The 45,547-nt window shown below is 57.5% G+C and carries 56 protein-coding genes and 2 pseudogenes; 49 read left to right on the top strand and 9 right to left on the bottom strand.

The window, feature by feature from the left end:
• Window positions 1–52: 52 nt before the first annotated feature.
• From rplW to HKN37_14600, 39 genes and pseudogenes are all read left to right on the top strand, one after another.
• Window positions 53–352, top strand: coding sequence for a 50S ribosomal protein L23 (gene rplW, locus HKN37_14410; GenBank protein NNE47841.1), 300 nt, complete (start codon window positions 53–55; stop codon window positions 350–352).
• Window positions 353–380: 28 nt separating this feature from the next.
• The gene (gene rplB / locus HKN37_14415; protein ID NNE47842.1) at window positions 381–1,208 is read left to right on the top strand and encodes a 50S ribosomal protein L2; all 828 of its coding nucleotides are present in this window, start codon (window positions 381–383) and stop codon (window positions 1,206–1,208) included.
• A gap of 37 nt (window positions 1,209–1,245) precedes the next feature.
• Entirely contained in the window at window positions 1,246–1,512 is a 267-nt protein-coding gene (gene rpsS, locus HKN37_14420; GenBank protein NNE47843.1) for a 30S ribosomal protein S19, read from the top strand.
• Between the two features lie 37 nt (window positions 1,513–1,549).
• Window positions 1,550–1,915, top strand: a complete 366-nt coding sequence (gene rplV, locus HKN37_14425) for a 50S ribosomal protein L22 (protein ID NNE47844.1) — start codon at window positions 1,550–1,552, stop codon at window positions 1,913–1,915.
• A gap of 47 nt (window positions 1,916–1,962) precedes the next feature.
• A complete protein-coding gene (rpsC, locus tag HKN37_14430) occupies window positions 1,963–2,700 on the top strand; it encodes a 30S ribosomal protein S3 (protein ID NNE47845.1) in 738 nt (245 codons plus the stop codon).
• Between the two features lie 31 nt (window positions 2,701–2,731).
• The gene (gene rplP, locus HKN37_14435) at window positions 2,732–3,157 is read left to right on the top strand and encodes a 50S ribosomal protein L16 (GenBank protein NNE47846.1); all 426 of its coding nucleotides are present in this window, start codon (window positions 2,732–2,734) and stop codon (window positions 3,155–3,157) included.
• Between the two features lie 22 nt (window positions 3,158–3,179).
• A complete protein-coding gene (rpmC, locus tag HKN37_14440; protein NNE47847.1) occupies window positions 3,180–3,377 on the top strand; it encodes a 50S ribosomal protein L29 in 198 nt (65 codons plus the stop codon).
• Between the two features lie 60 nt (window positions 3,378–3,437).
• Window positions 3,438–3,701: a 30S ribosomal protein S17 gene (rpsQ, locus tag HKN37_14445; protein ID NNE47848.1), complete on the top strand. Its 264-nt coding sequence runs from the start codon at window positions 3,438–3,440 to the stop codon at window positions 3,699–3,701.
• 45 nt (window positions 3,702–3,746) lie between these two features.
• Window positions 3,747–4,115, top strand: coding sequence for a 50S ribosomal protein L14 (gene rplN / locus HKN37_14450; GenBank protein ID NNE47849.1), 369 nt, complete (start codon window positions 3,747–3,749; stop codon window positions 4,113–4,115).
• Between the two features lie 44 nt (window positions 4,116–4,159).
• A complete protein-coding gene (gene rplX / locus HKN37_14455; GenBank protein ID NNE47850.1) occupies window positions 4,160–4,516 on the top strand; it encodes a 50S ribosomal protein L24 in 357 nt (118 codons plus the stop codon).
• A 33-nt stretch (window positions 4,517–4,549) separates the two neighbouring features.
• On the top strand, window positions 4,550–5,134 hold the full coding sequence (gene rplE, locus HKN37_14460) for a 50S ribosomal protein L5 (protein ID NNE47851.1): 585 nt from the start codon (window positions 4,550–4,552) through the stop codon (window positions 5,132–5,134).
• Window positions 5,135–5,156: 22 nt separating this feature from the next.
• Window positions 5,157–5,426: a 30S ribosomal protein S14 gene (gene rpsN, locus HKN37_14465; protein ID NNE47852.1), complete on the top strand. Its 270-nt coding sequence runs from the start codon at window positions 5,157–5,159 to the stop codon at window positions 5,424–5,426.
• 56 nt (window positions 5,427–5,482) lie between these two features.
• A complete protein-coding gene (gene rpsH, locus HKN37_14470; GenBank protein NNE47853.1) occupies window positions 5,483–5,884 on the top strand; it encodes a 30S ribosomal protein S8 in 402 nt (133 codons plus the stop codon).
• 46 nt (window positions 5,885–5,930) lie between these two features.
• Complete coding sequence (rplF, locus tag HKN37_14475) at window positions 5,931–6,485, top strand: 50S ribosomal protein L6 (protein ID NNE47854.1); 555 nt, start codon at window positions 5,931–5,933, stop codon at window positions 6,483–6,485.
• A gap of 42 nt (window positions 6,486–6,527) precedes the next feature.
• Window positions 6,528–6,884 carry a 50S ribosomal protein L18 gene (gene rplR / locus HKN37_14480; GenBank protein NNE47855.1) on the top strand — a complete coding sequence of 119 codons (357 nt, stop codon included), beginning with the start codon at window positions 6,528–6,530 and terminating at the stop codon, window positions 6,882–6,884.
• Between the two features lie 34 nt (window positions 6,885–6,918).
• Window positions 6,919–7,443, top strand: coding sequence for a 30S ribosomal protein S5 (gene rpsE, locus HKN37_14485; GenBank protein NNE47856.1), 525 nt, complete (start codon window positions 6,919–6,921; stop codon window positions 7,441–7,443).
• 38 nt (window positions 7,444–7,481) lie between these two features.
• Window positions 7,482–7,667: pseudogene (gene rpmD / locus HKN37_14490) on the top strand (50S ribosomal protein L30).
• A 156-nt stretch (window positions 7,668–7,823) separates the two neighbouring features.
• Window positions 7,824–8,024, top strand: a pseudogene (locus HKN37_14495) (histone-like protein 2).
• Window positions 8,025–8,094: 70 nt separating this feature from the next.
• The gene (rplO, locus tag HKN37_14500; protein ID NNE47857.1) at window positions 8,095–8,571 is read left to right on the top strand and encodes a 50S ribosomal protein L15; all 477 of its coding nucleotides are present in this window, start codon (window positions 8,095–8,097) and stop codon (window positions 8,569–8,571) included.
• Between the two features lie 16 nt (window positions 8,572–8,587).
• Complete coding sequence (gene secY / locus HKN37_14505; protein ID NNE47858.1) at window positions 8,588–9,904, top strand: preprotein translocase subunit SecY; 1,317 nt, start codon at window positions 8,588–8,590, stop codon at window positions 9,902–9,904.
• 25 nt (window positions 9,905–9,929) lie between these two features.
• Complete coding sequence (gene map / locus HKN37_14510; protein ID NNE47859.1) at window positions 9,930–10,748, top strand: type I methionyl aminopeptidase; 819 nt, start codon at window positions 9,930–9,932, stop codon at window positions 10,746–10,748.
• A complete protein-coding gene (gene infA / locus HKN37_14515) occupies window positions 10,741–10,959 on the top strand; it encodes a translation initiation factor IF-1 (GenBank protein NNE47860.1) in 219 nt (72 codons plus the stop codon). The genes map and infA overlap by 8 nt, the downstream gene beginning before the upstream one ends.
• Before the next feature lie 90 nt (window positions 10,960–11,049).
• On the top strand, window positions 11,050–11,166 hold the full coding sequence (gene rpmJ / locus HKN37_14520; GenBank protein NNE47861.1) for a 50S ribosomal protein L36: 117 nt from the start codon (window positions 11,050–11,052) through the stop codon (window positions 11,164–11,166).
• Between the two features lie 30 nt (window positions 11,167–11,196).
• Window positions 11,197–11,577 (top strand): 30S ribosomal protein S13, encoded by a 381-nt coding sequence (gene rpsM, locus HKN37_14525; GenBank protein ID NNE47862.1) that lies wholly within the window; start codon window positions 11,197–11,199, stop codon window positions 11,575–11,577.
• A gap of 25 nt (window positions 11,578–11,602) precedes the next feature.
• Complete coding sequence (rpsK, locus tag HKN37_14530; protein NNE47863.1) at window positions 11,603–12,004, top strand: 30S ribosomal protein S11; 402 nt, start codon at window positions 11,603–11,605, stop codon at window positions 12,002–12,004.
• A gap of 110 nt (window positions 12,005–12,114) precedes the next feature.
• Window positions 12,115–12,717 (top strand): 30S ribosomal protein S4, encoded by a 603-nt coding sequence (gene rpsD, locus HKN37_14535; GenBank protein ID NNE47864.1) that lies wholly within the window; start codon window positions 12,115–12,117, stop codon window positions 12,715–12,717.
• A gap of 62 nt (window positions 12,718–12,779) precedes the next feature.
• Window positions 12,780–13,757, top strand: coding sequence for a DNA-directed RNA polymerase subunit alpha (locus HKN37_14540; protein ID NNE47865.1), 978 nt, complete (start codon window positions 12,780–12,782; stop codon window positions 13,755–13,757).
• Between the two features lie 58 nt (window positions 13,758–13,815).
• Complete coding sequence (gene rplQ / locus HKN37_14545; GenBank protein ID NNE47866.1) at window positions 13,816–14,523, top strand: 50S ribosomal protein L17; 708 nt, start codon at window positions 13,816–13,818, stop codon at window positions 14,521–14,523.
• Window positions 14,524–14,673: 150 nt separating this feature from the next.
• Entirely contained in the window at window positions 14,674–16,932 is a 2,259-nt protein-coding gene (locus HKN37_14550; GenBank protein ID NNE47867.1) for a bifunctional (p)ppGpp synthetase/guanosine-3',5'-bis(diphosphate) 3'-pyrophosphohydrolase, read from the top strand.
• 156 nt (window positions 16,933–17,088) lie between these two features.
• Window positions 17,089–17,487, top strand: coding sequence for an integration host factor subunit beta (locus tag HKN37_14555; protein NNE47868.1), 399 nt, complete (start codon window positions 17,089–17,091; stop codon window positions 17,485–17,487).
• Window positions 17,488–17,565: 78 nt separating this feature from the next.
• Window positions 17,566–18,018 carry a Holliday junction resolvase RuvX gene (gene ruvX / locus HKN37_14560; protein NNE47869.1) on the top strand — a complete coding sequence of 151 codons (453 nt, stop codon included), beginning with the start codon at window positions 17,566–17,568 and terminating at the stop codon, window positions 18,016–18,018.
• A gap of 29 nt (window positions 18,019–18,047) precedes the next feature.
• Window positions 18,048–18,617: a peptide deformylase gene (gene def / locus HKN37_14565; protein NNE47870.1), complete on the top strand. Its 570-nt coding sequence runs from the start codon at window positions 18,048–18,050 to the stop codon at window positions 18,615–18,617.
• A gap of 83 nt (window positions 18,618–18,700) precedes the next feature.
• On the top strand, window positions 18,701–19,054 hold the full coding sequence (locus HKN37_14570) for a hypothetical protein (GenBank protein NNE47871.1): 354 nt from the start codon (window positions 18,701–18,703) through the stop codon (window positions 19,052–19,054).
• A 102-nt stretch (window positions 19,055–19,156) separates the two neighbouring features.
• Window positions 19,157–20,305, top strand: a complete 1,149-nt coding sequence (locus tag HKN37_14575; protein NNE47872.1) for a hypothetical protein — start codon at window positions 19,157–19,159, stop codon at window positions 20,303–20,305.
• A 10-nt stretch (window positions 20,306–20,315) separates the two neighbouring features.
• A complete protein-coding gene (locus HKN37_14580; protein ID NNE47873.1) occupies window positions 20,316–21,284 on the top strand; it encodes a zinc ABC transporter substrate-binding protein in 969 nt (322 codons plus the stop codon).
• A gap of 12 nt (window positions 21,285–21,296) precedes the next feature.
• Complete coding sequence (locus HKN37_14585; protein ID NNE47874.1) at window positions 21,297–22,124, top strand: metal ABC transporter permease; 828 nt, start codon at window positions 21,297–21,299, stop codon at window positions 22,122–22,124.
• 229 nt (window positions 22,125–22,353) lie between these two features.
• Entirely contained in the window at window positions 22,354–24,504 is a 2,151-nt protein-coding gene (locus HKN37_14590) for a M1 family metallopeptidase (protein NNE47875.1), read from the top strand.
• The gene (locus HKN37_14595) at window positions 24,501–25,022 is read left to right on the top strand and encodes a hypothetical protein (GenBank protein ID NNE47876.1); all 522 of its coding nucleotides are present in this window, start codon (window positions 24,501–24,503) and stop codon (window positions 25,020–25,022) included. Before HKN37_14590 ends, HKN37_14595 begins: the two co-directional genes overlap by 4 nt.
• A 4-nt stretch (window positions 25,023–25,026) precedes the next feature.
• Window positions 25,027–25,953, top strand: coding sequence for a 5'-nucleotidase, lipoprotein e(P4) family (locus HKN37_14600; GenBank protein ID NNE47877.1), 927 nt, complete (start codon window positions 25,027–25,029; stop codon window positions 25,951–25,953).
• Window positions 25,954–25,960: 7 nt separating this feature from the next.
• Here HKN37_14600 and HKN37_14605 read toward each other — a convergent pair whose 3' ends face one another.
• Genes HKN37_14605 through HKN37_14615 form a run of 3 tightly spaced genes read right to left on the bottom strand, consistent with a single transcriptional unit; the run spans window position 25,961 to window position 28,297 of the window.
• The gene (locus HKN37_14605; protein ID NNE47878.1) at window positions 25,961–26,770 is read right to left on the bottom strand and encodes a metal ABC transporter permease; all 810 of its coding nucleotides are present in this window, start codon (window positions 26,768–26,770) and stop codon (window positions 25,961–25,963) included.
• Between the two features lies 1 nt (window position 26,771).
• A complete protein-coding gene (locus HKN37_14610; protein ID NNE47879.1) occupies window positions 26,772–27,515 on the bottom strand; it encodes a metal ABC transporter ATP-binding protein in 744 nt (247 codons plus the stop codon).
• Entirely contained in the window at window positions 27,512–28,297 is a 786-nt protein-coding gene (locus HKN37_14615; GenBank protein NNE47880.1) for a zinc ABC transporter substrate-binding protein, read from the bottom strand. Before HKN37_14615 ends, HKN37_14610 begins: the two co-directional genes overlap by 4 nt.
• 357 nt (window positions 28,298–28,654) lie before the next feature.
• Between HKN37_14615 and HKN37_14620 the strand changes: the two genes are divergently transcribed.
• Complete coding sequence (locus HKN37_14620; protein NNE47881.1) at window positions 28,655–30,877, top strand: TonB-dependent receptor; 2,223 nt, start codon at window positions 28,655–28,657, stop codon at window positions 30,875–30,877.
• 3 nt (window positions 30,878–30,880) lie between these two features.
• Here the strand turns inward: HKN37_14620 and HKN37_14625 are convergent, their stop codons facing one another.
• Together HKN37_14625 and HKN37_14630 are read right to left on the bottom strand one after the other, a co-directional pair.
• Entirely contained in the window at window positions 30,881–31,858 is a 978-nt protein-coding gene (locus tag HKN37_14625; GenBank protein ID NNE47882.1) for an SDR family oxidoreductase, read from the bottom strand.
• 17 nt (window positions 31,859–31,875) lie between these two features.
• Window positions 31,876–32,385, bottom strand: a complete 510-nt coding sequence (locus HKN37_14630; GenBank protein ID NNE47883.1) for an acetyl-CoA carboxylase biotin carboxyl carrier protein subunit — start codon at window positions 32,383–32,385, stop codon at window positions 31,876–31,878.
• A gap of 85 nt (window positions 32,386–32,470) precedes the next feature.
• Here HKN37_14630 and HKN37_14635 point away from each other — a divergent pair, with 85 nt between their 5' ends.
• From HKN37_14635 to ubiE, 4 genes are read left to right on the top strand one after another with little or no spacing between them, the layout of a single operon-like run.
• Window positions 32,471–33,085, top strand: a complete 615-nt coding sequence (locus HKN37_14635; protein NNE47884.1) for a leucyl/phenylalanyl-tRNA--protein transferase — start codon at window positions 32,471–32,473, stop codon at window positions 33,083–33,085.
• 5 nt (window positions 33,086–33,090) lie between these two features.
• Window positions 33,091–33,975 (top strand): DUF1460 domain-containing protein, encoded by an 885-nt coding sequence (locus tag HKN37_14640; GenBank protein ID NNE47885.1) that lies wholly within the window; start codon window positions 33,091–33,093, stop codon window positions 33,973–33,975.
• 11 nt (window positions 33,976–33,986) lie between these two features.
• Window positions 33,987–34,970, top strand: coding sequence for a 6-phosphofructokinase (gene pfkA / locus HKN37_14645; protein ID NNE47886.1), 984 nt, complete (start codon window positions 33,987–33,989; stop codon window positions 34,968–34,970).
• Window positions 34,971–34,986: 16 nt separating this feature from the next.
• Window positions 34,987–35,718, top strand: coding sequence for a bifunctional demethylmenaquinone methyltransferase/2-methoxy-6-polyprenyl-1,4-benzoquinol methylase UbiE (ubiE, locus tag HKN37_14650; protein NNE47887.1), 732 nt, complete (start codon window positions 34,987–34,989; stop codon window positions 35,716–35,718).
• Between the two features lie 7 nt (window positions 35,719–35,725).
• Here the strand turns inward: ubiE and HKN37_14655 are convergent, their stop codons facing one another.
• From HKN37_14655 to HKN37_14665, 3 genes are all read right to left on the bottom strand, one after another.
• On the bottom strand, window positions 35,726–36,142 hold the full coding sequence (locus HKN37_14655; GenBank protein ID NNE47888.1) for an ATP-binding protein: 417 nt from the start codon (window positions 36,140–36,142) through the stop codon (window positions 35,726–35,728).
• Between the two features lie 14 nt (window positions 36,143–36,156).
• A complete protein-coding gene (locus HKN37_14660; GenBank protein NNE47889.1) occupies window positions 36,157–36,513 on the bottom strand; it encodes an STAS domain-containing protein in 357 nt (118 codons plus the stop codon).
• 61 nt (window positions 36,514–36,574) lie between these two features.
• Window positions 36,575–38,809, bottom strand: a complete 2,235-nt coding sequence (locus tag HKN37_14665) for a SpoIIE family protein phosphatase (protein NNE47890.1) — start codon at window positions 38,807–38,809, stop codon at window positions 36,575–36,577.
• Window positions 38,810–39,060: 251 nt separating this feature from the next.
• Between HKN37_14665 and HKN37_14670 the strand changes: the two genes are divergently transcribed.
• The 5 genes from HKN37_14670 to HKN37_14690 all read left to right on the top strand — a co-directional run bounded on the left by HKN37_14670 (window position 39,061) and on the right by HKN37_14690 (window position 44,287).
• Window positions 39,061–40,908: a hypothetical protein gene (locus HKN37_14670; GenBank protein ID NNE47891.1), complete on the top strand. Its 1,848-nt coding sequence runs from the start codon at window positions 39,061–39,063 to the stop codon at window positions 40,906–40,908.
• Between the two features lie 16 nt (window positions 40,909–40,924).
• On the top strand, window positions 40,925–41,761 hold the full coding sequence (gene prmA, locus HKN37_14675; protein ID NNE47892.1) for a 50S ribosomal protein L11 methyltransferase: 837 nt from the start codon (window positions 40,925–40,927) through the stop codon (window positions 41,759–41,761).
• A 5-nt stretch (window positions 41,762–41,766) separates the two neighbouring features.
• Entirely contained in the window at window positions 41,767–42,720 is a 954-nt protein-coding gene (locus tag HKN37_14680) for an exopolyphosphatase (GenBank protein NNE47893.1), read from the top strand.
• Window positions 42,721–42,794: 74 nt separating this feature from the next.
• Window positions 42,795–43,910 carry an Mrp/NBP35 family ATP-binding protein gene (locus tag HKN37_14685; GenBank protein NNE47894.1) on the top strand — a complete coding sequence of 372 codons (1,116 nt, stop codon included), beginning with the start codon at window positions 42,795–42,797 and terminating at the stop codon, window positions 43,908–43,910.
• A gap of 65 nt (window positions 43,911–43,975) precedes the next feature.
• Window positions 43,976–44,287 carry a NifU family protein gene (locus HKN37_14690; protein NNE47895.1) on the top strand — a complete coding sequence of 104 codons (312 nt, stop codon included), beginning with the start codon at window positions 43,976–43,978 and terminating at the stop codon, window positions 44,285–44,287.
• Between the two features lie 68 nt (window positions 44,288–44,355).
• Here the strand turns inward: HKN37_14690 and HKN37_14695 are convergent.
• Window positions 44,356–45,547, bottom strand: a 1,192-nt coding sequence (locus HKN37_14695) for a M28 family peptidase (protein NNE47896.1), incomplete at its 5' end; no start/stop codon positions are given.

Raw genomic sequence — 45,547 nt, forward strand, 5'->3', positions numbered from 1 at the left:
AAGACAGAAGTAACCTCGGCCTGAGACAAGAACAGATTCCACAAAGGAAACGATGAAGAAGGAAGTGCTCATACGGCCCCTGGTGACGGAGAAGATGACGTCACTCATGGAGAGCGGCCACTACGCATTTGTCGTGCGAGGGGACGCAAACAAGATTGAGATCCGGGATGCTCTTCAGGAGCGTTATCCGGCCGTAAAGATTAAGGAAGTCAGGACGATGGTGGTGCGCGGAAAGCGGCGTCGTCAGCACACGCGCCGAGGCGTCGTGGAGGGCCGTGTGGCCTCGTATAAGAAGGCTATCGTTACGCTCCTTCCGGACAGCGAGCAGATAGACTTCTTCGAGGAAGTTTAGATAGACAGCGAATCGAACTGCTAGAGAGATGCCAATCAAGAAATTAAAGCCGAATACGCCGGGTCAGCGGCACCGATCAGTTTCGGGTTTCGAAACGATCACGAAGAGCTCGCCGGAGAAGAGCCTTCTCGGACCCGTCAAGCGGAAGGGCGGTCGGAATAATACCGGCCGCATCATGGTTCGGCATCAGGGTGGTGGGCACAAGCGTCGCTATCGTCACATCGATTTCAAGCGCGACAAGCGGGGGATTCCAGCTCGGGTCGCAGGCATCGAATATGATCCGAATCGCTCGGCACGCATCGCTCTGCTTGTATATGCGGACGGAGAGAAACGGTACGTAATCGCACCGACCGAGATGGTAGTGGGACAGACAGTCATGAACGGCGCCGGCTCTCCGCCGGAACCGGGCAACTGCCTCCCGCTGTCCGAAATCCCCGTGGGTTCGCTGGTGCACGCTATCGAGATGAAGCCGGGCAAAGGGGCTCAGCTCGCCAGGTCGGCCGGTACCTACGCTCAGCTTACGGCCCGAGAGGGAAAGCACGCTATCCTCCGCCTGCCGTCTGGAGAAACCCGCATGGTCCCCGTGAACTGCTCGGCTACAATCGGCACGACGAGCAATCCGGACCACATGAACATCGATCTCGGAAAGGCAGGACGAAAGAGGTGGCTCGGGGTTCGACCAAAGACCCGTGGCGTGGCGATGAACCCGGTAGACCATCCCATGGGTGGTGGAGAAGGGAAAGCGTCCGGTGGACACCCGACATCGCCCACTGGAGTCCCGGCCAAGGGTTACAAGACGCGTAAGAAGCGGAAGCAATCCAACAAGTACATCATTCGCCGAAGAGGCAAGAAGTAATACGTTCGGCTCGACGCCGACAACAAGGATTTACGATATGGCACGGTCGCTCAAAAAAGGCCCCTTCGTTTACTACAAGCTGCAGAACAAGGTAGACGAGCTTAATCAGACAGGTAAGAAGAAGGTCATCAAGACATGGAGCCGAGCATCCATGATCACACCTGATTTCGTGGGGCACACGTTCGCCGTGCACAATGGCAAGCAGTTCATTCCTGTCTACGTGACGGAGAATATGGTCGGCCATCGACTGGGTGAGTTTTCGCCGACGCGGTCCTTCCGGGGACATGCCGGACAAAAGCGATAACGGGCACGGTCGAATCAGCCTAGTAAGGAGCATAGTCATGGAAGCAAGAGCGGTCAGAAAACATATTCGCAGTTCGCCACGCAAGATGCGCCCGGTGGTGAATGTCGTGCGTGGCAAGCCCGTGCCGGAAGCTTTAAGCATTCTCAATTTTTTGCCCCAGAAGGTTACCAGCACGGTCAAGACAACCATCCTGTCGGCCGTTCACAACTTAATGGATCTGAATCCAGACGAGCGCTTTGATGAAACCGCACTCGTCATCAGCGAGATTCGCGTTGATGCGGGTCCGACCTTCAAGCGCTACCGTCCACAACCGCGTGGCCGCGCGCACCGCATACTCAAACGCACGAGCCATCTTACCGTCGTTGTTTCGACGGAGAATGAGAGCTCTGACGAAGAAGAATAGATGTCCGCAGTCTCCGCTCAAATCTCTAGCACTAACTGAACAATACATTGGGACAGAAAACACATCCCATCGGATTTCGACTCGGCATCATTCGTGGCTGGGATTCGAACTGGTACGCTGAGAAAGACTTCGCCGGAAAGCTGGTTGAGGATCGGGAAATCCGCGACTATTTGTCAGCCCGACTCCGTCGTGCCGGACTCAGTCGAGTGGTCGTCGAGAGGACACCGAAGCGTGTAATCCTGACGCTCCACACAAGTCGCCCCGGAGTCGTGATCGGGCGAGGCGGGACCGAGGTTGAGAAACTGCGCGAGGAGATCAAGAAGCTTACGAACAAGGATATCCAGATCAACATCAACGAGATCAAGAGGCCGGAGCTCGATGCCAGCCTCGTGGCGCAGAATATCGCTCAGCAGCTTGAGGGCCGGGTTTCGTTCAGGCGTGCGATGAAGCAGTCACTGACGGCGGCCATGCGCATGGGAGCTGAAGGGATTCGTGTTAAAGTTTCGGGCCGACTTGGAGGCGCAGAAATGGGCCGCACCGAGCAGTACCTGGAGGGCCGTGTGCCATTGCATACGGTTCGGGCCGACATCGACTATGCGGCAGCGACTGCCTTTACGATTTACGGAACGACGGGTGTCAAGGTCTGGATCTATCGAGGAGAAATCCTCGGCAAGCCCGATCTCAGCCCCAACGTTCAGGCCCAGCGTCAGCAGATGCAGCAGATGCAGCCCGAGCGGACGGCCCGCGGAAGAAGGCGACGCGAAAAGACCGGACGGAACCAGTAGAGATAGATCGATCTAGACGGAGAGTAGAATCATGTTGATGCCCAAGCGTACGAAGTACCGGAAGATGATGAAGGGCCGCATCAAAGGTGTGGCTGGCCGAGGTACGCAAGTGTCTTTCGGGGATTTCGGCATCAAAGCGCTGGAACCGGGGCGCATCACGAGTCGCCAGATTGAGGCCGCTCGAATTGCAATGACCCGGCGCATGAAACGTACGGGAAAGGTGTGGATTCGGATCTTCCCTGACAAACCCATCACGAAGAAGCCTGCTGAAGTAAGAATGGGTAAGGGAAAGGGATCTCCTGAATTCTGGGTAGCCGTAGTGAAGCCCGGCACAGTCCTCTTTGAAGTGGGCGGTGGAATTCCTTACGACCTCGCCGTCGAGGCCATGCGCCTGGCGCGTCACAAGCTTCCGATTCAGACGACGGTCGTCAAACGACCAGACTACACCGAATCGTAAGCCCCGACAGATACGTAATAAGATGAAAGCAAAAGAAATAAGCGAGCTGAGTCTCGACGAGATTGCGGAGCGCGTTCGGGAGGAGACCGACCAACTGCGCCAGCTGCATTTTCAGCACGCAATCGCCGAGTTGCCGAACCCGATGATCATTCGCGAAAAGCGGCGACTCATAGCGCGACTCAAGACAATTTTGAAACAGAAAGAAACGGCAACGACCTAGATACGAGGCAATTGGTAGTTGGTGAGGAACGGTATACGGCTCACCAAGCCAGCGAGATAGATGGAACAGACAGCAAGAAACGCAAGGAAGGAGCGAGTCGGAGTGGTGATCAGCAGCAAGATGGACAAGACCATTTCGGTCGCCATCCGCCGGCAGATCAAACACCCGATCTACGGGAAGTTCATTAAGAAGACTACGCGGCTCATGGCTCACGATGAGACCAACGACGCGCAGGAAGGTGACACCGTTCGCATTATGGAAACGAAGCCACTGAGCCGTAACAAGCGCTGGCGCCTCGTTGAAGTCGTCGAGCGAGCCAAGTAACAAACCGGCCGTACGAATGCCGGTCTACCAGACAAGTTTCGAGTCATGATACAGCAGGAGACAAGGCTCAAAGTGGCGGACAACAGCGGGGCGAAGGAAGTCCTCTGTATCCGTGTGTTGGGCGGAAGCGGCCGACGGTATGCGCGCATTGGCGACACGATTGTGGTGTCGGTCAAGAGCGCGATTCCGGGAGGCGGTGTGAAGAAGGGAGAAGTGTCGCGCGCCGTTGTCGTCCGCACGAGAAAAGAGTTTCGCAGAAGCGATGGATCCTATATCCGTTTCGATGAGAATGCGGCCGTTCTGTTGAACCCACAGGGCGAGCCACGCGGAACTCGAATCTTTGGACCCGTCGCACGTGAACTCCGTGAGCGACAGTACATGCGAATTGTGTCGCTTGCACCAGAGGTCCTTTAGCGACTATTGCCGGTTGCCAGCGGGTGACCAGGAAGGAAGAGATTATGCCGAGAACGATGAACCAGCAGAAGAAACTTCACGTGCGCAAAGGCGACTCCGTGCGAGTCATTGCGGGTAACGAGAAGGGGAAGGAAGGCAAAGTGCTGCGTGTTTTCCGTCAGAAGGAGCGAGTAATCGTGGAGGGTGTCAACATGCGCGTAAAGCACATGAAACCCAACGCGACCTACCCGCAGGGCGGACGCGTGGAGCGCGAGATGCCGATTAACCTCTCGAACGTAATGCCCCTCGACTCAGCGGGTGTGCCGACGCGAATTGGTCGGAAGCAGATAGCGGATCCGGATACCGGTGGCACCCGGTGGATTCGGTATGCCAAAACGACCGGTGAAGAACTCGATCACTAGAAGGCGATTCTGAAAGCCAGTATGTGTTGACCGATGGAGATAGATAACTACAAGCCCAACCTCAAGACCTTCTACCACGACGAGGTCGTCCCGGCGCTGACAAAGCAGTTCGGATACTCGAACGTCATGCAGGTCCCGCGTCTCGTCAAAGTAATCGTCAACAAGGGTGTCGGGTTGGCGGTGGCCAACAAGAAGGCCCTCGATGACGCCGTGTCGGAGATCCGGCAGGTAACCGGCCAGCATCCGGCAGTGACGAGGGCACGCAAAAGCGTCTCGAACTTCAAACTGCGGCAGGGCATGCCAATCGGTGCGCACGCAACGCTACGAGGCGATGTGATGTGGGAATTCGTCGATCGGCTGATCGCACTGGCTCTTCCCCGAGTGCGCGACTTTCGGGGAGTTCCCGACAAGAGCTTCGATGGGCGCGGCAACTACACGCTCGGGATCAAGGAGCAGATCATTTTTCCGGAAATCAACATCGACAAGATCGATCGCATCAGTGGATTCGATGTGACGTTCGTCACAACGGCTGAGACCGATGAGGAGGGACATGCACTTCTCAAGGCGCTCGGGATGCCGTTTGTTCGGCGCAGCGAAGAGGTAGTCGAGACCGCCTAGGTCCCCAAAACAACCACTTTATATGGCAAAGAAGAGTTCAATAGCACGAGAAGCCAAACGTCGCCGCCTGGTAACGAAATACGCTGCCCGACGAAGGGCACTGAAAGATGCCGGCGAGTGGGTGCTTCTTCAGAAACTACCGCGTGACTCGAGCGCGGTGCGGCTTCGTAATCGGTGTTCGTTCACCGGACGGTCGCGTGGTTATATCCGGAAATTCGGCGTATCGAGGATCGTCTTTCGAGAGATGGCCCTTGAAGGGAAGATTCCCGGAGTCCGGAAATCGAGTTGGTAAGGCAAACGCGGCGCCATGATGCGTTGCGACAGTATTGATACTTGAACTGAGAGCAAATGAGTACGACGACAGATCCAGTGGCAGACTACCTGACGCGGGTTAGAAATGCGCTTGCGGCTGGACACATGCACCTCGATGTGCCGGCGTCGAAATTGAAGCGGGCAATCACCGAGATACTGGTTGATAAAGGATACGTGCGCCGCTTCGTAAACGTCGACGACGGCAAGCAGGGACTGATCCGCATCTACCTGAAATATGGTCGCGGTGGAGAACCTGCTATCAAGAGTCTGCGCCGCGTGTCTAGCCCCGGCCTGCGCAAGTACGTCAATGCGAGAGAGTTGCCCCGCGTTCGAAACGGACTGGGCATCGCGATCGTGTCGACGTCGAGCGGTGTTATGACGGACAAGGAGGCTCGACGAGTCAACGTTGGCGGCGAGGTCCTCGCCTTTGTGTATTAGACGGCGGACTTCAGGAAGCGCTACAGTTAGAGAAGGGTATTAGACGATGTCACGTGTTGGGAATCTTCCGATCGCAATTGCGGATAAGGTCACGGTGGATATCGGTGCGAATAATTTCGTGACCGTAAAGGGACCTCGCGGTGAGCTGTCATTGCAAGTTGATCCGGATATCCGGTTGTCGATGGAGAATGACGAATTACTTGTCAGCAGGCCTACGGAGCAGAAGCGGCACAAGTCAATGCACGGACTTTACCGTTCGCTCATCGACAACATGGTTGTCGGTGTAACGGTAGGGTATCGCCGCGAGCTGGAAGTGATCGGTGTTGGGTATCGTGCCACGGTATCGGGCGAGGTCCTGGAACTGGCTCTCGGCTACTCGCATCCGATCTTCTTCGTGCCTCCCGAAGGAGTCTCGATAGATGTCGACGCGAAGCGCGGGAAGAATTCGATCATCGTCGTGGAAGGTATCGACAAGCAGATGGTTGGCCAGGTGGCCGCCAAGATTCGTTCATTGCGTCCACCGGAGCCCTACAAGGGCAAAGGCGTGAGATACGTGGGCGAGTATGTCCGAAGGAAGGCTGGCAAGACGGCAGCCAGATAGTCAGTGAATAACCGACGCCGTTTGTGGCGTCTGATAGGAATCATGGCAGTAAAGAATCGCAAGGCTGAACGAAGGGCGCGTGTCAAGAAAGGAATCCGTCGGCGGATTTCGGGCACGGCAGAGCGTCCAAGACTCTCCGTGTTCAGGTCGAGTCGCCATATCTATGCACAATTGATCGACGACATCAACGGACGGACACTTGCTGCGGCAAGCACCCATGATGATGAAGTCGAGGGAAAGAGCCCGGTCGAGCGGGCGGCGGCCGTTGGGAAGCTGCTCGTGCAGCGAGCCTCAGAGGCTGGACTGTCGGCGGCTGTGTTCGATCGCAACGGGTACAAGTATCATGGTCGCGTGCGTGCACTTGCCGACGGTGCACGGGAAGGCGGTCTTAAGTTTTAGCACGGCATAACAAAGCCAAAGAAGAGCAACAAGCATGGCGAAGGGAAGAGGTAGACAAACGCGGGAACGCAAGGAGCCGTCCGATCACATCGAGCGACTCGTTTCTGTGAAACGAGTGGCGAAGGTCGTTAAGGGCGGTCGACGTTTCTCGTTCAACGCCGTTGTTGTGGTCGGCGATGGTAAGGGCTCCGTTGCAGCCGGACTCGGCAAGGCTAACGAAGTCGCGGACGCTATCTCCAAAGGAACCGAAGACGCGAAGAAGAAGATGTTTCCGGTTCCCAGGACAAAAGGCACCATCCCGCACCCGGTCGTTGGTCGCAAGGACTCGGGTCGTGTTCTCCTCAAGCCGGCTGCGCCCGGTACCGGCGTAATCGCCGGCGGCGGTGTTCGGGCCGTGCTCGAGTGCGCGGGTTACACGGACATCCTGTCGAAGTCGCTTGGTTCGAGCAACCCGCATAACCAGGTCAAGGCTACGATCGATGCACTGAAGCAGCTGGAAGATCCGCTCGAGGTCGCTAAACGTCGCGGAATACCGCTGCGGAAGGTATTCGAAGGTTGAGTTGGGGGAACCCCGATCAGGTTTAACAGAATAGATAGATGGCTATTAAGCTGAAAATTACTCAGGTACGTAGCGCGATCCGCCAGACGGGACGTCAGAAGCGCACGCTCGAGGCGTTGGGCCTTCGTCGTATGCATCAGACCGTTTTGCATAACGACACGCCGCAGATTCGCGGAATGGTCAGGCGCGTTTCACACCTCGTCAAGCTTGAGATGGATTCAGACACGCCGACGCCGGCCAGGAAGAAGGTCGCGGGCGCGGCTGCATCTGAAAAGGCGGCTGTAGTTTCGAGCTCCCCTGAGAAGGCAGGTACGGACAGCGCCGGTGAGAAGCCAGCAGCGGAGAAGGTACCCGCGAAGAAAACGGCAACCAGGAAGGCAGCTACGAAAAAGACGGCTGCGAAGAAGCCTGCAGCCAAGAAGCCTGCAGCCAAGAAGACTGCCAGAAAGAAAACGGCCACGAAAAAGGCTGCGACGAAGAAGACTGCGGCAAAGAAGACTGCGGCAAAGAAGACCTCAGCTAAGAAACCGGCCGCGAAGAAGGCTGCATCAAAGAAGACCTCCGGGGACAAAGAGGACTAGCTCAAAGTCTTACCGCAAACAGACCACGCGAGTTCGCCTCTAGAGGCGGGCGCATTAGCAAGGATACACGATGGATCTCAGTAATCTCAAGCACGCCAAGGGCGCGACGAAGAACCGGAAGAGAATCGCGCGCGGCGTCGGATCGGGCTACGGCGGTCACAGCTCGACGAAAGGAAACAAAGGCCAGAAGAGCCGCGCGGGCGCCAAGTCGCGGGCGTGGTTCGAAGGGGGGCAGATGCCACTCCAGCGCAGGGTTCCGAAGTTCGGGTTCACGAACCGCAATCGTAAGGAATACAGCGCCGTCAATGTGTCCCGCCTTGAACAACTGGTGACGGATGGTCGGTTGGCGCCAGGCGCAGAAGTAACCCCCGCGGTGCTTGCCAGTCTCGGTGTTGTCGGCAAGAAAGATCTGATCAAGATCCTTGGAGGCGGCGAGCTCAAAACCAAGCTCGTGGTTTCCTCCCACGGATTCAGTGCGTCGGGTCGAAAGAAGATTGAGGACGCCGGCGGATCGGCGATAGTAGTTGAGCTGTCGGTTGCATCATAGCGGACGTTAGGAGCACATGGCGAGATTTACCGAAAGCCTTCGCAACATCTGGAAGATCGAAGATCTTCGCAGTCGTATTACATATACGCTGGGCATCCTGCTGGTCTATCGACTCGGCGCGTATGTCACGCTCCCTGGCGTTAATGCATCGGAGTTGGCAGCGATCAACCAGACCCGCGACCCGAATGATATTTTCGGGTTTATTGACCTGTTCGTTGGCGGAGCCTTCAGCGCAGCCGGGATCTTCGCGCTCGGTATCATGCCCTATATCACGGCCTCGATCATCATCCAGCTGATGGGTGCGGTTGTGCCGTATTTCCAGAAGCTGCAGCGAGAGGGTGAAGACGGCCGGCGGAAGATCACGCAGCTCACGCGCTACGGTACCGTGGGTATCACAGCCGTTCAGTCGGTCGGTTTTGCAATCAACCTGCAGTACGGGATTACGGGGCAGGCGATTGCTATCGCTCCTACCTTCTTTATGATCTCGACGGTGATTGTTTTGACCGCGGGTACGATGTTTGTCATGTGGTTAGGCGAGCGCATCACCGAAAACGGAGTCGGAAACGGGATCTCGCTGATTATCATGATCTCCATCGTATCTCATTTCCCGAGTGCCCTGGTCAACGAGTTCCAGCTCAAGGACAACCTCTTCATCTTCCTTCTTGAGGTCGCGATATTCGCGGTCGTCACGGCGGGGGTCGTGCTGATCACGCAGGGAATGCGTCGCATCCCGGTGCAGTACGCAAAGCGCGTGGTGGGTCGGAAGGTTTACGGAGGTACCACGCAGTATCTACCGCTTCGAGTGAATGCAGCCGGGGTGATGCCGATCATCTTCGCCCAGTCGATCATGTTCGTGCCGGCTACCATCGCCACGTTCTTTCCCGAAAGTGCGTTCATGCAGCAGTTCGGTGCCTGGTTCAATGATATCTCCGGATGGGGGTATTCGTCCATCTTCTTCGTGATCTGCGTCTTCTTTACGTACTTCTACACCGCGATTGCTGTTAACCCGAAGGAGATGGCGGACACCATGAAGCGGCAGGGCGGCTTCGTCCCCGGCATCCGACCGGGCAAGCAAACAAGCGAGTTTATCGACAATATCCTGACGCGGATTACGCTTCCGGGTGCGCTGTTCCTCGGATTCGTAGCCATCTTCCCGGCCTTTGCAATGCGCGCAGGTGTGACGACTGGATTCGCACTTTTCTTCGGAGGTACGAGCCTTCTGATTATGGTTGGTGTTGCGCTTGACACGCTCCAGCAGGTGGAGAGTCATCTGCTCATGAGACACTACGACGGATTCATGAAGAGCGGCCGCGTGCGCAGCCGTCGCTCATAGATTCGTCGGGGATGGTCATCACATCATGATTCAGATCAAGAGCGAGTCGGAGATTGAAAGGATGCGGGCGAGTGCCGACCTAGTTGGTCGTGCTCTCGGGCAAGTCGCGGCTCATATCGCGCCGGGCGTGACGACCGCTGAGTTGGATCGGATTGCCGAAGAGTTTATCGCTCGTCACGGAGCAGTGCCGGCGTTCAAAGGCTACCGCGTGGGAAAGCAGGTCTTCCCGAGTACGCTATGCATTTCAGTTAACGATGCAGTAGTGCATGGAATTCCCGGTACGCGTCGCCTTGAGGAGGGAGACGTGGTTTCCATCGATTGCGGAGTACTTCTTGACGGCTATTATGGAGACAGCGCGTTTACGTTCGCCGTGGGACAGATCGACAGCACAGCCCGTGAGCTGTGTAAGACGACCTATCACGCTCTCGAAGCGGGGCTGGCACAGTCCGTGGCGGGGAATCGTGTGGGCGACATCTCGCACGCGGTCCAGGACTATTGTGAGCGTCGAGGCTACGGCGTTGTGCGCGATCTTGTGGGTCATGGAATCGGTCGTGAGTTGCACGAAGATCCTCAGGTCCCTAACGTCGGCCGCCGTGGATCAGGCCGAAAGTTGAAGGAAGGTCTGGTGCTCTGCATCGAACCGATGATCAACGTGGGGGGCGCGGACGTGGCGACCGGGGACGACGGGTGGACGGTCAGAACAGCCGATGGCAAACCGTCGGCGCATTACGAACATATGGTGGTCGTCCGAAGGGGAAAGCCCGAAGTGCTGACCACGTTTCGCTATATCGAGGAGGTACTTACGCCTCCCTACAGTCTACAACAAGAGTTACAGCATGGCTAAGCAAAAGCCGATTGAGCAAGACGGAGAGGTGATTGATGCGCTTCCGAACGCGCAATTCCGGGTTCGCCTGGAGAACGGTCACGAAATCCTGGGTCTACTGTCCGGCAAGATGAGGATGTATTTCATCAAAATTCTGCCGGGGGACAGGGTAAAAGTCGAACTATCACCCTATGATTTGACGAAAGGCCGAATTGTATATCGGTACAAGTAGTGCGGCGGCAGAACCTTTCGGGTCTGCCCGTGTAGTACATAAGCTATTCGATTTTTCGATACCGGCGATTGCCGGTCAGCATCAGGTGCTATGAAAGTCAGAGCCAGTGTTAAGAAGCGCAGTGCCGACGACAAGATCATCCGTCGCAAGGGCCGCGTGTATATCATCAACAAGAAGAGCCCGAAGCACAAGCAGCGTCAGGGCTAGACGGTTATCCGGACGAAAACCTAGAACGAGATGGCACGAATTGCGGGAGTAGATCTCCCAACGCAGAAAAGGGGAACGGTAGCGCTGACATCGATTTTCGGCATCGGCAACTCACGGGCGAAGGAAATCCTTGAGCGCGCGGATATGGATCCGAATGCCCATCCCGAGTCATGGACCGAAGATCAGACGAAGAAGATTCGGCGTCTGATTGAGGACGAGTTTCTTGTTGAAGGGCAACTTCGCACGGATGTTCAGATGAACATCAAGCGACTGATGGATATTGGCTGCTATCGTGGCGTTCGGCATCGGCGCGGTTTGCCGGTCAGAGGCCAGCGTACGCAAACAAATGCTCGCACCCGCAAGGGGCGCAAGCGCACTGTGGCCGGCAAAAAGCAGGCTCCACGTAAGTAATTCGACTACGGAATATTAGCCCGATATGGCGACAAGACAGAAAGGACCCGGCCGAGGCGCCAAGAAGAAGAAGGTCATAGTTGAGTCTAATGGCCAGGCGCACGTCAAAGCCACGTTTAACAACGTGATGGTGACGCTGACCGATCAATACGGCAATACGATTTCCTGGGCAAGCTCGGGGAAAATGGGCTTCAAGGGAAGCAGGAAGAACACACCTTACGCTGCGCAGGTGGCCGCTTCGGCTGCCGCGAAAGAGGCGTACGACCTCGGACTTCGCAGGGTAGATGTGTTTGTCAAGGGACCCGGCTCCGGGCGTGAGTCGGCCATCCGTGCACTGTCATCGAATGGTCTCGAGATTGCGACCATTCGTGACGTTACGCCCATACCACATAACGGCTGCCGGCCTCCGAAGCGACGTCGCGTGTAAGCGTTAACTCGCAAGCGCGCGCTGCTCGGTGTAACTACCGGCTATGGTTGTCCTGGTGACAACCATACGTTTGTCCATCAAGACACTCTGACAAACGAGGTGAAAGAATAATGGCCCGATACAGAGGCCCAAAGCAGAAAATAGCCCGACGGTTTCGTGAGCCGATTTTCGGCCCGAGCAAGTCGCTGGAGCGTAAACCATACGCGCCCGGGCAGCATGGCCGCTCGCGCCGATCCAAGGAGAGCGAGTACGCCGTACAGCTGAAGGAAAAACAGAAGGCGAAGCAGACCTATGGTTTGCTCGAACGTCAGTTCAGAAACCTGTTTGAAAAAGCCGCGAGAAAGAAGGGCGTCACAGGCGAGAATCTCTTGAGATTCCTTGAGTCGCGACTTGACAACACCGTCTTTCGACTTGGAATAGGCGTGACCCGCCGGCAGGCGCGCCAGTTCGTAACGCACCGCCACATCATGGTGAACGGAGACGTAGTCAACGTCCCGTCATTCCAGGTTCGTCCCGGCGATGTAGTCTCGGTGCGGCCCCGAAGCCGAAGCGTCGATCCCATCCGCGAATCGCTGCGCCGTAGCCGGCGCCAGTTTCCGTGGCTGGAAATGGATCGGAAGCAAATGCAGGGCAAGTTTCTGGATTACCCGAACCGGGAAGATATCCCGGAGAATATCCGCGAACAGCTCATCGTTGAGTTGTACTCCAAGTAGTGTGACGTCGGCGCCCCGGCGTTGAACGTCTCCACACTCCTAACCGGCATTGGACGATCGATATGAGTAGTTATGCAATACAGATGCCAGACGGCGTCGAGGTCGAAGAGCTTTCTGATCAGTTTGGTCGCTTCGTGATTCAACCCCTCGAAAGGGGCTATGGAGTTACGATCGGCAACGCGCTGAGACGCGTCCTGCTGTCGTCTCTCGACGGCGTAGCGATAACAGGGATCAAGATCGATGGTGTGCAGCACGAGTTCTCCACGATCGACAACGTCTCGGAAGACGTGGCTGACATCATTCTTAACCTCAAAGGTGTTCGGTTCAAGGCGAACGAGGCGAATGACGGTCAGATTCACCTGACGCTGAACGGCCCCGGCGCGTGGACCGCAGCAGATATCGGAGCAGCAACCAGTGAGTTCGAGATCCTGAATCCCGAACATCACATCGCTACTCTCGACAAGAAGGCGAAGATCTCGGTAGAGCTTCGCATCGAGCGCGGACGCGGCTACGTCCCGTCAACGGAGAACAAACAGGCCGACGATCCGATCGGTGTGATAGCGATTGATGCCATCTTTACACCCATCACGAATGTAAAATATTCGGTCCTTCAGACGCGCGTAGGAGAGCGCATCGACTACGAACGACTGTCGCTTGAAGCCGAGACTGACGGGTCAATTACGCCGGAAGACGCACTGGCCTCCGCGGCGTCGATCCTTCGTGATCACATCAACCTGTTCATCAAGATGGACAGCGAGCCTCAGCCTACGGAAGAGGAGAAGGAAGTCGACGCAGAGGTCCAACGCCTTCGCGAGCTTCTCGGCCAGTCTGTGGACGAACTCGACCTGTCGGTTCGAGCTCATAACTGCTTGAAGGCGGCCAACATCAAGTCAATTGGTGACCTCGTCCGCAGAGAGGAGTCCGAGATGCTCAAGTTCCGAAACTTCGGTCGCAAGTCGCTGCAGGAGTTGGTGCAGGTGCTGGAAGAGCGCGGCCTGGCCTTCGGAATGGAAGTTGAAAAATATCTGGAAGAGGTTTAGGAGAGCCTCTTCGCGGCAGACGGCTCGAGTCGAACCGGACAGCCAGGATTGAAATATCATGAGACATCAGACCAAAAGACATCGGATTGGCCGCGGTAGCTCGCACAGACGTGCCACCCTCAAGGCCCTGTCCACCGCGCTGATAGAGCACAAGCGTATCGTGACTACGCAGGCCAAGGCGAAGGCTCTGAGAGTCTACGTTGAACCCCTGATCACACGCGCGCGCGATGACAACAGCCATAACCGGCGGCAGGTCTTCAGACACCTACAAGACAAGCGGGCGGTAACAGAATTGTTCGATGAGATCGCCGAAAAGGTTGGTGATCGCAAAGGCGGCTACACGCGTATTGTAAAACTGGGCCAACGACACGGCGATGCAGCCTCCATGGCCGTCATCGAACTGGTTGACTACAACGACGTCCGGCCGGAAGGCTCACGCGGCACCAAGAAGGCGACGAGGCGGGGCCGGGGTCGACGTTCGGGAGCGGCAACAGCCGCCGTTGCAGCGACAGCGCCCGAGGCCGTCGACGATGCGGTGGATTCAGCAGACACAGTAGCTGCCGAAGCAGTCGATGCATCCGACGCCACGGGATCGGGGGACGTGGAAGCTCAAACAGATGTCGCTACGGCTGACGAGACTGACGAGGCTGAAGCATCGACAACCGACACGGTTGACGATGTTGAGGCTGCCGCCGAGGAGGATGCATCGCCCGAGAGCGATTCCGATGAGTCGGCTGAAGAGGGCGACGACGAATCCAAAAAGTAGTTCGGGTCACTTGACCTGGAAGATCAGGGCGTCCCGTATTGTGCGGGGCGCCCTTTTTTGATTATCAGGCTCTGAACCGCTGACTGTCCACCTGAGGAACAGTCACCTGCGAGGCGATTCTAACAGAGACCCCAACTCGTTCGACCGTCTATGCTTCGATCCGCCACTATACTGCAGGGAGAGGAACTGAACGTCGAGCCGCATTTTCGCGAGCGACTCAATCAGTTAATCGAGGTCTGCCAGAAGACACTCCCGTCAGTCGACGAAGAGCGACTCCGCAGGGCGTTCCGCATTAGCTACTGGGCTCATCGAAACGATCGCCGCCACTCGGGTGAGATGTACATCGCCCATCCGCTCGAGGTGGCCCACATCATGGCCCGGGAAATGGCGATCGATGACGTAAGTGTCGTCGCGGCCCTGCTTCATGACGTGGTCGAAGACACGGAAATCTCTCTCGAGTTCGTCCGTGACGAGTTCGGGCCCACTATAGCGAACATCATCGACGGCCTCACGAAGATGAGCGGTGTGTTCTCGAGTCGTGCCCTCGGCCAGGCAGAAAACGTTCGCAAACTGATGCTCTCGATGGCCACGGATATCCGTGTGATCCTCGTCAAGTTTGCGGATCGCTTGCATAATATGCAGACCATCGGTGCCGTCACTCGCCACAAACAGATCAAGACAGCGACAGAAACACTCGAGCTCTACGCCCCGCTCGCACACCGCTTCGGTCTGTTCGCCATCAAGAATCAGCTCGAAGATCTGGCTCTGCAGACCATACATCCGGAGGAGTATGCAGCGATTGTCGGGCGGCTTGAAGACTCGAGCGACGAGCGAGAGCGCTACGTCAATTCGTTTATCGCGCCGCTCAAGGAACGCCTTGCAGAGAACGGATTTGAGTTTGAAATCTACGGACGGCCCAAGAACATCTGTTCGATCTATCGCAAGATGAACAGGCAGAACAAGCCGCTGGATGAGATCTACGACTTGTTCGCCATTCGGATCGTTCTTCAGACAGGTGGACGGGAAGGCAAAGAGGACTGCTGGCGTGTCTATTCGATTGTGACCGACCTGTACAAACCTCTTCCGGAGCGATTTCGGGACTTCATCTCGACGCCGAAGTCAAATGGCTATCAGAGCCTGCACACTACGCTGCTGGGCCCCGGTGGGAAGCGTGTTGAGGTGCAAATTCGTACGCAGGAGATGCACGATATCGCCGAGCGCGGACTCGCTGCACACTGGAAGTACAAGGAAGAAGTCACTCGCTCGGACAGTCAGATGGAGCGATTTCTTTCGTGGGTGCGCGAACTGCTGGAAAATCCGCGATCCGATCAAGCGACAGAATTCGTGGAGGAGTTCCGACTGAATCTCTACGATCAGGAGATCTACGTCTTCACGCCCAAGGGAGAGCTGAAGACCGTACCGACGAACGCGACACCGGTCGACTTCGCCTTCCAGGTACATACTGAAGTTGGGTTCCATTGCATCGGCGCGAAGGTCAACGGCAAGATGGTGCCGCTGTCACATCGACTCAAGAGCGGCGACCAGGTAGAGATCATCACGTCCAAGAAACAGACGCCCAATCCGGACTGGATGAAGTTCGTCGTGACGCACAAGGCGCGAAGTCGCATCCGGCACTGGATCAACGAAAAGCGGCGCAAGGCGACGGAGGTAGGCCGGGAAATCTGGAGCAAAAAGGCGCGTCGTGCCAACATTGAAATCAGCGAAAGTGACCTGCAGCAGTTCACGGCGCGTCTCAAGTTTCCGAATCCGCAGCAGATGTTCTTCGAGCTCGGGTCCGGTCTGTTCGACGTCGGTGACCTGATCACGCTAATCAAAAAGGGGGAGTCGGCCGTCCCGGGAGTTTCCGAGCCTCAGCGGGACACGGAGTCGCTGCGACTTCAGTATGAGAGTTTCCTTGATTCAGCGAAGGCGGCGACGAGACCCGCACTGATGATCGACGGAGAATTGCACACGGATATCGTTACGAAATACGCCTCGTGCTGCAATCCCATCCCCGGTGACGAAGTCTTCGGATATCTCAGCCGGGCTGGTAGTATCCGCATCCACCGGGTGAACTGCAAGAACTCTCCGGACCTGCTCATCAACCACCCGGAGCGCGTCGTTCCCGTAGAATGGAGCCGGCAGAAAGACGTTCATTTCATCACAGCTCTGCGAATAGTCGGTGAGGATCGCGTCGGCATCGTCAGTGACATCACGACCGTCATTTCCAAAAACCTCAGTACCAACATCCGGTCGATCACGGTCGACTCTGAGGATGGCGTGTTCGAGGGTACGATCGTAATGTATGTGAGCGATCTGGCCCATCTCTCCAGATTGATCAAGCGGATTAAACGAATCGATGGAATCCATGGTGTTTATCGGTTCGAAGAAGGTGAAGATGCGGCGTAGTCTGCGTCCACTGGCGAAGATCACGCATCGGGCCCTGGAATCTCGTTTGGATAAAGATCCGGTGTTTTTACCTTAAGGGTCCCTTCTGGAAACACTATCGAAGCTCCCAGGGCATTTCGTCGAGAGCACACATCACAATGGTTGAGGAATGAACTCATGGCATCCAAGCCCACGACCCTGACGAAGAAAGACCTTGCCCGTCGTGTTTCGATGCTCATGGGCGAACCGATCTACAAGAGTGAGCCGTGGGTCGGTGCCGTCGTAAAGGCACTTGGCCAGATGATGGAAGAAGCAGATCCGGAGGTTCGAATCGAACTCCGGGACTTCGGGGTCTTCGAAGTCAAGAAGACGAAGGCCAAGCCAAAGGCGCGAAATCCGAAGACCAACGAGACCGTGTTTATTCCGAGCCGGCGCAAGACACATTTCAAGCCGAGCAAGAAGCTCAAGGAAATTCTACAGAAGCCCCTGGCGGAGCTGAACTATTCCGTCCCCGAGGGTAGCGCGGATTTTTCCCAGAACGGCCAGCATGTGCCGAGTCGGAACGTTGATTCGTAACTCTGCGGCCTCTCTACGTGGGTCCGTGAGTCTTTCTGTTAGGAACGCGTATCCATTGTCCGCCGTTCTGACGTGGTGATGGCCACTTCTGCAGACATAGGGTTGCCCCGGCGCTGGGTCGGGGTCGATTATGGCAAAAAGCGCGTTGGTATTGCCGTGGCTGATCCACTTCGCATGTTTGCGCAGCCGCTCGGCACCTACTCTCAAGCCGAAGCGCTGGAGCGGCTCAGGGAGATCGACGAGGCGGATGGTCTGGACCTGGTGGTCATCGGATGGCCTCTGATGCCGGACGGCGAGGAAGGGCTTGCGACGGAGCTCGTAGCGGGCTACATCAAGCGGATTTCAAAGGCGCTTCCTAATTCCATGATCGTGAAGTGGGATGAACGGTACACGTCGGCCGTTGCTGCCGAGAAGATCCGTGAAGCCGGACCGAATCGAAAATGGAGACGTAACAAAGGGCGAGTTGATTCGGCAGCCGCAGCCCTCATCCTGCAGGAGTACCTCGATGATCCCGCGGCCCATCCGGCCTGAATCTCACACATACCCGACTACCGTTAGAGATGATACTGCCTGTCTACGTTTATGGAGCCCCGATCTTGCGACGGAAGACCGACGTCGTTGTGACAGATACCGCTGAGCTCCAGAAACTCATAGACGACATGATTCAGACCATGCATGGCGCCGACGGCATCGGCCTCGCCGCACCGCAGGTCGGGAGAAGCGAGATGGTGTTCGTGGTCGACGTCTCGCCCCTCGCAGACGAGCTGGCGGCGGAGGGAATCATCGTGCCCGACCAACCGATGGCGCTGATTAATCCGGAGATCCTCTACGAGTCACCGGAGACCGACGAGTTCGAAGAAGGGTGCCTGAGCATACCGGACATTCGCGAAATGGTAGCCCGTACCGTGTCTATTCGCGTACGGTACGTCGATCGGAATCTCGAGCAGAAAGAGATCGAGGCATCCGGGCTCTTTGCGCGCGTCATCCTTCACGAATACGACCATCTCCACGGTATTCTGTTCACGGATCGTATCAGTTCGTTCCGGAAGCGCCTGCTTCGGCGGCGATTGAGGGAGATGGCCGCCGGCAATGTGGACGCTGACTACCCACTTGCCGTCGCCACGGCCTGAAACATACAGGCCCCGGGCCGATTCAAAAACGCATAGTCTATAGAGACGGCCATTCTTTCGGGTCAGCAAATGCAGACAACGTCGTGAAATCCCGGTGCCCGCTCTTCCTGGTTATTCTGGTCGCGGCCGGTAGTATTGTCGGTCCCGCGGCCCATCGCGTCCAGCACAGCCTGGATTACGCGGCGGCATCGCGCGCTGCCTCCATCACGAGCCATGTCCATGCCGACTTCTCGGTACTGAGCTACCCGCTTCCATCAGAGAAGTACGATGAGGTCGTCTGCGTACTCTGCCAGGTCGTAGATAGTCAGATTCTCCTTGTACCTATCACGTGGTGCACGGCTGACCCCGGGGATCATGTGCCCCTCACCAAAGCCTGGGCGGCTTCGGCCGATCCGGTTACGAGGCCGCGTGGCCGCGCTCCCCCGTACCACGCCTGACCCCGGTCTCTCATCTCTCGTCCCGGGTCCTCTTCGGGACAAGATCCGTCCAACCACCGTACGCCACGAGTCGCATACGGCATTCCAGACATAGTCGCGGCTATGAATAATCTCAGGCGCCGGACAGGTTCGATTCTCGTCAGCTTCGTTGTTACAAGCACGTCGATCTTCGCCCAGGGTGTGGACTCGACGGCAACGGACTCGCTGCTCATACGAGATCTCGAGCGCGAACTGGCCAACACCGTCATATCGCCAGCACCCACATCAGGAGCCCGCCCGCCGCGCAACCTGATGAATCCCGAGATCAGCGTGATCGGTGATTTCCGAGCCGGCTATTCCTCTACGGGCCCCCGCAACGTCGATGCGGAGATGCACGAAGTGGAAACGGCTCTTCGATCGGCAGTCGATCCCTATGCCCGTGCCGATGTGTTCGTCGCTATTCACGGCGAGGACGGCGAGTTCGAATTCGAACTCGAGGAGGCGTATCTGACTTCCCTGTCGCTGCCGTTTCAGCTTCAGCTGAAGGCTGGAAAATTTCGGAGCGGTTTCGGGAAGATCAACCGACTTCATCCGCACGTGCTGCCATACGTTGACCTGCCATTTGCATACAGAAATTTCTTTGGCTCGGACGGTCTGAACGATCAAGGCCTGTCACTGAGCTGGCTCGTTCCAAACCCGTGGTTCTTTCAGGACTTGACGATCGAAGTGACGCGCGGTCCGGGCGAAAACGAGAGTTTCATGGGCCATGAGTCGAACCGGTTGTTATACGTCAGTCGTCTCAAGAATTTCTGGGAATTGAATCCGAACGCTACGGTGGAACTGGGACTGAGTGGTGCGGTGGGTCCGAACGAATTCGGCAGGACCACGCTGCTTGGAGGGCTTGATGTCACATATATCTGGAAACCGTTGCAGTTCAACGTATACCGGTCGCTGACCCTTCAGGCTGAGGGTGTCTTCAGCCGCCAGGATTCGCCAACCAGAGTCGTTCGCACCTGGGGCGGCTATGCACTCGCGCAATATCGATTTGCACGACGGTGGCTAACAACGATGCGCGTGGATGTCTCAGATACACCGGCCGATCCGGACTGGAACGAACGGGGATTTTCAGTGACGGCAGGTTGGCTGCTCACCGAGTTCCAAAAGATCGAGATCGGCCTGCAGACACGTGAGGCGAACGAGATGGATAGCAGCGTTCAGGCCGTAGTGAGAGCCGTCTTCGCCATCGGCTCGCATGGAGCACACGAATACTAGAATTGAGGGCATGATGAACAAGACAACCATTCGAACGCGTGTGTTGCAGGCAGTCGTTGCAGTCGTAGCAGTCGTCGCGGCGGCCCCGGGATTCGTGCAGGCCCAGGGTAGGTTGCGCGTAGTCACCACGCTGCCGGACCTCCGGAGTATTGCCGAGATGATCGGTGGCGACAGGGTGGATGCGTTCGCAATCGCCACCGGCTTCCAGAATCCCCATTTCGTTGATCCCAAGCCCAGTTACATTCGTCGCCTTGCATCGGCTGACATGTTTATTACGGTGGGGCTCGACCTTGAGTCGGGTTGGGTTCAACCGCTCATCAACTCGGCTCGTAACAGGAGGATTCTTGTAGGCGGCGAAGGCTACGTTGACGCGTCTGTCGGAGTGCCGCTACTCCAGCAGCCGGCGAGCGCGAGCAGGGAGCAGGGCGATATTCATATCTACGGAAACCCGCACTACTGGCTGGATCCGGTACGCGGAAAGGTCATCGCCCTGAATATCTATGAATCCCTGATTCGACTTCGCCCGTCGGACAAGGACTACTTCGCCGGCAACCTTCAGCAATTCAACGATAGCATTGACGAGTCGCTTGCGTCATGGATGACCCTGATCGCCCCCTATGCAGGCGCGAAGATCGTGGCATATCACAACGAGTGGCCCTATTTCGAGGAGCGTTTTGGAATGAACATCGTGGACTTTCTGGAGCCAAAACCGGGCATCCCGCCGAGTCCCTCCCAGTTGGCCAAAGTCATTCACCTGATGCAATCCGAAGGGATTCGAATTATAATCACGTCGCCATACTTCAAGAAGGATGCGGCCGAGCTTGTGGCTCGCAAAGCCGATGCGGTCGTCGTAACGCTCGCCACGTCGGTAGGCGCCACAGACGGAATAGACACGTATCTCGACCTCTTTCGATACAACGTGTCGGCGCTCGTCGCTGCCTTCGAGCAAACCGGCTACAAGCGCCAGACTTCACCCTGACCGGTACCGGATATGGACGGGCTGCTTTTCGAAGACTTCGTAATCAATGCGCTGCTGGCGAGTTCGATCGTCGCCATTCTGCTTGCGTATCTGGGGGTGCACGTGGTTGCCCGCGGCATCGTGTTTGTTGACCTGGCCCTGGGTCAGATATCAATGCTGGGCGTTGCATTTGCGGCGTATGCAGATCTCGATCCCACCATAACCTCGATTGTGTTCACACTTCTCGGGGCATTCGCGCTCTCGCTTGTGAAGGTCTCGGACCTGAGACTCAAACAGGAAGCGATCATCGGAATTGTGTACGCGTTCGCATCGGCCGTAACCGTGTTGCTGATCTCAAAGTCTGCACACGGCGATTCCGATATTTCGGAAGTTCTTTTCGGAAGCTTTTTTACCGTGTCCACGTCGGAGCTGTGGTGGTTGGCCGGCGTGTTCGTCACGATAGGGATAATACATGTACTGTTTCGTCACCGGTTTTTTGAACTCACGGCCAAGTTTGCCGCCGAGTCCGTCGACGACATCGGTTTCTTCAATATCTGGAACTTTCTCTTTTATCTGACGCTTGGTCTTGCGATCGTCCTGGCTGTTCGTATCGGCGGCGTCATTCCTGTCTTTGCGTTCATTGTTGCCCCACCCGTGACCGCAATTCTGTTGACGCGAGGAAAGCGAGGCCTTGCTTTGCTCGCGATTGCTTTCGGGGTAATTGGAAGTGTGCTGGGTATCTACTTTTCCGTCGAGTTCGATTTTCCTGCCGGGTCGTCAATTGTCGCTGCGCTTGGCGTTCTGTTCTTTCTTGCAGCGGTCCTTCGGGTTGCGACGGGACGCAGGACCAGCACCCCGTAGCAGACCGGGCGGAGGAGTTTGGGATAGCTCACCATCGGGCGGGCGTTCGGCTTTGTTTGGTGGAAACAGCGCGTCTGGAAGAACCGACCTTTGCGATGTCTGTTCGAGCAGCGACCACCTTCCGCAGGTGCAACGTAAACTCTGGATCGTCGTAATATTGTCCCTTGTCGCAACCGAAGCGATCGACCTCCGGCTACTTTAGCTCCCCCCACTCACACTTTGACTCTTGATGCGAATTTTCCAGTCTCGACCACGTTACTTCGTGACAGGCCTGGCCACACTATTTGTAGCCGTGGTTCTGTCTCAGCCGGCGTCAAGCCAGCACTGGCTCAATCCGGATGATGACAACCGGACCAATAGATCCACGTTTCGACAGATCGACGAGTGGCCGGACCCGAACGAGTATCGGAACGCGGCAGGGGCGCCGGGTCCCCGCTATTGGCAGCAGCGAGTCGACTATGTAATCGAGACGTCGCTCGACACCGTCGATCACGTCGTGTCCGGTTCCGAGCGCATGACGTATCACAACAATTCGCCCGACAACCTACCGTATCTGTGGATTCAGCTCGACCAGAATCTGCGCTCAATTGAGCACAGTCGAACCTTCAAGATCGCAGACGCACTGCCGGAATCGATGAGTCCGATGGCTCGCAGATTTCTATCGTACAAGTACAATCCGTTTGATGGCGGCTACACGATCTCCAGAGTTCAGGTTGAGGGCGCCGGCGGGCGTATGGTGGACGCCGATTATCATATTCGCGGCACAATCATGAAGGTGAAACTGAAGTCACCGGTTGAGTCAGGCGGCTCTACCGCGATTGAGATCGACTGGTCGTTTCCCGTGCCAACCACGATGGCGCGTGGAGCGAGAGAGGAGGTGGGTGATGGATGGCTGTATGAGGTTGCGCAGTGGTTCCCGCGTGCCAATGTTTACGACGACGTCAACGGGTGGCAGACCGACCAATTTCTGGGCCGAGGGGAGTTCTATCTCAACTTCGGCAACTACGACGTGAGTATTACTGTACCGTTTGATCATATCGTAGACGCTACGGGCGTGCTTCAGAATCCGGAAGACGTGTTGACGAGTGAGCAGCGACGCAGATTGAAGAACGCGTACGAGTCCGACGAGCCGGTCTTTATCGTCCGGCCTGAGGAAGTGATGACATCGAAATCTCGACCAGCGACTTCCGGCATGTTGACATGGCACTTCAAGGCGGAGAATGTTCGGGACTTTGCCTGGGTATCGTCGAAAGCGTATGTGTGGGATGCAGCCGGATTCAGGTACAATGCAGATGAGGAGCCGATAGCGATCCACTCGCTGTATCCACGTGAGGCGATGCCTCTCTGGGACAAGGTGTCGACGCGAGCGGTCCTTCAGACCATGAGGACCTACGGCCGGATGTCTCTTAAGTACCCCTATCCCAAAGCCACTAACGTCCATGGGCCGGTGTTTGGGATGGAGTACCCGATGATTGCGTTTTGCGGAGCGAGGCCCTCGCCGGACGGTTCGTACACGGATGGACTGGAGCGAGCGCTGATTTCGGTGACGATCCACGAGGTTGGTCACAACTGGTTCCCGATGATCGTGGCGTCGGACGAACGCAAGTGGACCTGGATGGATGAGGGGCTCAACTCATTCCTCCAGTACTACGGCGAGCAGGACTACGCGCGCTTCTATGCGGGCGACGCCTGGACGCAAACGGACGATGGTAGTTATCCGAGTCGCCGCGGGCCGGGCGAGAGAATCGTCGATTACATGCGTGATCCGGACCAGGTGCCGATCATGACGCAGTCCGACCTGATCCATAAGGACTTTGGAGAAAACGGGTATGCTAAACCCGCCACGGGGCTCGTCATCCTCCGGGAGCAGATCGTGGGACCGGAGATCTTCGACGAAGCGTTCCGAGAGTATTCGGAGAGATGGGCTTTCAAGCATCCACAGCCTGCGGACTTCTTTCGCAGCATTGAGGAGGGTACCGGGGAGTACCTCGCATGGTTCTGGAGGGGGTGGTTCTACACCACTCACGCCAACGATCAGGCGATCATGTCGGTGACCGCACAGCCCGCGGATTCACTTGTGGGGAGCGTCGATTACGGCAAATCGTACTATCGCCTTCAGGTTGAAAACAAAGGAGGACTGCTAATGCCTCTCCATATCCAGGTGACCTACGACGACGACTCGGAGGAGCTCTTTGAATTGCCGGCCGATGCGTGGCGCGCAAACGAGAAGACGTTCACGAAGGGCTTTTTCAGTGATCGAAACGTCGTGCGCGTCGAGCTTGATCCGAAGCATGCATTCGCGGATATCGATCGAGAGAATAACGTGTGGTCGGCGCCCGCGATTCGAGAAGGCGAGCAGACAAACACAACGGGATCGTGATAAAACGCGTACGGTCCGTCGCTCTGCTGACCGCACTGCTGTCGGTATCGTCAGCCAGTGTCACGCCGCATAAATTCCATGCCACGTACGCACGGATGGCGGTGGAGGATGGCGTAGCGGCGTGTGAGATCCGGTTCTTCAAACACGACCTTGAAGATGCAATAACAAAGCACCACAAGCTTGCCGGTTATTCGCTATCGCCTGAGCTCGAGCAGGATTCGCTGTTTGTTACCTACCTGAACCGGACGTTCACGGTCATGCTCAACGATACGCTGGCAACCGCATCACTGGCAGGAAGCGGAGAGGAAACCGTCGGTCATGAAGAAATGTGGTGGTACCTTGTGACGTACGATGCCGGCGAGACGATAAAGAAACTGTCCGTGACCAATCGACTTCTCTTTGAGCTTTTTGACGATCAGCGAAATATCCTCAGGCTTCAGCATTTTCCGTCCGCGAAGCGTGAGACTTTCTATTTCGTGTCCGACTCCGACCACCATGAAGCGGCCTTTCCTTCGTAAGTAGATGAAAAGTCAGACCCACAATGCGACTGGCACCCAGGGATCAAACACGGCGAGCAGCCGGGGGTTGAACTCGCCGGTGCTTAATTATATCTCTGCGTTGAGTGTGGCACTCCTGGTGTTCCTCGTCTCGTGCGCTCCCGCTCGCAGGGCGACGGTCGTCGACCAGGATTCGTCAGCCGGACACGAAACTCTGAACGCCGCGGTCTGGATGCAGTTGTCGGCTGAGTACGCAGGTTCCGCCCTGCAAGCGTATCGCGTCGCCACGATGCAACTGGGCGAAGCCTTGAAGGATACGTCGTGGTCGGCGCTGCCTGGCCAACACGGTGCAGGGTCGTTTCAGTCAGCTGTCATACTGGACGTCGATGAAACCGTTCTCGATAACTCGCCATTTCAGGCAAGGTTGGTTCGTGCAAATCAGACCTTTGCCCGTGATGCGTGGAACGAGTGGGTGCGGGAAGAACGCGCCCTCCCGATTCCTGGTGCGCTCGACTTCGTCCGGTCGGCTTCGGATGCAGGGGTTCGGGTCTTTTATGTCACGAATCGCTCGTCCGATCTTGAAGAGGCAACACGCAACAATCTGATCGCTTACGGATTTCCGGTTGCTGGGGATGTCGACGTGGTGCTAACGCGCGGTGAACTTGCGGCATGGACGGGAGACAAGTCGAGTCGTCGAGACTTCGTGGCAAAGGACCACCGTATTCTGCTGCTGGTAGGGGATGACCTCAACGACTTCGTTGTTGCGGACGGAGTGTCGAGCGAGGGTCGGTCGGCTCTGGTCGACCAGAACGCGGCATACTGGGGAAGCAGATGGATTGTCCTTCCGAATCCGGTTTATGGGTCGTGGGAGCGGACGGTCAATCAGGAAGGCGCAGCCCGCAGCCGCAGCGAACAGATCCGGGCAAAATCGGAGGCCCTCCGCACGCAGTAGGCGTTTCCTACGCTTTTCCCGCGACGCCTCGAGCGACGCCCATGCCGACCACAAAAACTGCGGCCTGGGTCAGGATTATCGTCGCGCCGCTGGGCACGTCAGCATAGAAGGAAGTCACCAGGCCGGCGACCGCGGTCAGGATGCCGATGGCAACGGCAACGAGTGTGGTGTTCACAAATCGACGTGTGAGCAGCCGGGCGGACGCAGCAGGAAGCACCAGAAACGCGGCGACGAGGAGCACGCCGACCACCTTGACGGTAACGACTACCGTTACCGCAAGCAGAACAGAAAGAACGTAGTCGTCTCTGGCAACATTCAACCGGTCCGACGTCGCGAGCTCGGAGTCAAATGTGGCGTACGCCCATCGCGCCCACAGCGGGTACGATATCACACAGGTCACGACGAGTCCTCCGGAAAGCCACAGGTCTGTGCGGGACACCATGAGTATCGAGCCGAACAGGTAGGAGAAGGCATCGACCGTGTAATCATCGCGAAGGGTGATGAATATGATTCCCAGAGCCATCGCGACGGCGAAGAAAATCCCGACAGCTGTGTCGCCCGATAGTATCGTTCGGTCGCGTACCCAGTTGATCGCGATTGCCACAGCTATCGTGAACGGGATCGCCACCCACAACGGATCTGTTTGCAGGAGGAGCCCGAGGGCAACGCCGCCGAATGCAGCGTGGGCGAGGCCGCTTCCGAGGAAACTCAGCCTCCGCTGCACGACGAACACACCAAGGTAGCTGCTGAGAGCAGCTACCAGCACGCCCGCGATAAGGGCACGCTGCATGAACGGAAGTGACAGCATCTCTGACATGTCAATCGCTCCCGTAGATCGAATGGGCGTGCCCAACATGACCGAACGCTTCCCGCAGTCTGTCTTCTGACAGGGCCACGTCCGGCGGGCCATATGCGATTTGCTCACTCTTAAGGAGCAGGATGTTCGTCGCATGATGGAACGCAGCTTCCCAATCGTGTGTGACCATGATAATTGTGAGCCCCTGGGTGGAGCGGTACCCATCCAGGACCTCATAGAGGTCGGCTTCGCCTCGCACGTCCACACCTGTCGCGGGCTCGTCCAGCAGGAGAAGCCGTGGCTCGCGTACCAGGCCGCGTGCAAGGTACACGCGCTGAAGTTCACCGCCGGAGAGTGATCCAATCCGCTTGCTCGCAAGGTGATCGGCACCCACCATTCGGAGGGCCTCGAGTGCGCGGTTCCTGTCGTCGGTTCTTAGTCGCGCCGGCCAGCGACCACGGAGTCCGTTGATGACGAGATCTATCGACAACGCAGGGAAAGTCCGGTCGAAGGTCTTGATCTGCGGCACATAACCCATCATCTGCGGGTCAACCTGACCCGGCTTCTGGTCAAACACGTGAAGCACGCCCCCGGACACTGGGCGAATACCAAGCAGCGACTTGATGAACGTCGACTTGCCCGAGCCGTTCGGTCCGAGCACGGCGACGAAATCTCCAGCCGACACGGTCATCGATACGTTTCGAAGTGCGAAGTGCTCGCCGATCTTGACGTCGACGCTCCGTGCTTCCACTACGAGGTCGCTCATCGGATCACCTCCAGCAGTCTGGAGGCGTTGTATCCAAGTACTTCGCCGTACGTCATGCGCCCGTCCGTTCCACCCACTACATCCAGTCCGATCAATCCGATCCCCGCCGACTCTGCTACCGTTCGGGCCGCGCGTGACGGCTCACTTGTCTCCGTCAGGACGGCGAGGGCTCCAGTAGAAGATACCGACTCAAGGATCCGTGACAACGTGCGAGGAGAGGGCTCAAGGCCGCTGGATCCCGCCTCGATGCTTGTCGTCTCCAGCGCATATCGTGTTGCGAAGTACTCCAGGAACGCGTGTGAGACGACAAAACTGGCTCCGCGGAGAGCGGACAGGTCTCGTGCAAGCGTTGCGTTCAGGCTGTCGAGATCAGCGTGGAACGCCGTGGCATTAGCTCGGAATGCTTCGCAGTGATCGGGTTCGAGTGCGCAGAGTGTTCCGGACAGCGGATGGGCTATTGCCTGAACCGCGAGTGGATCCATCCAGAAGTGCGGATTCGGAGCCTCAGAGCCGCGGGGCAGCCAGAGCGAGTCGGGCAGAAGGCCAATCAGAGAAACCTGGGGCAAGTCCTCGAATCGGGTAATCCATTCATCGAGATTTGGAGCACCGTAAATCAGAATACGTGCATTGGATGCGGCTCTCACCACAGACGGCCGCGGCTCGAACGTGTGCGGTGACTGACCGGCCGGCAACAGGGACTGGACGTCGAATACGTCGCCGGCAATCTCCTGCACGATGTACGAGAAGACCGGCGTTGTCGCAAAGAGAACATCAGATTGCACCGGAGATTCTGCACGCTGACACCCGATGCTGCTGACAAGGATGAATACGAAGACCGGCGCTGCGGCGGTGATACGATATGATATGTGTGATCGGTACACTCTCTACTTCAAATTGGGCCGCTGCGACATATTTTCGCTTTTGCAGATCGGGACTGATATCGACGCTTCGATCAGAGTTCGAGAGCTATCGTGACGAGTCGAAGCTAGCCGAGTGCCTCCTTTTCTCACAGTTTGCCCGGAAGAGTTTCAAAGAATTGTCGCGCGCACTCCCGTCCAGGCAGAGAACAAATTTGATAAGGGCGCCGTCCGACAGCGCTTATATTCGCTGTACCCACAGGCCTGGCCCCAGGATTCATAGTGTCCCGACGCCCACTCTATTTCGTCTTAGCGGCTCTGAGCGTTCTCGGAGTCGGAGACACCGCGCTCGCGCAGCCCGTTCGGCAGGAAGTTGTCGGACAGGTTGTCCGAACTGCAGGCGGGGACCCGGTGAGCGGAGCGAACGTGATACTTGTCGGAACGCTGTATGGAACGGTCACGGATGAGGCCGGTGTCTTTTCTCTGGGTTTCGTTCCGGCCGGACGATATCAGCTTCGTGTCGTAATGTCAGGGTTGGCTCTTGTCGAACAGCCGCTGGACATTCCGGCCGATCTCGTGGCTCCTCTCGTCGTCTCTTTGAGGGCGGCCCGATCGCCATTGTCCGAGGAGCCGTCGAGCGTGGCAGCCGAGTTATTCCGGGCCATGGTTGCAGTCCCATCTCGAGGAGATCCATATCTCGCACAGGACGGCACGGGTGTACAGCGTGTCGCGGGCGTCGGTGTACGACGCTACAGCTCGGCGTATTCGAATCCTGTCGTTCGGGGCCTGTCGGATGGAAGGACGGAAGATCATACGATGCGACTCCCCTCGGGAATACTGACCATTCCCGGTGTCGGAAGAATCGATCTGGTGTCGGCGGCGCCGTCGCAGTTGAGAGGCTCGGTTGTGCTTGATCCGGTGTCGACGTTTCCCGCGACATCGGTCGGGTTTTCGAGGGACCGTCGGACGCCGGAAAATGAGTGGGCACTCGGCGGCAGTGCGGTAGTTGACCTGGGATATCAGACCAATCTCAACGCTCTTCGGTCGGGCATATCTGTTGCGAGTCGTAGATCCCGCGCGCAAACACTGGCCTCAGGAAACCTTGCGTCGGGCCAGGATTTTTCGTCCGGCTCAGGTGCATCCTACGACAGTGCGTTCCGGCATGGGGGTGCTTTTGTAGGCAGTACCGTTGCTCTGTCGGGGCGCTCCGAACTATCGGCATCGGCCCGGCTGGTTCGCGTGGGCTACGCCGATCTCCCGGGCGGACACCTTGACCTGAGCTCGGCCGACTACACGGGTGGTTCATTGGGGTGGACGTCGATTCCCGAGGGCCAGCGAATACGTCGCGCGCACGTATCTGTCGGCTGGGCGCAATCCGGAGCAGCACTGTCCGATAGGAGCGCCGGCCGGGTTGCGGCCGACTGGATCTCGATGGACGCTGACGCGCGCCACTTTCAGGCACTGGCCACGGCGGACATTCAGGCTACCGGGCTCGATCAGCTTCAGGCCGGTGTCGCGATGAGTGCCACCTCGTATGATTGGATCGGCTCGCAGGCAGATTCGAGCGCGGGCGGCTTCGTTTCGGAGGTGCCGTGGGAGTCCGAACGACTTCAACTGTCACCGTTCGTGGCAGGGCGCATCAGCCGCGGTAAGGTTGATCTCAGCTTTGCTGGGCGGGCGACGATCTTTCGCACCCGAACACGGGAGATGCGGGCGGAGCCGCTCGGAAGTTCCGTGCGTCGAATACGTCCTGCCGTTGCCGCCAATCTAAGTGTACAGGCTAATCGCCGGTGGCGTGTTTCCGGCACGATTTCGGTGCAATCGATCGAGCCGTCGGCGATGGCGCTGTCGCCTGTGGCACTGCCCGGTATCGAGGGCCTGCCGTCTGCTGCCATTACTGGACGTCTGGACCTGAGCGGAGAGCGGCTGACCTTCCTCGGTATGCGCCTCGTGCGAGAGACTGACCGCCAGTCAGTCACGCTCCGCTCGTTCGTTTTCGATTCGCGAGGCTATATCACCGCCCGAATCGACTCGACCGTCGGCGGGTTCGTGCTCGCCAACACGGATGCGAGAATCGGGGGCGTGGAGGTGGCCGTCATGCGAGAAGTGCTGCCGTTCGTTACGGCCTCCGGCACATTCGCACTGGCGTGGGGTCAGAATCGAACGCTCAAGGAGCCGCTTCCTCTGATCTTCCCGCTGAACGGCCGTCTCAACCTGGAAGCGTCCGCAGCTCGCGGGCGAATACTTCTTGAGTTGTCGAGCGAATTCGCCGCCCGACAGAATCGTGTAGCCACGTCGCTGAATGAGCCGACCAGCAACGGATACGTCGCTTTTCACGCCTGGCTCGGTCTGCCGCTGTCGAAAAAGCTAGGACTCAGAACGGGAGTCTTCAATTTGTTTGACACCTCGTACGCCCCTCACGGCCATGTGTACATTGAGGATCAGGGCGCCAGGCTCGCGGCTCCGGGACGCTCGTGGCTTGTTGCAGCACAATTCCGCTACTAGGGTTTACCCGATGGCGCGGACGATTCGCTCTATCGTTTCCTGAAAAGGCCTGAATGTACAGGCGAGTTCATCCACGGCCTTCTTGTTGCTGTATTCGAAGGTTCGCGACGCTTGAGTTACCGCCTCTCTGGTAATCAGCGGCCTGAATCGGAACAGTCGGCCGGATGCTTCCATCACGGTGGCCAACACCATGCCCAGCGGCAGTGAGAGTTGCAGCCGAGGGGGCCGGACCCCGAAGCCTTCAGCAACCATGTCGATGATCGTTCGCCAGCTCAGATTCTCGCCCGACAGGATATAGCGTTCTCCGGTACCGCCCTCGTCCATGGCTCGAAGATGGCCGGCCGCCACGTCGAGCACGTCGACGACACCGTTGCCGCCGGTCGGCGCAGCCGGAAGCTGACGTCTTCGAACCTGGTCCACCAACTGGCGTGTGTTTTCACCGGGTCGACCAACTCCGAATATCATGGACGGATTGACCATCACCGCATCGAGTCCTTCCGCGATTCCCCGGAAGACTTCCAGTTCGGCTTTATGCTTGCTTACCCCGTACACGGTGTTAGCCGGAGAGTCCTGCCATTCTGAGTTCTCGTCCATCACCCCCTCCGACCAGTCCGCCCGCCCGAGTGCAGCAATGCTGGACGTGTGGACCATCCGCTTTACACCGGCATGCAGTGCGGCATCAACGACGTTGCGCGTTCCGTCGACATTGACTCGCATCATGTCGCGGGTCTCCTTCTTTCCTCCAAAACCGAGGCGGGCCGCAACATGATAGAGCACGTCAACGCCCTGCATCGCCTCATCAACGGACACGCGATCGGTTACATCGCCGATCCGGTGATCCACCTTGTCGGCGAGTTCGCCCAGAAGATCCATCGCCGATTTCTCACGACGCAGGATACGGACGGATTCTCCCCTGTTGATAAGTTCGGAGACCACTGCCGATCCAACCAGTCCGGTGGCTCCAGTCACAAGAGTTGTCATGGTACCTCAGGGGGTGTTTACTCGAGTTCAATGAGGACGGTGTTTTTGCCCACCGCGTCGCCGGCTTCGACGTGAACCGTCTTCACGACCCCGTCGGCGACAGCTCGAATCTCGTTCTCCATCTTCATGGCTTCGAGAACCAACAGACCCTCGCCTCGCTTGATCGTATCCCCGGGCTTAACGAGGGTACTCAACACGAGGCCCGGCATAGGCGCGCGAACGGACTTGTTCGCTCCTCCAGCGTCGTGGTCCAGACCGTATGCCTCAAGCAGCATTTCGCGTTCGCTCTTGACGACGATCTCGGTGGCCTTGCCATTGACGCTGACCCGGAATGCATTATCGCCGACGGAAATCAGGAATACGGAGTAGCTTCGACCGTTCAGGAGGATGTGATAGTGCTGCTCAGACAGGCGCTCCAGCGAATACGTAAGTAAGTCCCCGTTGACTGTCGCCTTGCCATCGTCAAGCAGCAACTCGGCCACCATTTCGCCAAGCTGTGTGCGGAATCTTTGCGAGCCAGTGTTCATTATGTTTGTCAGGATAATCGTGCAGACCGATCCGTACGCCGATCTGACCCAATAATACGAACAGCGCAGTCTCGTGGAAGAACCGATGCATCCGGTCGTAACTCCGGAACTCGTGTTGCGGGCCTACATCAGCGGCGCTTTCCCGATGCATATTCCGGATGAAGAGGACCAGATCTACTGGCTTTCGCCGGATCCGCGTGCAATCATCCCGTTGGAGAGGTTCCACCTGCCGAGATCCGTTCGTCGCGTTCTGCGCGATGGCCGTTTTACAACGACGACGGACCAGGAGTTCGACAGGGTCATACATGGATGCGCAGGTCGATCCGAAACGTGGATTTCGAGCGAGATGATCACGTTGTACACGGCCCTGCACGAGCAGGGCTTCGCGCACTCCATCGAGGTGTGGGAGGGCGGGGCGCTTGTCGGTGGTCTCTACGGAGTTGCGCTGCGCGGCGCCTTCTTCGGGGAGTCCATGTACAACGAAGTTCCCAATGCTTCCAAGGTGGCTCTCGTGGATCTCGTGAGTAGATTGCGGCGGGGTAACTTTCGGCTTCTGGATACGCAGTACCTTACGCCTCACCTCGCTCTATTCGGTGCGATAGAGGTCGATCGTGTGGACTTCCTGGGGCTCCTCCAGGATGCCCTCACGGTCCAGTCCTCGTGGAGCGTCGGGCAGGGTCCAAATCCGAATAAATGGTAAATCAGATGAAGGGATCGTCGATGCTGCTGGCCGGCATTCTGTCGGCCGGTCTTGTTCTCTCCGGCTGCGACAGGAGCGCCGGGAGTGAGCGAGGCAAGCCGGGTCCAGATCTGGCTGTGCCCGAACAGGCGCACCCTGCATTCGACTCGTTGATGAGTGCGGCCATGCAGGATGAATGGCATCGACTTCCGATTGGCCAGATCGTTCAGAATGTTGCACTCCGTTTTGTGGGTGCTCCATACGAGGCGGGCCTGCTCGATCAATCGCCTGTCGAGACTCTCGTGGCGTCGTTCGAAACGTTTGACTGTGTCCTGCTCGTAGAGACGGCCGTGGCTGCCGCGCGTAGCATCCGCGAGCAGGACTACACATACAGTGGCTATCTCGACAACCTCCGATCGTTGAGATACCGCTCAGGAGTCGAGGACGGGTATTGCAGCCGTCTACACTATTTCTCTGAGTGGATTCTCGATAACGAGCGCAGAGGTACGGTCCGGAACATAACGGCTGAGCTGGGGGGAGACCAGCTAGAGAAGCGATTGGATTTTATGAGTACTCATCGCGGCAGTTATCCGAGATTCGCAGAGGACGACAGCCTCTTCGCGGGCATCGTCGAAATGGAGGCGTCCCTCGAAAATCTGAAACTGTTCTACGTTCCGCAGGGTCGTATTCGCGAGGTCTACGATCGTCTCGAGGCTGGTGACATTATCGCCACTGCAACGAGCATCAAGGGTCTGGACGTGTCTCACTCCGGTCTCGTCTACAGGGATGAGAATTCAGTGGGTTTCCTTCATGCTTCGACGTCCGGCGGCGTGATGGTTTCGCCCGATCTTCAACGGTACGTGGAGAACATCGAGATCCAGATCGGCATTGTCGTCGTCAGACCCCTTTAGACCGTGCGCAAATGCAAGAGTTAAGACGTGTCGGTGTATTTACGAGTGGTGGCGACGCCCCCGGAATGAACGCGTGCGTTCGTGCGGCGGTTCGTGCGCTCATCGAGCATGACATCGAGCCGTACGGTATTCGTCGGGGTTACGCCGGCATGATCGACGGCGACTTTGTGGAGATGGACTCGCAATCGGTGTCAAACATCCTGCAGAAGGGGGGCACCATTCTCAAAAGTGCTCGTTCGCCTGAATTCAGGACCCCGGAGGGACGTACGGCGGCGGCCGGGCATCTGGCGGATTCAGGTATTGATGCCCTCGTGGCGATCGGAGGCGATGGGACGCTGCAAGGTGCTGCGCTGTTGAACCAGGAACACGACATTCGTGTCGTTGGCTGTCCCGGCACCATCGATAACGATCTGTTCGGTACGGACGAGACGATCGGGTACGACACGGCACTCAACACGGCCATCGAGAATATTGACAAGATCCGGGATACTGCGGATGCACACGACCGACTCTTCCTCGTGGAAGTCATGGGACGGGATGCAGGCTTCATCGCCTTGAACGCGGCTGTCGGAGGCGGCGCCGAGATGGTTCTACTCCCGGAAACGCTGTCAGACATGGGTGAGATACGGAAAAAAATCCAGTCTGTAATGACGGGTCACGCGCGCTCGTCTATCGTAGTTGTCGCGGAAGGTGACGAGATGGGTGGAGCGCAGATCATTGCCGAGGAATTGCGGCGCGATCCGCTTTTCTCGCACATCGATCTCCGGGTCTGCATTCTGGGGCATACACAGAGGGGCGGTTCACCATCCGCTCGGGATCGAGTGCTGGCAAGCCGCCTTGGAGTCGAGGCGGTCCGCGCGCTGGTCGATGGCTACACCGACGTCATGGTGGGAATCGTGGATCAGGAGATCAAATTCACGCCCATGCGTAGCGTGTGGAGTCGGAAGAAGGATATCGACTACGACCTTCTTCAACTGGCCAAGCTTCTCAGCTGATCCAAACACCAATTATATGCCCAGCGCCCCGCCGATCGGCGAAGTAGCAGGAAAGAAGGAGCACGTAGGTCGGATGTTCGACAACATCGCGCCGCGCTACGATTTGCTCAACCGCGTTCTCAGCCTGGGTATCGATCGTCTCTGGCGAAAGGAGGTCGTCCGTATACTGAAGAGGCATACGTCCCCTCTGCACCGGATCCTGGACGTAGCTACCGGCACGGCCGACCTGGCGATCGAGTCACTTTCGCTCAACCCGGAACAGGTCATCGGTGTGGATATCGCCGAAGAAATGCTCGCGGTCGGACGAACGAAGATCGACGCGGCCGGAGCGCAGAACGTCATTACGCTTCAGCCGGCGGATGCGGAGAACCTTCCGTTCGGCGACGACGAATTCGACGCCGTGACGGTGGCGTTCGGTGTGCGGAATTTTGAGAATCTGGGACTGGGTCTGTCGGAAATGTCGAGAGTCCTCAAGCCGGGCGGAAAGGTGGTGATTCTGGAATTCAGCCAGCCTCGCACGTTTCCGATCAAGCAACTGTATGCGGCGTATTCCAGATTCGTGCTGCCGCACGTGGGACGGGTCGTGTCCAAAGATGAAGGGGCGTATACCTATTTGCCCGAGTCCGTTGCCGCGTTCCCGGATGGAGAGGAAATGACGGGAATCGTCGAAAGGGCGGGATTCACAGAAGTCCGAAGTCGTCCAATGACATTCGGCATTGTCACGATCTACCACGGGCAGGCGGTCTGACGCGTGACTACCTGTACTTGGTCAGGCTGCACTCGTTGGACCTGCCTTTCGCGCGATACTCTACATGATCCATCAGGCGACGCATGATCTGCACGCCGAAGCCTCCGGCCTTTCCCTGCCGCGCGAAATCAAAAATGTCTGGTTCCTGGTAAGTGTTCTGGGAGAACGACTCGCCCTCATCGCGGATCCGAACGGTGAAGCGGTCTGGTCGGACGATCACATCGACATCAATATTGTGTGAGTCATCCCCTTTGTAGGCATGCTCGATGACGTTGGCACATGCCTCGTCTACGGCGATTTTGAGCTCACCGACATCCTTGGCGGCGAAGTCGGCCTCCAGTGCATGTTGCTCCACAAAACGACGCACGTCCTCCAGAAAGCGCGTCGAGCTCGGAATAGTCAACGTATGTATTGATCGAGACACGGGGCTGGTGTGCGCTAGCCGCCGTTTGACTGGAATTTGGAAATCGCGTCTTCCTCCGAATCGACGATGTCAAAGAGCATCGGGAAGCCGAGGAGGTCGAATACGTTGTACACGCGTGGTTGAAGCGCGGCGATTTTTATGTCGCCACCCTGTTCTCGCAATTCCTCTATGTACGCCATGAAGACGCCAAGGCCGGCGCTCGAGATATACTGTAGATTCTTGCCATTGACCACAATGCTATGGTTGCTTGCGTCTCGGCATTTCTGAATCGCGGCCTCCAGCTCGGACGCAGTGTGCGCATCCAGCTCTCCATTAAGCTCGAGAATCTGTATAGAGCCGTTGGTGCGGAAGCCGACAGAGAAATTGCTCATGGGTATTCGATTGATTGTGTTGCCGTGGTTAGCCCGGTCCGCCAAAATTACGGAAAATGGATCATGCTTCGGGAAGCTCTGTGGTCGCAAATGCAGGCGAAGAGGCGATTTTACTGACCTCGATGCCGTGCCATTTTAGAACTACCAGGGTTGTATCGTCATCATATTCAGCTTTCCCAACAAAAGAGTCGAGATCTCTGAACAACACGGAGTGAAGATCGCCGGCCTCTTCGTGTCGATTGTTGCACAGAATTGACAACAGCCGGTCGTAGCCGTACTCCGCGCCGGCAGGATTGCGGCTTTCGACGACGCCGTCCGTGTATAGAGCAAACACGTCGCCAGGCTGCAGGTTGATCACCTCTTGCGACAGTGTTTCCGAGAATAGGGCGCTTATATCCAATCCGAGCCCCATCCCGTTTGTTCTGAGAAGTCGCGCCTTCCCGTCAATGCCGATTCTGGCAGCAGGGCAGTGGCCTGCGCGGGCCATCGTCAGGGTCTCAGCAGCCACGTCGACAACACCGTAGATCACAGAGACGAACACGTTTCGTTCGAGAGTGGCCGAAAGGGCAACGTTCGCATTCATCAGGAAGTCGACTGGCGATGTACTGATACGGCTCAGAGAACGGAAGATCCCCTGCATTTCGGCCATATAGAACGCTGCAGACGTTCCCTTGCCGGACACGTCGGCTACGATAAAGGCAAGTCTGTCGTCATCCAGCTTGAGGAAGTCGTAATAGTCTCCTCCCACTTCCTGCGCCGGGACGCTGTTGGCGGCAATTGATAGCCCGGCCATCGCGGGCAGAATTTGCGGAAGCAGCTTGCGCTGGACCTCGCGAGCAATCGCAAGTTCGCGAGACAGCCGTTCACGATCGATTCGCTCCTCGAACAGACGCGCGTTGTCGATCGCGAGCGCAGCCTGAGCTGCAAAAACACCGATCGCGTTGACGTCATCCCGCTCAAACCCCTGACTGACCTCCTTGGTTACGAAGAGGGCGCCAAGGACCTCATCGCGAGCCAGGAGCGGCACGGCCAGGAGACTCCCGATTCCCTCTCCGGGTTTGAGCCGTACCCGGTGGTCTGCCGGTGCCTGTTCCAGCAAGACATCGGCACCTGACTCCTTCACCTCATCGAAGATCGCGTCGACATCTACCGAAGACAGAACCTGATCCGTTGTCATTCCTCCCGAAGCCACAACCATGGGAGCGAGCGACGGAGACGAACGGTCCGGAATCGCAAGCCACGATGCACTCGCGGCGCCGGCCTCCAATGGTGACATCACGATTGAGGAGTAGAGCTTGTCCGGCTCCATCACCTGGCCAACGAGATGCGTGAACGAATGCATCGCGGCCAGCTCGCCCGCCCTCTGCTGGAAATCGCTAGTGGTAGGGAGATGAAAGAAGAGCGAGAGAAGGGCCGTCGCGGTGTACAGAATTCCGAAGATGATCGATAGCGTGACGAACTGAGAAAGCGGATAGCTGTAGTGCTTGATGAACGTGTAGCTCGACGGTATGTCCAGCGCGTCTGCCGCCACACTGTCCTCCATTATGCCGATACCGGACAGCAGCAGGATCAGGATGAAAGCCATCCCGATGCAAATGATTTTTTCGGAGAACCTGAGGAAGACAATCCACGACAGTCGAAGCGAGTTGACCACCATGAAACCGACGGCGGGTATGATGGCCAGGCGCTGCCATGCCGTCGGTTCGGACTCCGGTGATTTGCCGAAAGTCAGTGCGGACGCGAACACCATGAGGCCGAGCATCAGATACCAGTTTCGCTGACTGGATCGAGTACGCTTGACGAGTACGAGGTCTCGAAATCGGAGAAGCAGGATGAACGAGAAGACTGCGCCGCCCAGACTGAGCACGGTCATCTTTAGAATCGTCGCCGGTACCAGGGGTCGGCCGGTTTCATACTCGAAACCGAGCGACGCTGACGCCAGGCCGGGCATGTCCGGCGGCTTCCCAAAAGTCGTGACCAGGTAGTGAACGACCAGGAAGCCCAACCCGGCAATCAGCGGTGACCAGAACACCCGGATGGATGATGTCGGTCGATCGCGAAAGCGCTCCGAGAGAAACAAGTAGACGATCAGATAGCCGAACAGAACGACGAGCTCGTACACGAACTTCCCGACCATGCCCGCCGGTGCAGCATTCTGCAACGTCAGAACATGGTAGCCCACCCCGAGTGCGATCGCGACGGTCGCCACGGCTGCCAGCAGCCAGTCACGTGCTGGTCTGGTAGCACCAAAGAAGGGCAGGCTACCTATATGTGAGCGGCGGACGGAACCTTCCATTATCGGGGTTTTCTCTCACTGCGGCGGTGGATCCATGCAAGTATGCCGGTGCAGGCATCCAACGGCCGCGCAAACCTTAAACATAACCCTCGCGCGGTCGTCTTGCATCTGCGCGAACTCCGACCTACGCAGATTTTGAAGCCTCGTTGCGATTGTCGGCTGGAACTTCCTTCTCAGATTCCGGACCGGGAAGAGAGTAACTTTGCACGCTTACGGCCGTACACGGACTACCGAATCAAATCAGGCTCACTATGCGGAACAAAAAGGTAGTTCGCTTCCAGTTATTCGTCCTGGCGGCATTGACGATCGGACTGGTAGCGCGCGTCATGATAGGCCCGGGCTCTCCAGACGGACTCGTCGTGATGTCCAACTTTGACTCCTCGCCTCTCGGCGTCTCGAAGGCCGTTGCGAAACTGGAACACGCGTCCTTCAGCCTGGACAGCGCAGAGCCATTTGTTGTGGAGGCAACGGGTTCGATCGAGGAAAAGTTTGATCCGTCACGGCCCGTGCCGGCGCTGGCTGCCTATCCCTGGATCCTGGATCGATCCAGCAGGAACGTTGTGTGGAAGATGGAGCCGACCAACGTCCAGATCGAGAAGACCACGCTTGCGCGAAGTACGGCAACCGTTACGCTTGGTCCCGGTGCATACGATGTTTACTTCACCACGTACGGAAACACACGGTCGTCGAGGAAAGCCGGCAACCTGTTCAAGTCACTCCTGGGTACGCACTGGACGGCTGACGTGACAGAATGGAGCTTTGTGCTGTCGTCGGGTTTGCAAGAGGGGAGTACGCGCTTCGTTGCCGTGACGGAAGATGACGCGAGCTCCGTGCCTCTTGTAGAGCGAGTATTCTGGAGTACGGGTCCACTCGGCAATCAGGCGAAATCGGAACTGGTGTTCCAGGTCTCCGATGATTTGTCGCTGAGCCTTTACTCCATTGGCGAGATTTGCCGACGCAACGAATGCGACTATGGCTGGATTGAGGAAGCGTTTTCGGGAGATCGGGTGTGGGAGCTTAACGAGGCGAACTCGGACGCCGCCGGCGGAATGGCCGAGAATCGGCAATGCCGCCAGGATCTAAGTCTGGAGCCCGGACTTTACCGGGCGGTATTCAAGACGGATGGCGCCCACGCTTACGATGACTGGATCGCCAATCCGCCTTTCGATCCGTCCGGCTGGGGTTTGACTCTCTACCTGAACGATGACGCCGACGCATCCTCGATTGCCGCCTATGACCCGTGGAAAAGTGCGACGCCGATGTTGCGCATCAGCGACGTCGGTAATGATGAGCATCGACAGTTGCAGTTTGTCGTGTCCGATACGGTAGGAGTCGTGATGCACGCTGCGGGGGAACTGAGGCGCAGCGGCAACCTTTATGATTACGGCTGGCTGCGAAACGACTCCAATGATGAGAAGGTCTGGGAGATGAGTTGGGCGGCCTCGTATCCCGGTGGGGGTCATAAGGGCAATCGCGAGGAGACGGCGTTTGTCAGGCTCGTGCCCGGCACCTATTCGCTCTACTATCAGACGGACGACTCGCATGCGTTCGGGAAATGGTCAAACGGGATCCCGGATCACCCCGACAGATGGGGCGTCGCGATGTTTCCATTTGGTGGCTCCGAAAGCATTCGGGTTATTGAGTCCAAAGAGGATACCGGACCAGCCAAAATGATGGCTCCTCTTCCGCCGGTTTCACCGGGGCAGGGTCCTACCACCGGCACCGTGCTACTTGATGCCCGCAGTCTCGGCAATGAGCAGGAGGTGAAGCACGCGTTCAGCCTTGACAAGACGACGCGCCTGCGAGTGGTGTCCGTCGGTGAGATCTCGATGAACGGTCGGTACGACTACGGCTGGCTCGAGACCACGGACGGGAATACGGTCTGGGAAATGAACTATACGGATACGGCGCCGGCAGGTGGCGATGACAGGAACCGCAAGTTTGACGGAGTGATCGAACTCCAGCCCGGCACATACGTCGTCCGGTTCAAGACTGACTTCTCTCATGCGTTCGGAGATTTCGGAGACGATGCCCCCACCGATCCGTCGGCGTGGGGAATCGTAGTTCGGGTCCTCGATTCGAAGCAGTCTGCCCGCTGACGGAGCCGTGACAACTATGGACACGCTGGAAGTTCTGGCACCGTTGGCACCGGAACTTCACGATGTGGTTATCGCCGTACTGTCCGACCTCGACTATGAGGCCTTCCTCGAATCAGATGATGAGTTGAAGGCTTACGTCCCGGCCAGTCGCGATTCTCAGGCGCTACGCGATGCGACGTCGAAGGCCATTCAGAAAGTGGCGGGACCCTGTGAGCTCACCTTCAACACGATTCCGTCCAGAAACTGGAACAGCGAATGGGAACGTTCCGTGGTTCCAGTGATCGCCGGACGTTTTGTGATTCTTCCGACCTGGTCCGACACACCGGTTACAGGCAAGGTGGCCATCTGGATTGATCCGAAGATGAGTTTCGGGACCGGTCATCACGAAAGCACGCGCCTGGCTCTCGGCTTTACGGAGGACCTCGTCCGGCCGGGCGCCCGGGTCATGGATGTCGGAACGGGTACGGGCGTCCTCGCTATTGCGGCAGCGATTCTCGGGGCCGAGGATGTCGTTGCTTTTGACATTGATGAGTGGTCGGCCGTCAACTGCGTTGAGAACTTTGAGCGAAACGCGGTCTCAGAAAAGATTCACTTCTTTCACGGCGATCTGGCTGCGGTCGATGGACGCGGCTTTGATCTGGTCCTCGCCAACATCAATCGAACCGCCCTGAAGAACATGCTCCCCGATCTGACGGACAGGCTTGCAGACAGGGGCTATCTTGTGTTGTCCGGTTTGCTATTACAGGATCGAGATATGATGATTCAGGCTGGTGAGGAGTCTGGTGTGTCGCTTGTCGACGAAGCGAGCGAGGCGGAATGGTGGGCAGCGTCATTCGTCAGAACGAAGGGGTAGACCGCGTGTCGCAAATTTTTGGAACGATCGATGTCGGCACGAACACGGCGCACCTGTTGCTCTTCTCTGCCACGCTGAGCGGCGGGATCGTTCCGCTTCGAACGGAGACTCGCTACGTCAGGCTTGGGCAGGGGGTAGATGCTTCGGGGGAGGTTCATCCGGACGCTCTGGAACGCCTTCGCGTTGCGCTTTCGGATTTCGGCGCAATCGCGGCGGGCGCGGGCGTCGAACGACTCGTCACCGTAGGCACAAGTGCTTCGAGAGATTCTGCGGATCCCGAAAGTCTGGTCAATTTCGTTCGCGAGCACACGGGAATCGATTACGAGATTATCTCGGGTGAAGATGAAGCGCTACTCACGAGCATCGGTGCGGTGAGTTGTCTGGATCTTCCGAATGACATTCGGACTGTCGTGGTCGACATCGGAGGCGGCTCGACGGAACTGACGTATACGCACCGGAGCGACGGGGTGATGACGCTGGATGCATTATCAAGTCTGAATGTGGGGTCCGTCAGACTTACGGAGCGGTGCTTCGGGCAGTTGCCTCCGACGGCATCTCAAGTTGCGGAGGCCGAGTCAACGGTCAGAACAGCGCTGGAGGCTGCGTCGAAACCGGTCGATGGCGAGTGGATGATGGTCGGTGCGGCGGGCACGATACGAGCGCTTGCATTGATCGTGGAAGAAGCGGCTCCGGGTTCCAGGCCGAACGGACAGCCGTCGAATCTGTCGAGGAGTCTGGTCGGTGAGTGGCGTCGAAATCTGCTTACCCGCACCTTTGACGAGACACTCGCGCTCAACCCCGCCGTTCTGGCCGGACGCGCGGACGTCATTGCGGCCGGGGTCCTTGTGCTGGACGTCGTGTTCGACTATCTGGGCGCTGATCAGTGTATTGTCAGCCCGTGGGGCCTCCGGCACGGTCTTGCCATCAAGGTTGCGCGGCAGCTCGCCGGGCTTGCGTAGCTGACGCGTTGGAACAAAGTCCCGTCGCAGCATTACTGCACCCACTACTGATCTGATAATAATTGCAGACCGAAATGACCCCATCGCCCGAGGCTGTACTCGACGCGCTACGTACCGTCATCGACCCGTCGAACAAAAAGGATATTGTTCGTCTGAACCTGATTCGAAGACTGAGCGTCAGTGAATCAGGCATATCATTCACGGTGATGCTGAGGGATCCGATGTCGCAGTTCGCCGACAGTGTCGCGAAGCTGTGCGAGGCCGCCATCAGCAATGCCGGTATCGATTTCGGACCGATTCGTGTCGAAGTCGATAATGAGATGATCGGCCTGGGCGACGATCTTCAGGTACTGGGTGATCAGGAATCGCCTTCGCTTGGAGAGGGTATCACAAACACGATTGCTGTGGCCTCCGGAAAAGGGGGCGTCGGCAAGAGTACTGTGGCCGCCAACCTCGCTGTCTCGCTGGCCCGGCAGGGTTTTGACGTGGGTCTTGTCGATACGGATATCTACGGACCGTCCGTGCCCACGATGTTCGGCGTGAGGGACGCGAAACCAAGTGTTGATGCGAATAGAAAGATCATACCGGTCGAACGATTCGGCGTCAAGCTGCTTTCGATGGGTTTTCTGGTCGACGAGTTGAAGGCTGTCATCTGGAGGGGCCCGATGGTATCGAGTGCCGTTCGCCAGTTTCTCGGTGACACCGCCTGGGGTGAATTGGACTACCTGGTGATGGATCTGCCTCCCGGGACGGGTGACATTCAGTTGACCATAGTGCAGACGATACCCCTGTCGGGTGCAATCATCGTGTCGACGCCACAGGAGGTGGCCCTGGCGGACGCCCGCAAGGGAGTCGCGATGTTTGAGCAGGTCAATGTGCCGGTGATCGGAATCGTCGAGAATATGGCCTACTTCACACCGCCCGATCTTCCCGACCGGAAGTATCATCTGTTCGGGGAGGGTGGCGCGCGTCGCCTGTCTGAGGATCTGGGCGTTTCCTTCCTGGGCGAAGTGCCCATAGAGCAGGAGCTACGGGAGTCCTGCGATGCGGGTGAGCCGATCGTCATCGGAAGACCCGATTCAGCGTCTTCCAGGGCATTCAGTCAGATCGCACTCGAAGCTGTGAGGCAAGTGGAGCTTCGGAATGCGGATCTTGAGCCATCGCAGAAAGTAGAAATCCTCTATAGGTAGAAGACGGCCCCGGTCAACCCTGCAAGCGGCCGAAGCCGAAGTTGCGCCTACATCGTCACTCCCTGATGACAGACAAGAGCCAAATTTCTCCCGACTCGGACGGCAACGTGGAACCGGATCCGTCTGCGGACGAGGGTCTTCGTGCTCAGATCGAAGAAACCCTTGACGTTCTCCGGCCCTATCTGATGGCTGATGGAGGGTCTGTGCGCCTGCTGAACATCACGCCGGACATGGTGGTGGAGCTCGAGTTGCTTGGCGCCTGTGGCACGTGTCCGATGAGCACCATGACGCTCAGGGCGGGCATTGAGCAGGCCATCAAGCGGAGCGTGCCGCTGATAACCCGGGTCGAAGCCGTGAACGCTCCTGCCGTGTACTGACATCGAGACGCGCGCCCACACGTCATCGCGCGGGCACGTCGTAACGACATCTCACGAACGACGGCCGCCTAGTTAAATCCTGTTCCGGACAGCTCTGGACGTTCGTCCTGATTTGCCAGCTGCCAGGCCGTACCGAATATCAGCCTCGAAATGTCGGCCATCCGATCATAGAGGATCTTGTGTGCCTCGTCGCCCGGTTGGTGGTAGTCTTCGTGCGTGCCCGTAAAGAAGAAGATGAACGGGATGTTGTGCTTGCCGAAATTCCATTGATCGGAGCGCGCGTAGAATCGATTGGGATCGTCCTTCGAGTTGAAGCGCTCATTTAGATCGAGTCCGATTCCGGTGACGTCATTGACGCCGACGTTTATTTCATGCAGTTCCTTCGAGATCAGGTTCGATCCGATGATATAGACGTATTGATCTGAATCTCCTGTGTGAGTCGGATCCGCTCGTCCGATCATATCAATATTCAGAACGGACACGATGTTCTCGAGCGCGACCGTAGGTTCGACGTCAGCGAAATAAGCTGATCCAAGAAGTCCTTTTTCTTCCCCGGTGAAGTTGACGAACAAGATTGATCGTCGCGGGCCATGTCCGTCCTCCTTTGCCCGCATGAATGCCTCGGCGATCTCGAGGAGGGCAACGGTACCCGACCCGTCATCGTCGGCTCCATTGTTGACCGTATCGCCGTCTTTGGAGCCCGACGCGAGCCCGATATGGTCGTAATGGGATGAGATCAACACGACCTCGTTCTTGAGAACCGGATCTGATCCCTCCACAAGCGCCAGGACATTCTCGGTTCCAAGTTCGTCGCCTCCATTCGAGAGCGTGCTGCTCACGACGACATCCGGGACGGCGAACACGACCGGTGTTACGGATTCTCCGATCTGTGCCCTCAATTCCTCGATCGAATTGCCTGACGGTTCCAGCAGATTGTCGGCAAGTTCGCTCGATATGACGAAGAACGGTGGATACTGCGTGGACGACTCGGAGGCCTTCAGTGAGAGCGAGCCCACACCATCAAGCTGTGCCAGCTGCTCCTTGGCCGCCTGCTTAACGGATTTATCCGCGGCCGGCCCGGCGTCACCCACTATGAGGATGCCCTTCGGCAAGCCTCGCTGAAACATGGCGTTGAACTTCAGGTTGGGCTGTTGAGTCCACGTAGAGGGCTTGCCATCCTCGGTCGGAAGCAGACTCGTTTCGGCGTCGGCGAGTGGCTCGTCCCGCAGAATCATAAGCCATCCGTCAGTGTAAACGAGG

The sequence above is a fragment of the Rhodothermales bacterium genome (genome assembly GCA_013002345.1).
GTDB lineage: Bacteria > Bacteroidota > Rhodothermia > Rhodothermales > JABDKH01 > JABDKH01.

Excerpts from the sequence above, each read along its gene's own strand:
- rplW (NNE47841.1), top strand. The coding sequence starts at position 53 with ATGAAGAAGGAAGTGCTCATACGGCCCCTGGTGACGGAGAAGATGACG.
- rplB (NNE47842.1), top strand. The coding sequence starts at position 381 with ATGCCAATCAAGAAATTAAAGCCGAATACGCCGGGTCAGCGGCACCGA.
- rpsS (NNE47843.1), top strand. The coding sequence starts at position 1,246 with ATGGCACGGTCGCTCAAAAAAGGCCCCTTCGTTTACTACAAGCTGCAG.
- rplV (NNE47844.1), top strand. The coding sequence starts at position 1,550 with ATGGAAGCAAGAGCGGTCAGAAAACATATTCGCAGTTCGCCACGCAAG.
- rplP (NNE47846.1), top strand. The coding sequence starts at position 2,732 with ATGTTGATGCCCAAGCGTACGAAGTACCGGAAGATGATGAAGGGCCGC.
- rpmC (NNE47847.1), top strand. The coding sequence starts at position 3,180 with ATGAAAGCAAAAGAAATAAGCGAGCTGAGTCTCGACGAGATTGCGGAG.
- rpsQ (NNE47848.1), top strand. The coding sequence starts at position 3,438 with ATGGAACAGACAGCAAGAAACGCAAGGAAGGAGCGAGTCGGAGTGGTG.
- rplN (NNE47849.1), top strand. The coding sequence starts at position 3,747 with ATGATACAGCAGGAGACAAGGCTCAAAGTGGCGGACAACAGCGGGGCG.
- rplX (NNE47850.1), top strand. The coding sequence starts at position 4,160 with ATGCCGAGAACGATGAACCAGCAGAAGAAACTTCACGTGCGCAAAGGC.
- rplE (NNE47851.1), top strand. The coding sequence starts at position 4,550 with ATGGAGATAGATAACTACAAGCCCAACCTCAAGACCTTCTACCACGAC.
- rpsN (NNE47852.1), top strand. The coding sequence starts at position 5,157 with ATGGCAAAGAAGAGTTCAATAGCACGAGAAGCCAAACGTCGCCGCCTG.
- rpsH (NNE47853.1), top strand. The coding sequence starts at position 5,483 with ATGAGTACGACGACAGATCCAGTGGCAGACTACCTGACGCGGGTTAGA.
- rplF (NNE47854.1), top strand. The coding sequence starts at position 5,931 with ATGTCACGTGTTGGGAATCTTCCGATCGCAATTGCGGATAAGGTCACG.
- rplR (NNE47855.1), top strand. The coding sequence starts at position 6,528 with ATGGCAGTAAAGAATCGCAAGGCTGAACGAAGGGCGCGTGTCAAGAAA.
- rpsE (NNE47856.1), top strand. The coding sequence starts at position 6,919 with ATGGCGAAGGGAAGAGGTAGACAAACGCGGGAACGCAAGGAGCCGTCC.
- rplO (NNE47857.1), top strand. The coding sequence starts at position 8,095 with ATGGATCTCAGTAATCTCAAGCACGCCAAGGGCGCGACGAAGAACCGG.
- secY (NNE47858.1), top strand. The coding sequence starts at position 8,588 with ATGGCGAGATTTACCGAAAGCCTTCGCAACATCTGGAAGATCGAAGAT.
- map (NNE47859.1), top strand. The coding sequence starts at position 9,930 with ATGATTCAGATCAAGAGCGAGTCGGAGATTGAAAGGATGCGGGCGAGT.
- infA (NNE47860.1), top strand. The coding sequence starts at position 10,741 with ATGGCTAAGCAAAAGCCGATTGAGCAAGACGGAGAGGTGATTGATGCG.
- rpmJ (NNE47861.1), top strand. The coding sequence starts at position 11,050 with ATGAAAGTCAGAGCCAGTGTTAAGAAGCGCAGTGCCGACGACAAGATC.
- rpsM (NNE47862.1), top strand. The coding sequence starts at position 11,197 with ATGGCACGAATTGCGGGAGTAGATCTCCCAACGCAGAAAAGGGGAACG.
- rpsK (NNE47863.1), top strand. The coding sequence starts at position 11,603 with ATGGCGACAAGACAGAAAGGACCCGGCCGAGGCGCCAAGAAGAAGAAG.
- rpsD (NNE47864.1), top strand. The coding sequence starts at position 12,115 with ATGGCCCGATACAGAGGCCCAAAGCAGAAAATAGCCCGACGGTTTCGT.
- HKN37_14540 (NNE47865.1), top strand. The coding sequence starts at position 12,780 with ATGAGTAGTTATGCAATACAGATGCCAGACGGCGTCGAGGTCGAAGAG.
- rplQ (NNE47866.1), top strand. The coding sequence starts at position 13,816 with ATGAGACATCAGACCAAAAGACATCGGATTGGCCGCGGTAGCTCGCAC.
- HKN37_14550 (NNE47867.1), top strand. The coding sequence starts at position 14,674 with ATGCTTCGATCCGCCACTATACTGCAGGGAGAGGAACTGAACGTCGAG.
- HKN37_14555 (NNE47868.1), top strand. The coding sequence starts at position 17,089 with ATGGCATCCAAGCCCACGACCCTGACGAAGAAAGACCTTGCCCGTCGT.
- ruvX (NNE47869.1), top strand. The coding sequence starts at position 17,566 with ATGGCCACTTCTGCAGACATAGGGTTGCCCCGGCGCTGGGTCGGGGTC.
- def (NNE47870.1), top strand. The coding sequence starts at position 18,048 with ATGATACTGCCTGTCTACGTTTATGGAGCCCCGATCTTGCGACGGAAG.
- HKN37_14575 (NNE47872.1), top strand. The coding sequence starts at position 19,157 with ATGAATAATCTCAGGCGCCGGACAGGTTCGATTCTCGTCAGCTTCGTT.
- HKN37_14580 (NNE47873.1), top strand. The coding sequence starts at position 20,316 with ATGATGAACAAGACAACCATTCGAACGCGTGTGTTGCAGGCAGTCGTT.
- HKN37_14585 (NNE47874.1), top strand. The coding sequence starts at position 21,297 with ATGGACGGGCTGCTTTTCGAAGACTTCGTAATCAATGCGCTGCTGGCG.
- HKN37_14590 (NNE47875.1), top strand. The coding sequence starts at position 22,354 with ATGCGAATTTTCCAGTCTCGACCACGTTACTTCGTGACAGGCCTGGCC.
- HKN37_14600 (NNE47877.1), top strand. The coding sequence starts at position 25,027 with ATGAAAAGTCAGACCCACAATGCGACTGGCACCCAGGGATCAAACACG.
- HKN37_14605 (NNE47878.1), bottom strand. The coding sequence starts at position 26,770 with ATGTCAGAGATGCTGTCACTTCCGTTCATGCAGCGTGCCCTTATCGCG.
- HKN37_14610 (NNE47879.1), bottom strand. The coding sequence starts at position 27,515 with ATGAGCGACCTCGTAGTGGAAGCACGGAGCGTCGACGTCAAGATCGGC.
- HKN37_14625 (NNE47882.1), bottom strand. The coding sequence starts at position 31,858 with ATGACAACTCTTGTGACTGGAGCCACCGGACTGGTTGGATCGGCAGTG.
- HKN37_14630 (NNE47883.1), bottom strand. The coding sequence starts at position 32,385 with ATGAACACTGGCTCGCAAAGATTCCGCACACAGCTTGGCGAAATGGTG.
- HKN37_14635 (NNE47884.1), top strand. The coding sequence starts at position 32,471 with ATGCATCCGGTCGTAACTCCGGAACTCGTGTTGCGGGCCTACATCAGC.
- HKN37_14640 (NNE47885.1), top strand. The coding sequence starts at position 33,091 with ATGAAGGGATCGTCGATGCTGCTGGCCGGCATTCTGTCGGCCGGTCTT.
- pfkA (NNE47886.1), top strand. The coding sequence starts at position 33,987 with ATGCAAGAGTTAAGACGTGTCGGTGTATTTACGAGTGGTGGCGACGCC.
- ubiE (NNE47887.1), top strand. The coding sequence starts at position 34,987 with ATGCCCAGCGCCCCGCCGATCGGCGAAGTAGCAGGAAAGAAGGAGCAC.
- HKN37_14660 (NNE47889.1), bottom strand. The coding sequence starts at position 36,513 with ATGAGCAATTTCTCTGTCGGCTTCCGCACCAACGGCTCTATACAGATT.
- HKN37_14665 (NNE47890.1), bottom strand. The coding sequence starts at position 38,809 with ATGGAAGGTTCCGTCCGCCGCTCACATATAGGTAGCCTGCCCTTCTTT.
- HKN37_14670 (NNE47891.1), top strand. The coding sequence starts at position 39,061 with ATGCGGAACAAAAAGGTAGTTCGCTTCCAGTTATTCGTCCTGGCGGCA.
- prmA (NNE47892.1), top strand. The coding sequence starts at position 40,925 with ATGGACACGCTGGAAGTTCTGGCACCGTTGGCACCGGAACTTCACGAT.
- HKN37_14685 (NNE47894.1), top strand. The coding sequence starts at position 42,795 with ATGACCCCATCGCCCGAGGCTGTACTCGACGCGCTACGTACCGTCATC.
- HKN37_14690 (NNE47895.1), top strand. The coding sequence starts at position 43,976 with ATGACAGACAAGAGCCAAATTTCTCCCGACTCGGACGGCAACGTGGAA.